The following is a 46,789-nucleotide window of genomic DNA, read 5'->3' on the forward strand; positions in this document are numbered from 1 at the left end:
TCAATCGCATCACCACGGGTAAACAATGTGGCATCGCCCTGCATGGCATCAACAAGCAGGCGCTGGTAGGCTTCCGGCAGGTTTTGCGATCCCAGGTCAGAATAATGAAAATCGAGATTGACATCCTGCACATGAAAACCGGTACCGGGTATTTTCATGCCAATTTTAAACAGGATGCCTTCGTCGGGTTGTATGCGGATGATTAGCTGATTATCCGAATTCATGCGTCCTTCATCAAAGCAGAACAACCGGTGAGGAGTTGGCCTGAAATGGACAACGATTTCTGTTACCCTTACCGGGAGGCATTTTCCTGTACGGATATAAAACGGTACTCCTCCCCAGCGCCAGTTGTCAATAAAAAGCCTCAGGGCCACATAAGTTTCTGTTCGGGAATCAGATGCCACGCCCGGTTCACTTCTGTACCCGTTGTGCTTTATACCGCGCACCATCGACTCGGTGTATTGGCCCCGGATCACGTCACTCCCTATATTTTCAATACGTCTGACGGAATGAAGCACCTTGAGGGTTTCGTTGCGGATATCGTGTGCATGAATGCGGGTGGGGGGCTCCATGGCAATAAGCGATACCAGCTGTAACAGGTGATTCTGTACCATATCGCGCAAGGCTCCTGATTTGTCATAGTAGCCTCCGCGGCCTTCCACCCCAATGCTTTCAGCGGCGGTTATCTCCACATGATGTATATAATTCCGGTTCCAGAGCGGTTCAAAAATACCGTTGGAAAACCTTGTCACCATTACGTTTTGAACGGTTTCCTTCCCCAGGTAATGATCAATGCGGTAGATCTGGTCCTCATCGAAACATTGGAGAAGATGGTTGTTTAACAATTGGGCGGATTTCAGGTTAATCCCGAAAGGTTTTTCAACTATGATCCGTTTCCAGCCGTTATCATTCGCTGTAAGGCCGTTAATACTTAGTCCCGAGGCAACGATCTCATACAGGGAGGGAGGTGTGGCCAGGTAAAAAATACAATTTCCGCCTGTACCATGGGCTTGCTGCAATTCGTCAATTTTAGTCCTGATGCTTCCGTATTCTGAAGTGTCCATTGTATTTACCGAAATGTAATGAAGCATTGAAACAAATGCTTCAATTACATTTTTACCAGGTGTTTTATCACCCGTTTTTGAGAGTTCCGTTGAGATTTTTGTCCTGAATTCTTCTGATGAAAATTCCTTCCGGCCGACACCAAGAATGGCAAAGCCATCAGGAAGCAATTGCTGTGAGAAGATTTCAAATAGTGCCGGTATTAACTTCCGGCTGGTTAAATCACCTGACGCGCCAAAGATAACAAGAAGCTGATTTTCCAATACTTTCATCCGATACTAAATAATTTCATTATAAAAATACCAAAAAAAAATGTTAATTATGCGTTTCAGATATTCACGGGATCTAAGATGAGCCGTAAATTATACATAATATTTATCCTGCTGTTCCTGTTTTCGTGGCATGCATTTGCACAGGATGAAACCGAAACCATGGTATCCGAGAGCTTCCTGATCAAATCCGCAGAGGAGGGTGATTCAGTCCAGGTAAAAACTCTTGTTCGTTCAGGGGTAAATCCCAATTGTACAACATGGGAAGGTGTCACACCTCTGATGTTTGCTTCGCAAAACGGCCATATTAACATAGTAAAGTACCTTCTGTATGCAGGAGCCAAGCCGAACTTACAGGCCGTCGATGGTAACACGGCATTGATACTGGCTATACAGACCGGGCAGATAGCCATTGCAGAAACACTGATACAAAACAAGGCCGATATTAACATGGCTAATAATGATGGTGTCACACCTCTTATGCAGGCGATCATGGTGGATAGCTTTTATATTCCCGATATGTTGATTTATTACGGGGCAAAAGCAGGCGACAAAGATAAAAAGGGTCGGACAGCCCTTATGCTGGCAGCCATGTATGGCAGCTATGATATTGCCCTGGAACTGCTTCAGGCCGGTGCAGGTGTCAATGATACTGATGAAGAAAAGAACACAGCCCTGCATTATGCCACATTGAACGGGAACAGGCAGGTGATGGATCTGCTGATCGTAAACGGCGCTGAAATTGATGCAAGAAACACATCAGGATATACTCCTTTGTCAACTGCTGTAGCGCAAAATAATTACAAGGCCGTTGTTTCATTGGTCGGCTACGGGGCCGATGTGAACAACCCGATCACCCGTTCACTGAATCCGCTCGCACTGGCACTTAACAATAGAAGTGACTCCATAGTGCAAATTCTCAGGATCAATGGTGCAGAACAAATAAAGCGTCCCGATTTCAACCAGGTATTATTCGGGTTAAACTACATTTTTAATGAAAGCGACAAACAACTTGGCTTTAGTTTGGGTATCCATGATTCACGGTTTCATTTTATGCCTTCGATCGGCTATTCATTCAGACCCCAGGCTATAAGAGTCCTTGAGAAAGGAAAGCACAATGAAATGTACCAGTACTGGGAAAGGCGGCATTACATATATGCAACACTGGATAAGGGTTTTCTTGTGCAGCAATTCAATAAGAACCTCAGCACCGGTGCCTGGGCCGGTTTGTCAGGTGTTATTACATTCGGAGGCTACAAAGGATCTTCGTTATCGCCGGATACCCGCTTTATACTGGCACCGCGCGCCGGTATGTACCTGAAATTCTCAAATGCAAGGTTACGGTTCTTCTATGAAATTATGGACCTGCATCTTACCGGATATAATTACGACTGGTTCGGAGTATCACTTGATCTCCTCTTTGATACAGGAAAAGGAAAATTGAGGTTCCCTTAAAAAGAAGTTATGAAAACAACGATAGTTCTGATTTTATTCGTCATAATGGTCAGTTCATGTAATGAAAAAATATTCACTGCTGATGTGAACTGTGATGAATGTTATATTGATAAGCCGGATAAAGCAGATTTGGCAATTTCAGTCACCATTAACTACAAATATCCCCGGGTTCCGCTTGTGATTTATAAAGGAAATATTGAGGCCAACGATATTGTTGCCATTGATACTGCCGAGTCAAGCCCGTATTATATTTATGTGCCAACTGAGCAGTATTATTCGGTTAAGGCTGAATACAGCAAGGACACAGTAACTACTTACGCAGTGGATGGAACGCACCTTAGATCGCTATCGGTTAACGATGCCTGCGATTCAAAATGTTATGTTATTACGAATGAAAAGCTGGATGTCCAACTGAAAAAGGAATTCCAGTGATTATTGCATCATCACAATGTCAACAACCGAATTTCCGGGTTTCTTGTCTTTGTACCTGATAAGAATATCATAGAAAGCAGTCTTGTTGCAAACAAAACCCACAGTCTCAAAATATTTCTCATTCAACGAATTGGTAAGTATCATCGTATCTCCGTCAAGCAGTTCCATAACGGCCTGCCCTGCGTAATTGTCGAGATGATTGGTGATTTTAAATTTATACGAAGTCCCTTTGTTCAGCTTAATTGTCATGAAATATTCGTTTTCATAATCTTTCGGACTGACCTTTTCAAGCTTAAATCCAATCTGCTTAAGAAATATTTCTTTTTGCTGGGCAAACCCATTCATTCCCAAAAGAAAGAGAACCCCCAGTATTAAAATTTTTCTCATAATCACTATTAATTTCATTACAAAAGTAAAAATAAGTTCCACTTCAGCATTCAGAGTTATGAACTATTGAACACGTTTAATGGCCAGCCAGCTGTAATCATTGTCGAGCATGATCAGCTTAGCGTTTTCCGAAACCCGGCTTGTAGTTGATTTTGCTAACCTTTCAATTGTTTTTGAAAGCCTTGCCCTGTACTCTTTCTGGTCGAGTCCTGTGCAAACTGTCTTTCCGTTTCTCATGTAGAACAGAGCTTTCACCTGGCATTTTTCATCCGTTCCGTTCAGGGCTTCTTCCAGTGCACCAAGCCTGCTCCATTTTCCTGAAGCAACTGACCACCAGTTGTGCGCTCTTTCGATGCTTAATTTTTTTATCAGGTCTCTTTTCTCTGTTTCATTCATCGTTTCCATTTGGGTCAGGTTATCACCTGTACTGAAATATTCTGTAAAAGTCTTTTTAAGGAAATCATTCAGTTCTTCCGCCGGCAAATGAAAACCTGTAAAACCGAAATTCTTAAATGTCAGTTCTTCAAGCAGCCATCCTGCACGGATACAAGCCATGTCAATATCATAATCAATAATTTGCCCATGTCCGAAAAATCGCTCGGCACCAGGATATATCAAATCCCCCGTATTTTTAAGTTTCAGGATCTGGCCATTGTTCAGGAGTTCAATCAATCCCGGGATTCCTTGTTCGCCCAGGTTTTCAATATTTTCTTTTGCAGCGATCACTGTTGGCCAGTCGTTTGATAAAAATTGCTCAAATAATTCCTTAACATTCCCGTCCCCGGCTGAAACAGGAATGAGGAAACCCAAGAAAAGCAGGTGGAAAAAGATTTTTTTCATAAAAATTGAATAATGATTTTGAAATCTTTCTTTATTACGAAAATGATTCGCAAAGAGTTGCCATGTCAAAAGCATTTTGATTGTTTGCTGGGTGTTAAAAACAAGCTATATTCGCAATGAGAATGAGGAATCATCATGGATCAGATCAATTGGGGTATAATAGGTTGCGGCAATGTTACTGAAAAGAAAAGCGGACCTGCTTTCGGTAAAGTGAAAGGTTCCAAGGTCATGGCCGTTATGCGTCGTGATGCCGTCAAAGCGGCTGATTATGCAAAAAGGCATAATATTTCACAATGGTATAGTAATGCCAACGATATCATCAACCATACTGATATTAACGCGGTGTATGTTGCCACGCCCCCTTCGAGCCACGCAGAATACGCCATAAAGGCAATGGAAAAAGGAAAGGTTGCTTACGTTGAAAAACCTATGGCAACTAATAACGACGAATGCAAAAGAATGCTGGATGCTTCAATAGCCACAGGACAGCCTTTGTTTGTAGCCTATTACAGGCGATACCTGCCTTACTTCATCAAGGTAAAGGAAATCCTTTCTTGCGGAGTGCTGGGCAACTTATTATATGCAGAAATTGATTTTCATATATCTCCCAGGCAGGAAGATTTTGACAGGGACAATTTACCCTGGCGACTTAAGCCTGAAATTGCAGGAGCCGGATATTTCTACGACCTGGCCTGTCATCAGCTTGATCTTTTCGAGATGTTTTTCGGCCAGGTAAAGGCCGTCAATAGCAAATCGTTCAATCGCCGGGGATTATACACTCCCGAAGACACTGTTTTTGCACTTTTGGAATACCAGTCGGGTTTGCCTGTAAAAGCCTCCTGGTGTTTTGCTGCCGGCAACCAGGAGCATCGCGACATTCTTAAGATTTACGGTAGCCGGGGTTCCCTTGAGTTTTCAACTTTCGATTTTACTCCTATCCGGTTGAATACAGAAGATGGCCTGCAGGAATTTCTTCCTGAAAACCCTGAGAACATCCAATACTGGTTTATCCGCAATATGGTGGAGCAGCTTCAGAACGAAGGCCCTGTGTTTGGAAACGCTGAAAGCGCAGTACGCACAAACGCCCTGATGGATAAAATACTGAATAAGAATTTATGAAAGTTGTTGCTGATGATAAAATCCCCTTTCTTAAGGGTGTTCTTGAACCTTTTGCAGACATCGTGTACGTAAACGGTTCGAAAATAAGTTCTGATCATTTGCGTGATGCCGATGCCCTTCTGATCCGCACACGTACTATTTGCAACGAGGCATTGTTAAAAGGATCGGGTGTCAAATTTATTGGAACGGCAACAATAGGCCATGATCATATTGATACCGCCTGGTGTGAATCGAATGGCATTACCTGGAAAAACGCCCCCGGATGCAATGCATGGTCGGTAAGGCAATATATAACTTCCACTCTTTTCAACCTGGCAGCCATACATCAGTTTGATCTTTCTGACAGGGTTCTTGGTGTGGTAGGGGTAGGCAACGTCGGCAGCAAAATTGTAAGAACAGCCGAACTGATGGGCATGCGGGTATACCTTTGCGATCCGCCAAAAGTGCGTGAAACAGGAGCATGCGGATTCATATCGCTGAAAGGTATTTTGCGTGAATGCGATATTCTTACATTCCATGTACCCCTGAACCGCGATGGTGAAGATAAAACATGGCATATGGTTGACGCGGGTTTGCTTTCATCGGTAAATCCCGGCACCATCATCATCAATTCATCCCGCGGAGAGGTGGCTGATGGCACGGCTCTGAAAGCGGCACTCAAATCGGGTAAAATTTCAGGTTTCGTGCTGGATGTATGGGAAAACGAACCGGATATTGACCTTGAGCTGATGGCCCTGTGCGACCAGGCAACACCTCATATTGCAGGTTATTCAGTGGATGGCAAAGCCACTGGCACAGCCATGATCATTCATGAACTGAGCCGGTATTTCAACCTGCCTCTTGAAAAATGGGAAGCAACGGGTCTTCCTGAACCGGATGAACCGGTTATACACATTGACTGCACCGGTCTTCAAACCCATGAAATCATAAGAAAGGCTGTATGGCATACTTATGATGTGAAGGCAGATGACACAAGGCTGAGGTCTGACCCTGCTTTGTTTGAAAAATTACGGGGCGATTATCCGCCAAGGCGTGAATTCGGGGCTTTTACCGTAAAGCTTTCAGGACCAGGCAGTGCAGCTGGTATGATTCTTCGGAAAATGGGTTTCATTGTAATATAATCTACTAAAATCACTCAAATGAACGAAAAAGCAGATATCGGCCTGATTGGCCTGGCAGTAATGGGCGAAAACCTTGTTCTTAATATGGAGAGTAAGGGCTTTACAGTGGCGGTCTTTAACCGCTCTGTCGAGAAAGTCGATAAATTCCTTAACGGAAGAGGAAAAGAAAAAAAATTCATAGGCGCTCACGATATTGCTGAATTTGTTCTGAGTATTAAACGGCCCCGAAAAGTAATGATGCTTGTTAAAGCCGGCCAACCGGTAGATGATTTCATTGAACTGCTGATCCCTCATCTTGAAAAGGATGATATTATTATTGACGGCGGTAATTCGCATTTCCCCGATACAATAAGGCGAACCGCTTATGTTGAAAGCAAAGGCTTACTGTACATTGGTACCGGCGTGTCAGGCGGTGAGGAAGGTGCTTTGAAAGGTCCTTCAATCATGCCGGGAGGATCTCCGGCAGCATGGGAATCGGTTAAACCTATTTTCCAGGCAGTGGCTGCCAAAGTGGAAAACGGTATTCCATGTTGCGACTGGGTAGGAGAGAACGGTGCCGGACATTTTGTAAAAATGGTGCATAATGGTATTGAGTATGGTGACATGCAACTCATTAATGAAGCGTACCATATCATGAAGGATCTTTGCGGGCTTACTTATGATGAAATGTACAGGACATTTGCAGCCTGGAACGAAGGTGAACTCGACAGCTATTTGATTGAGATCACAAGAGATATCCTTGGTTTTAAGGATGAGAATGGAGAGCCGCTTGTGGAAAAGATCCTTGACACTGCAGGCCAGAAAGGTACCGGAAAATGGACAGGTATTGAAGCCCTTAATCTTGGAGTGCCTCTTACTTTGATTGTGGAAGCTGTTTTTGCCCGGTCACTTTCATCCTTTAAAGATGAAAGGGTTAAAGCATCAAAGATCCTTACCCGTGTGAAACCCGATTATAGCGGAAATAGGAAAACACTTGTAGGTGATATAAAACATGCTCTGTATGCTGCAAAGATTGTGTCATATGCCCAGGGTTACGCCCTGATGAGGAGTGCGGCCCAGGAGTATAAATGGAACCTCAATTACGGTGGTATTGCACTGATGTGGCGGGGTGGATGTATTATCAGATCGGCTTTCCTGGGTAAAATTAAAGAAGCGTTCGACAGGAATTATAACCTCGAAAACCTGCTCCTTGATCCCTATTTCACACAAACTGTGCTCCAGGCACAGGAAGGATGGAGAAGAGTGGTTTCGGCAGCTGTTGAACAGGGAATTCCTGTTCCTGCCATGTCGTCAGCCCTTGCCTATTTTGACGGGTACCGCTGCGAGCGTTTGCCTGCCAACCTGTTACAGGCTCAGCGCGATTACTTTGGCGCACACACATATGAACGGACCGACCAGCCCCGTGGACAGTTCTTCCATACCAACTGGACGGGAAGGGGAGGGGACACTGCTTCAAGTACGTATAATGCATAAACGTCATTGCGAGGAGCTTGATATATGATTGATTATAGAAGGATTACTGTCGACGAAGCAATCTGCCAGCACAGGAAGAACTGTTCTGGCAGATTGCTTCGTCGCAATAAATATTACTATAATCAATCATTTTTAATGCTCCTCGCAATGACGAACTTTTCTTGGCCTGTTTTTTGTGTATATTTGTCATGAATTTGGTTCTTTGAATATTTGGGGCTGTTTTGGCTTTGACAGCAGATTAGCAGGTAAGTAAGCATGCCGGGCTCCGCACGGTATCCCGTTAAACTACAGTGCAAACAATTAAATGGCGAAGCAAATTACGCGCTTGCTGCCTAATCGAAGTTTAGTAGATTAAGGCTTTATTCCGGCACAAGGTGTCTGAACAAGCTGTTCCTCCGTGGCCATGCTTTACGGCGGCGGATCAAGGGGCACATAAAAGGTAAAGCTGGCCGGGTGATATCTCTTAAACCAGGCGAGAAAATAAGAGGATAAGATACGGATGGGCCGCCTGATGCCAGTCCGTGTACGAAAACCAATATCACGCTAAGCATGTAGAAACCTTATTGGCGGTTTGTTTGGACCCGGGTTCGAGTCCCGGCAGCTCCACAAGAAAAATTTGCGATTGGAAGAAATTTACGATTTACGATTGGAAGGAATACCCCTAAAATCGTAAATCGTGAATTGTCGATGACTGAAATATGTTGACCAAAAAAAGGAGGTTAACATGATGTCAAAAGTAAGTATTCTGGATCAGGAAAAAAGAGCATTATTTAGTCGTAGGTTCAGCGATGACTTTAAAAAAAAGAAAGTCAAGGAACTTGAGACAAATTTGGTATCGATTAATGAAATTTGTAAAACATACGGTGTGTCAAGGACAGCCGTATATAAATGGATTTACAAATTTTCAATTATGGCTAAAAAGAATGTAAGACAAGTGGTAGAAGCCAAGAGCGATACCCAAAAAATTAAGATGCTTGAAGAAAGGATTAAGGAGCTTGAGCGGGTCATCGGCAAAAAGCAGCTTGAGATAGAGTTTAAAGACAAGATGATCGAAATAGCAGGCATCGATAAAAAAAAACTAAGTTCGAAACTCTCATCTGGTACACCTACAACAGATCCGAACACGGGAAAAAAATGAAGGATGTACTAGAAGTTGCAGGAACAAGTAAACAAGGCTTTCATCAGATGTTAAAAAGACGCTATAACAGCCAGGAGAATCGGGAACAATTACTTCCTATTATACACAAGCTTCGAAAAGATCATCCCAGGATGTCAGCAAGAGATATGTATTTACTCTTGCGGCCACAGCACATGGGGAGGGATCAATTTGAACGGTTTTGTTTAAGCCATGGCTTTCGGGTAAAACGTCTGAAGAATTACCGTGTAACTACAAATAGTTATGGTGTTACTCGTTTTGCGAATCTGATCCGGGATAAAAAGTTGACAGGTATCAACCAGGTTTTTGTGAGCGATATAACCTATTTTGAGATTGGACCAAAATGCCATTATATCACACTGATAATGGATTTATACAATAGGGAAATAGTTGGTTGGTCTTCCAGTAATAATCTAAGAACGGAAAGCACCACCATACCGGCATTATACCAATTGTATCAAACTCGAGGTAGAGATAATGTAAAAGGGGCCATTTTCCATTCAGATGGAGGAGGACAATACTATTGCAAAGAGTTTTTAGCACTCACAAAAAATATCCTAGAGAACTCAATGACAGAAGAAGATGTATATGAGAACTCGCATGCGGAAAGGCTTAATGGCACAATAAAAAACAATTATCTTTATCCATATAATCCAAAAGATGGATCAGCTTTAATAAAGATGTTGAATAAGGCAGTATTCATGTATAATAACGGAAAGCCACACTGTGCACTCGGAAAACAAACACCAGTAAGCTATATGAGGCATACTGTTGATAACGAGAATAACTCCAAAGCGAGTTATTTCCCGTTATCAACAGTATATCATATACATACAAATAATAATTTAATTAGTAACAAAAAAGTCAACGTTATTTAGGCATTGACAAATCGTAAATCGTGAATCGTAAATCGTAAATCGTAAATTTCTTCTAGCTTTTATAATAACTTATATTCCTCACGGTAACCCTGCTGATATTACCGTCGAGTAACTGGGTTTGCTGGATCCAGTTTCCTGCCTCGTCATATTCATATTCATACACAAACCTGAATTCTTTGTTGCTCGCCGGAAGAATAATTTTGGCTTCAATCACATCATTATTATCATTTCTTTTGAAACGCCTCACTGCTTCTATATTTCCCTTACCATCCTTTTTTGTTTCCGAAATCACCTGGCCGTTTGAAATTTCATATGTTACTGAACCCACAACATCCCCATCCGCATTCAATGTTATAGTTTCAGCAAGGTCATTTCCATTGTACCTGTTTTTATAAATAGCCTGTTTTTTGCCTTTCTCATCCAGGACTTTCACCTTTGAAACTTTGTTACCGGCGAATACATACTGTTCCTTTCCGGCTTCTGTACCGCCAATGAATTTATCGATCTCCCTGCATTGCCCGTTTTGATTATAGCAATATTTTGAAACCATCGTTATATCGCCGTTTCCGTCGAACAAAGAGCTTTCAGTCACATTGCCTTGCTCATCGTATGTCATTGCTGTCTGCCTGCATTCCATTATATCGGCAAAAGGACAGCAAATGCTACCCTGGTTATTGTGGATTGTTTTTGTGAGACTCTTCACTTTCCCTTTCAGATTGGCAGCTTCAAGGTCGGTTTTGATCTGAGTGTTTTGTGTGGTGCATGAAACTGCCGGTATGGCAATAAGGCAGAGAAATAACATCTTCTTCATGGTATAGCAGGTTTTTATTTCGAATTTAAATAAACCTGTCTTATGCCTGATTAAAATGAAATTAAAAATTTGTAATCCTTATTTAAAGCTGGCTGCGACTTCCTGGCATACTGGCTTTCAATTTCTTAATTTCATTGAAATGCTCCATTGTTGTGCGCTCCTTCTCCAGCCTTGTCTTTTGCTTGTAATCTTCGAATTCTTTCAGAAGGTCAGTGAGTTCTTTCCTCGTTTTAAGGGTTGTTGTACGGTTTTGCTTAAATGTAAGATATCCTATAACAAGCATGGCTACAAGGATCCCTAAAATGGTCCACATTATTGTATTATAGGTAGCCTTATGGATTTCAATTCCAAGGATCCGGATGCTGTTTTTTGTCCTTGTCATGGATTCGAGGTTGTTATTGGTCGAAGCAAGGCTTTGATTTATCGAGTCAATTCGGTTATTAAGCCTGTTTTTCTCCGTGATCAGATTATTGATTGTCTTTTTTGAACGGGCAAGAGAGTCATTAATATTCTTAGCCAACAACTGAAAGATATCTTCACGGACTGCACGGAAATTCTCATAAACCCTTGTATGCTCCTGGGTAAAATTCAATTGTTCGGGAATACTCTGACTACGGTATTCTTCCGGAATCGGCTGACTGTTGCTTTTGAGTGAAAGGGACAAAAACGCGATAGCGATCAAACTGATTTTAAGTAACGGATATTTCATTTTAACGAAAATTTAAGCCTAATTTCCTACATAACGATTGAATGTACTGATTTAGTATAACAAAATGCAAACTCAGTTGTTCCGCGACTAACGGTTATTGAGCTTTTTTCAACGAACTGATCATCTGTAACGGATCTTCTGCTTTAAAAACGGTCGTGCCGGTAACCAGCACATTCATGCCGGCATTAAAAAGTGCACCGGCATTCGACAGGGTAATGCCGCCATCAACCTCAATCAATGCGTGCGAATTTGATTTTTCAATCAGTTTCCTCGTATTCTCAACTTTCCTTAATGATGATTGTATGAATTTCTGCCCTCCGAAACCCGGATTTACCGACATGATCAGGATAATATCTGCCATGTCGATTACTTCTTCAAGTGCGCTTACAGGAGTATGCGGATTAAGTGTCACTCCTGCTTTCATGCCCAGTTCATGGATTTTCTGGACCGTTCGGTGCAGGTGTTTGCAGGTTTCCACATGCACTGTAAGATGATCAGCCCCTGCATCCCTGAAATCTTCAATGTAGCGGTCGGGATCAACGATCATCAGATGAACATCGAGAGGCTTCCGGGCAAGATTTTTAACTGAACGAACAACCGGTATACCGAAAGATATATTGGGAACAAAAACGCCGTCCATTACGTCAATGTGAATCCAATCGGCTTCACTGTTGTTAATCATTTCAACATCACGGCCAAGATTGGCAAAATCAGCTGCAAGAATAGAAGGGGCAATATACCGGGTCATAATTATTTTTTGTCTGCGCAAAAATAAGAAAGTTTAACCGGTTTGCCCAACCTGTTTTTAAATTGACTGTCAGCCTAAATAAACCTTCAGTAATTTGCACCGGGTTGCGTTTTTCAGTCGCTTGATCGCTTTTTCCTTGATTTGACGGACTCTTTCGCGGGTGAGGTTGAACTCCTGGCCTATTTCCTCAAGTGTATACTGATATTTGGTGTCCAGTCCGAAATAAAGTCGCAGGATATTGGCTTCACGGTAAGTTAATATGGATAAGACCCTTTCTATTTCACGTCGGAGTGAATCGGTAAGAAGGCCTTTGTCCGGACTGCTTGCATCTTTGCTTAGTAGCACATCATAAAGTGTGCTTTCTTCATCGTCTTTAATTGGAGCATCCATTGAAACATGCCTGCTGGCACTTTTCATGGCATCTTTTACATCATCAGTCGCCATTTCAAGCATTTCGGCAATTTCAAGCACAGATGGCTCCCTTTCATAACGTTGTTCAAGATCAGAAAAAGCCCTGTTGATTTTGTTTATCGAACCTATTTTATTGAGTGGAAGTCTTACTATCCTTGCCTGTTCGGCAAGGGCTTGCAATATCGATTGCCTGATCCACCATACGGCGTAAGAAATGAATTTAAATCCCCGTGTTTCATCAAAACGTTGCGCGGCTTTAATAAGTCCCAGGTTGCCTTCATTAATCAGATCGGGCAGGCTTAGTCCCTGGTTCTGGTATTGTTTTGACACAGAGACAACGAACCGGAGATTCGCTTTTATAAGCTTTTCAAGAGCTTTGTGATCGCCCTTGCGAATGCGGGATGCGAGTTCAACTTCCTCTTCGGTTGTAAGCAAATCCACTTTACCTATTTCGTGGAGATACTTGTCGAGCGAAGGTGTCTCACGGTTGGTGACTTGTTTGACAATTTTTAATTGTCTCATATGAAATGGTTTAGGGTTGCTTTAGTACAGGGCTGGAATACATAGGTCTTATAAAATTAACAAATTTTATCACTCGTTATTCAATAAAAAAATATCTTTTCGGTTGTGTATTTGTTATGAAATCCGTATTATTGCATCAGAATTCCCGAGCAAATTCCATCAACATATACGTTTCTAGTCCCTATTCCTTTTGCCAAGCAAGCGAAATTGTTATTTTGATGTCGATTGAAACTCTTTAAAATAAATCAATCTTAATTTATGTATGATATTTTAGAGCTTAATAAAAAGCTTCTTCCTGAACTTAAGGATATAGCAAAGCAGTTAAATGTAAAAAAGGCAGACCTGCTGCGGAAACAGGACCTCATTTACAAAATTCTCGATCAACAGGCCATTCTGGCTACCGAAGCTAAAAAAACCGAGCCTTCAAGGCCCGAACCTGCCAATCATAATGCTGAAATGAAAAGGAGGGGTCGCAGGCCCCGCCGTCCTGAAAACGAAAAATCCGAACTTGTATCCGAAGCCAAGCCGAGTGAACCTGAATATGTAGCTCAGCCTGTTGCTGAATCTCAGGCTGCCGAAAATACGGTTGTACCTGTTGCTGCAAGTGCCCCGGTTGCAGAAAAAAGAGCTGATCAACCTGTACAGTCGAATGATAAACCCAAAGGAAATTTTTTCAGCAGGGCTTTTGATAATAAAAGATCACCGGGTGATTTCAGAAAAAGAAATGATTTCAGGCGCTTTGAAAAGAATCAGCCTAGGAATGATTCATTTGAAAAACCTGTGAATGATGAATACAGGGCTCCTAAAGGTCCAGATTTTGAAGAGCTTGTGCCACCTGAAATGGAAATCGAGGAACAAGTGATACCGGCAGAAAACGACGGCGAACAGCAACAACAACCTGCTGCTGCGATGCCTCCTGAATCCAAGCCCCGGTACGAACAGATGAAGTCGTTCGAAAGAAAAGCCCAGGATAAACCTTCAGAATTTGACGGTATAATCACCTGCCAGGGTGTTCTTGAAATAATGCCCGACGGTTATGGCTTCCTGAGATCGTCAGATTACAATTATCTTAATTCACCAGATGATATTTACGTTTCACAGTCGCAGATAAAACTTTTCGGGCTGAAAACAGGTGATACAATTACCGGTACAATCAGGCCTCCCAAAGAAGGAGAAAAATATTTCCCGCTCATCAAAGTAATCGAAATCAATGGTCGCAATCCCGAGTTTATTCGTGACCGTGTACCTTTTGATTATCTTACTCCACTTTTCCCCAACGAAAAGTTCACGCTTGTTAAACCCGGTGTAAAAACAAATCTGTCAGCCCGTGTTGTTGACATGTTTGCTCCTATCGGCAAAGGTCAGCGTGGTCTCATCGTTGCTCAGCCCAAAACGGGTAAAACTATTCTTCTCCAGGATATAGCCAATGCAATCGCTGCAAACCATCCCGAAGTCTATCTCATTATCCTCCTTATCGACGAGCGTCCTGAAGAGGTTACTGAAATGGCAAGAAATGTAAACGGCGAAGTGGTTTCTTCAACTTTCGATGAACCGGCTGAACGACATGTGAGAGTGGCTAACATGGTTATTGAAAAAGCAAAGCGCATGGTTGAATGCGGCCATGATGTGGTTATCCTTCTTGATTCAATTACCCGTCTGGCCAGAGCCTTCAACACCATTGCGCCAGCATCGGGCAAGGTACTTTCAGGAGGTGTTGATTCAAATGCACTCCAGAAACCCAAGAGATTTTTCGGGGCAGCCCGAAATATCGAAAACGGTGGTTCACTCACCATTATCGCCACCGCACTTACCGATACCGGTTCGAAAATGGACGACGTTATCTTTGAGGAATTCAAGGGTACCGGTAATATGGAGCTCCAGCTCGACCGTAAACTGTCGAACAGAAGAGTTTACCCTTCAATCGACATCACTGCTTCAAGTACACGTCGCGAAGACCTGCTGCTTGATAAGAACTTCCTGAACAAGATCTGGGTGCTCAGAAAGTACCTGACCGATATGAACTCCATCGAAGCAATGGAATTCCTGCGGGAACGACTTGCCAAGACCGACTCCAACGAGGAGTTCCTGATATCCATGAATGGCGAATAAAACAATTTTACCCCTTCTGATCAGGAAGGGGTAAAATTTACACTACACTTCTGCGTTTTGTCTGATATTTACCAAACAGGGAAACTTTAACACAGTCCTTATCGTATTCTGTTCTTTACCTACACCCTGGCAGCCAAACAGGTTCTTTATTTAAAATGAAAATGAATTAAGAACGCATTGTTAATAAAATAACAATCTATCGTATTTTATTGTATTTTTGTGGATTCTTTTAAAAAATAGTAATATAAAGTAGTAATTATAAGGGAGTTAAGATGACCACTAAGAAAAATTTTGTAACTTGTGACGGTAATTATGCTGCCTCTCATGTAGCTTACATGTTCAGTGAAGTTGCAGCTATTTACCCCATTACCCCTTCCTCGACCATGGCCGAATACGTTGACGAATGGGCAGCCAATGGCAAAAAGAATATGTTCGGTGAAGAGGTAAGGGTTCTCGAAATGCAATCCGAAGCCGGTGCTGCCGGTGCTCTGCACGGTGTGCTGCAGTCAGGATCGCTGGGTTCCACTTTTACCTGCTCACAGGGATTGTTACTGATGATTCCAAATATGTATAAAATGGCCGGTGAATTATTGCCTGCCGTTTTCCATGTTTCAGCGAGAGCCCTTGCAGCCCAGGCACTGTCAATTTTCGGTGATCATAGTGATGTGATGGCTACACGCCAAACCGGATTTGCCATGCTGGCTACAAGCAGTGTTCAGGAAGTAATGGACCTTGCAGCCGTTGCACACCTGTCAGCTATAAAATCAAGAGTTCCTTTCCTTCATTTCTTTGACGGATTCAGAACTTCCGCAGAGATTCAGAAAATTGAGGTGCTTGAAATGGAAGATCTTGCCAAACTGGTAGATCAGAAATCATTGAAAGAATTCAGGGACAGGGCCTTGAATCCCGATCATCCTGTTACCCGCGGAACAGCTCAGAATCCTGACGTTTATTTCCAGAGCAGGGAAGCATCAAACCCTTTTTATGAAGCTCTTCCCGAGATCGTTGAAGGCTATATGAAGGAAATGTCAAAACTTACAGGTCGCGACTATACTCCTTTTAAGTATTATGGTGCCCCGGATGCTGAAAATATAATCATTGCAATGGGTTCGGTTACTGAAACCACCCGCGAAGTTGTTGACTATCTTAATGCAAAGGGTGCCAAAACCGGTTTGGTTACAGTTCACCTCTACCGTCCGTTCTCTGCAAAACGTCTGCTCAGTGTAATCCCGGCATCCGTGAAACGGATTACCGTTCTTGACCGCTGCAAGGAACCCGGTGCAAACGGCGAACCCCTTTATCTTGATGTAAAAGATGTATTCTATGGAACTCCGAATCCACCGATGATCCTCGGTGGCCGTTACGGATTGAGTTCAAAGGATACCACACCGATACAGATCATCACCGTGTTTGAAAACATGGCTGAAAAACAGCCCAAAATGCACTTCACGGTGGGTATCGAGGATGATGTTACTAATCTTTCATTACCTGTTAAGCCTGAAATCAGCATTTCAGAAAAAGGCACATTCGAAGCTAAATTCTATGGTCTTGGTTCCGACGGTACTGTAGGTGCCAATAAGAATTCTATTAAGATTATCGGTGATTCAACTGATAAGTATGCTCAGGCTTATTTTGCTTACGATTCAAAGAAATCGGGCGGTATTACCACATCTCACCTGCGTTTTGGCGATAAGCCCATCCGCTCGCCTTACCTGGTAAGCACACCCGACTTTGTTGCATGCCATGTGCCTGCATATCTCGAAAAATATGATATGCTCAAGGGCATTAAGACAGGAGGCACTTTCCTTTTGAACAGCATCTGGGATGCTGAGGAAACAAAAAAGATGCTTCCGGATAATGTAAAGAAAATTCTCGCCGAAAAGAAAATAAATTTCTATATCATCAATGCCACAAGGATTGCTGAGGAAATTGGTCTGGGCAATCGCACCAACACCATCATGCAATCAGCATTCTTCAAAATTGCGAACGTTATTCCGTTTGAAGATGCCATGGGACAGATGAAAAAGGCCGTTATCAAGACCTTTGGACGTAAAGGTGAGGAAATAGTTAACATGAATATTGCTTCAATCGATCGCGGAAGCAATGTAACAAAGGTTGACGTTCCCGCTGAATGGGCTAACATAGTGGTTAAGCCGAAAGCCGACACCCGCAACATTCCTGACTTTGTTAAGAATGTAGTTGAGCCGATGAATAATATGAAGGGCGATGATCTTAAGGTCAGCGCTTTCAAAGGCCGTGAAGACGGTACATTCCCTGCAGGCACCACCGTTTATGAAAAACGCGGGATTGCTGTGAACGTTCCTGAATGGATTGATTCATCCTGTATTCAGTGTAACCAGTGTGCTTATGTTTGTCCCCACGCTGCTATCAGGCCTTTCCTTCTTGATGAAAAGGAACTTGCCGGTGCCCCTGAAGGTACAAAAACTCTGAAAACCATTGGTAAAGGTTTTGAAGGTCTTCAGTACCGCATCCAGGTGAGCACTCTCGATTGTACAGGTTGCGGCGTTTGTGCCGAGGTATGTACATCAAAAGAAAAATCACTTGTTATGAAACCGCTGGCTTCACAGACAGCCGAGATAGGCCGCTGGAACTATATGACCGAACATGTTACCTACAAGGATAACCTTGTTGAAGTGGACAAATCGGTTAAAAACAGCCAGTTTGCCGAACCGTTGTTCCAGTTCTCCGGGGCTTGCGGTGGCTGTGGTGAAACACCTTACATAAAGCTTATCACCCAGTTGTTCGGTGACCGGATGATTGTTGCCAATGCAACAGGTTGCTCATCAATCTACGGTGGTTCTGCTCCTTCCACACCTTACGCTGCCAACAAACTTGGCAAAGGTCCGGCCTGGGCAAACTCACTGTTTGAGGACAATGCCGAATACGGCCTTGGTATAGCTCTGGGAGCCGACAAGCAAATGAAGAAAATCGCCCATATTATGCAGCAGGCGATTAACAATAATCCTGGTCTGTCTGAATCAACAATAGCTGTATTTAAAGAATGGCTTGAATCAACGACAGATGCAAAATTGTCGAAGGCAGCATCACAAAAGGTTATTGAAGCCCTTTCAAAGGAGAATAACCCGATTGCCAAAACCATTCTCGAACTGAAACAGTACCTTGTTAAGAAATCGATATGGGTATTCGGCGGTGACGGTTGGGCATATGATATTGGTTACGGCGGACTTGACCACGTACTGGCATCAGGTGAAAATGTAAATGTGCTGGTTGTGGATACCGAAGTATATTCCAATACAGGAGGTCAGGCTTCCAAATCAACACCTATCGGCGCAGTGGCAAAATTTGCTGCTTCCGGTAAACGCGTGAGAAAGAAAGATCTCGGCGCTATGGCTATGACTTACGGCTACGTTTATGTGGCACAGGTTGCCATGGGTGCAAGCCAGAACCAGTATCTCAAAGCTCTTCGCGAAGCAGAAGCTTATCCCGGTCCTTCACTTATCATTGCCTATGCACCCTGTATCAATCACGGTCTGCGTTCAGGCATGGACAAATCACAGGAAGAACAGAAACGTGCGGTTGATTCCGGATACTGGCACCTCTACAGGTATAATCCGCTTCTTGAAAAAGAAGGCAGGAATCCGTTTGAACTGGATTCAAAGGAACCCGACTGGTCAAAATTCCAGGAATTCCTTAACAGCGAAGTACGTTATACTTCACTTAAGAAAGCCTTCCCCAAGGAAGCCGACGAGTTGTTCAGGGCAGCCGAAGAAAATGCCAAATGGCGTTATAACGGCTACAAACGACTTGCTTCGATGGATTTTAGTACACAGGCAAAGTAATCTGAATCATACTTCAAAAAAGGCTGTCAACAAAACAGCCTTTTTTTTTTACTTTTGCAAAAATAAAATCAGGTTGGGAAGGATCCTGGCAATCGATTACGGACAAAAAAGAACGGGACTTGCAGTGACCGACCCTTTGCAGATCATAGCCAACAGCATTGGCACCCTACCTTCTGCAGAGGTCATGTCTTTTCTTGCTAAGTATACCGTTTCGGAAAAGGTGGATGCGTTTGTTGTCGGCTATCCCCGCCAAATGAACAATACACTGTCAGAATCTGTTAAGTTCATTGATCCGTTCATAGCCTCACTGAAAAAGGCTTTCCCGGGTATTACAGTATATCTGATGGATGAACGTTTTACATCAAAAATGGCTGTTCAAACTATGATAGCGGGTGGTGTGAAAAAGAAAGACCGCCAGAATAAAAGCCTAATCGATTCAATAAGCGCCACTATCATTTTGCAGTCCTTCATGGAACAAAAAGAGAGAAGAGAGGAGAGAGGGGAGTCCCAGAAATGAACACCGAACACCGCACACTGATTTAAGATTTAAGAAGATATACGAAACATCAAACATCAAACACACAATGATCTATCCCATAGTAGTATACGGTTCTCCCATACTCAGGCAGGTTGCCCGTGATATCACTGCCGAAGAATACCCGAATCTGAAAACACTGGTTTCCGATATGTTTGATACTATGCATAAATCAGATGGAATGGGACTTGCCGCACCTCAAATCGGGAAATCGATACGGATTTTCGTGGTGGATGCCACGTCACTGGCAGATGAAGACCCTGCCCTGGCCGATTTCAAAAAAGCTTTTATTAATCCTAAGCTTGAATTACTGGGTGAAGAAACAATTATTATGAATGAGGGATGCCTTAGTATACCTAAAATCCGCGAGGATGTCGACAGGAGCAACAAGGTTAAGATAACCTATTTTGATGAGGACTGGAATCGATATGAAGAGGAGTATGAAGGACTGAAAGCACGGGTTATCCAGCATGAATATGACCATCTCGAAGGTGTGCTGTTTATCGACAAGATCAGCCCCTTACGCAGAAAACTCCTGAAAGGCAAATTGAATGATATCACCCGGCTGAAGGTGGATAATCTGCCGTATAAGATTAAAGTGATAAAGTGATTGTTTGAGTGAAGTTTGAACGCTTCGCTGTTTGAAGAAGAAGTTTGAAGGAAGTTTGAAAAAGGTTAAAAGATTTCAAACGATTTCATTCAAACTTTTCCAAACCATTTCAAACTTTCTCAAACTATATCACAGGGTATCTCTTAAAAATCTGCTCTGATTTAAGTAAAAGATCGATATACTGTGCACGTTTGTAAACAAACGGATCATTCGTTTTCTTATTCGAAAGTTTTCCTTTGAAATCCTCGATCTTACCGTATCTTTTCGACTCCATCCAGGCTTCGATATCCCTGATGATCGTTGAAATATATTCGATCTTGTTCTTATAAACGGTACTTACGATCTCAACACAATCGGCACCGGCCAGAAGCATTTTAACAGCGTCCGATCCGCTGTAAATACCTGTATTAGCACAAATAGATCCCTGGATTGTTCCGTAAACAAGTCCTGCAAACCGCAGGCTCAGTTTATGATCTTCAGGGTTGCTCAGGTTGAACGGAGAAAAATGCTCCTGTTTTTCAATATCGATGTCGGGCTGGAAAAGACGGTTGAATAAAACAAAACCGCTTACTCCGGCCTTATCCATCTTATAAATGATATTCAGAGGATTTGCGTAAAACGGACTCAACTTAACGCTCACAGGAATTTTTACTTTGGCAAGAACTTCCTTCAACACATCAAGCTGGAGATTGGTGACATCGCGTCCGTCGGTTTCTGTTTCACGCGGCACGTAAAAGAAATTCAGCTCAAGGGCATCTACACCGGTTTGCTCAAGAAGCTGGGCGTATTCACCCCATGATTCTTTATAAATAGCATTCAAACTGGCAATTACCGGAATGCCGACACTTTCTTTCACTTTGCGAACGCTTAACAAATGTTCTTCGGGGCCTGCATGCTCAATTGTCGGGAAAAGCTTGGTGCTTTCAGCATTCCGTTCGTTATATTCTTCCAGTTCATCGTTCAGCTGAGCTGATTCGAGCTGTATCTGTTCTTCAAAAAGCGATTTGTAAACGATTGCAGCTACACCTGCCTGTTCTGCACGTTTTACATTGTCAAGTTTGGTTACAAGATTACTTGCACCAAGAATTACGGGATTTTTTAGTTCAATCCCCAGGTACTTTGTTTTTAAATCAACCATGCCAAAAATCTTTAAATAAGTAAGTATTGAATGCTGTAACAAAAATAGAAATTTATATCCATTAACGGCTATTTCTGCAAAAATTACTTTACTCAAAAAATGTTAACAGGTATAAAAAATTACTATCTTTCAGTTAGTTACTGATTCAGTTACAGGCTAATGGAATTATCCCTTGTTATCAGCAGAAGGCCATTTCTGAAGCTGCTTTTCTGGTTCATGAGCGGCATTTATACATCACTTCTATTCGGATACCTGGATGCCATCTATCTTATCGTCCTGGTTTTTACCGGAATAACCCTTTTCGTCATATGTTGTGCACGGCCTGGATTCCATACACACTGGCAATCGGGACTGATAGCAGGCTTAATATTGTTCCTTGCAGGTGCCCTTTCGATGCAACTAACCAACAGGGCCCATCAAAAGATTGCTGCCGGCTGTTACAACGATCTGGCTTTAGTTGAAATCCGTGATGCCGTTAGTATTACAGATAAATCGGTTAAATCAACTGCCGTTATCCATTATCGTATTAAAAACCGGGCAATGATACGCGACGGGCAGCGCATTATTGTAGTTTTTGAGAAGGACTCTTCTTCAATTGTCCTCAAGCCGGGAACTGTATTACTTTGTAAAACAGATATCAGAAACATTTCTCCTCCTTCAAACCCTTTTGAATTTGATTACAGGAAATACATGGCTCGCAAAGGAGTGTTTAACCAGGCATATCTGAAGTCAGGAACCTGGAGGCTTTTTCAACAATACAAAACATTTTCTCCCCGCGTTGAGGCACTTAAAATTCAGCAGGAAATACTTAATCAATACAGGAAAATCGGATTGAACAACACGTACTACAGTATTCTTTCGGCTTTGACACTCGGATATAAAAATGACCTTGAAGCGTCAACAAAGCATGTGTTTTCTGAAACCGGGGTTATGCATGTAATGGCACTTTCAGGTTTCAATGTGGCTGTGCTGGTCTATGCGGCTGGATTTCTATTATTCTTTACATCCTGGATCAAAGGTGGTAAATTATTAAAAATTGCCGTCATTCTTTTTTTGATATGGCTGTTTGCCTTTGTTACCGGTTTATCACCCTCAGTGGTTAGGGCAGCTGTAATGCTGTCTTTTGTGCTTACAGGTAATGCCATTTCCAGGCGGATTAATACGGCAAATATCCTGTTTATTTCGGCTTTTGTGATGCTTGCCTTCTCCCCCTCACTGATCACCGATATCAGCTTTCAGTTGTCGTTTGCAGCTGTTCTGGGCATTATTGTATTTTATCCATTCTTTAACAGGCTGAATCCATTCAAAAACAAAATGTTTCAACGTATATGGCAAATGTTCTCGGTATCATGCGCGGCCCAATTTTCCACTCTGCCTCTGACACTATATTATTTTCACCAGTTTCCGGTATATTTCTGGATTACCAACCTGTTTGTCATACCTCTTGCTTCATGCATTATCTGCGCATCGGGGGTTTATCTCCTCGTTTCCTTTTTTAAGCCTGCCGCACTTGTGGCAGGAAAAGCCCTGACACTGCTATTGAAGGTACTCTTCGGAAGTTTATTGCTCACTGAAAAGCTGCCCTTTTCAGTTATTGAAAATATTTCGGTTGATTTCATGCAGGCATGTATAATTGCAGTGTTTCTCATCCTGCTGGCCATCCTGATGGGCCATCCTAAAAAGCATTTTTTATTTGTAACGGCAGGGTGTTTTGTTTTTTTTCTGCTGGTTACAGGAATGGCCCGTTCGGATTCATCCAGTCATGATGTCCTGCTTATCGGCAAGTTGAGGAACCACTCTGTTATCCACTTAATCACCCGGAATAAGTGTACAGTAATTTGTGATGAACCTGATAAAATCAGTGAGACGGCTATGAATTATGCCTTCACCGGTTTCCGGATTCATTACAGGGTTGCCGGCAATCTTTCGTATTTATCCGGTGAGCAACCTTTCGGATACCGGTCTTCTTTCCTGGGAAAAAACAAACTCTTTCGGGCAGGTGATAAAACCGTGCTGCTGCTTAATGACAGTTCAATATTGAAATGGCAGGCAGCAATACCCCTGGATATTGATGTTTTGATTGTAACAGGAAGTTGTGATGCATCCGATATGATTTTTACATTATTCAGGCCTGGTATAGTAATAACCGATTCATCAGTGGATTACAGGCAAAGAAGTGCCTGGGAAAAGCTGTGCGGTAAAAATGGTTTTGAATTTTATGATGTAAACCGGGATGGGGCTTACCTGCTTGAATCAATCTAAATTTCAACAATTCCGATTCCCTGGCGGGCAATGAAAGGAACAGGGCCTGTACAATCGATGACAGTTGAAGGGACATTATTACCATACCCCCCATCGATTACGGCATCTACAAGGTTTTTATAATGGTCGTAAATCATCTCCGGATCCGATGTATAATCAATTACCTGGTCCTCGTCGTGCACCGATGTGGTTAGCACCGCATTGCCCAGCTCCTTAACGATTTCGATTATTATGTTGTTATCGGGAATACGGATACCGATTGTCTTTTTACGGCTGCGAAAGATTTTCGGAACATTGCTGCTGGCTTCAAGTATAAAAGTGAATGGCCCCGGAAGGCATTGTTTCATCAGCTTAAACGTAGGATTGTTTACATGTTTGGCATAATCGGTGAGCTGGCTGAGACTATGGCAAATGAATGAGAAATTTGCTTTTTCAATATGAATTCCCTTGATCCTTGCAACCCGTTCAACAGCTTTATGACTGAAAATGTCACATCCCAGACCATATACAGTGTCTGTGGGAAACACCAGCACGCCGTTATCGCGCAGCAATTCAACGGCTTTCTGAACCTGACGCTGGCCAGGCGTTTCCGGATGGATTCTTAACAACATGGTTCATGAATAAGGGGGCAAAGATAACGTAAATCCTAATAATACTCATAGGTATAACGTGTGAGCACCCTGTATTTTGTTGCGGGGTAAAACGTATCGAGTGTAGTACAAAGCCCTTTCTCGTCGTATTGATAAGTAATGCGATTGAAATCTTCTTTAGGGTTTCTTCTCCATTTGATTTCAAGAAGGTTCCCCTTTGTATCATAGCTCATTGTTTTCTTAACAAACCGGCTGTTTCCGGGAGACTCTTCAGTTACTTCAATCAGATCACCGGATGGCCCGTAGTTATAAGTATTCCTTACGGTCATCTGGTTGAGTTTATAGCGGGCTTCTTCCTTCAGATTCTTGCGGTCGTCGTAATTGTAGGTCTTTTTTTCGACCGGATCAGGGCTTATTCCAAAAACAGATTCTTCAATAAGGTTTCCCCTGCTGTCATATATAAGCACGAGTTTCGAAGTGACTGTACCTGTCTTATTATATACAGCAACATTAGTTGTAACACCATCTTTTGTAAACACCCGTTTCTCCTGCAGTATAGTTCCTTTCAAATAGCGTATCTCTGTCATCACGCCTTTAGTGTCATAGGAATACAGGTTTTTGAAATTTTCTACACCGTCAAATCCGCTTTCCTCTGTAAGAAGATTCTTGTCGTTATAAACGTATTTCTTCTGGTATGATCCGTCACCTGAATTCCTTGTGTATTCGGTTTTATTGCCCTTTGAGTCATAACTGTATTTTTCAGTATGAAGCACGGTTCCTGCCGGGTTCAACGCGTTCACCTGAATTATGTCGCCTGTTGTGGCATAGGTTGTAACGGAAGTTTTAACACCGTTTTTATCGGGTTTTTCTCCGATATATTTATAATCCCAGCTATACTGATTCTTAACCTTGTTGCGGGCAATGTTCTGCTTGTTCTTCAAATCCTCGTTCTGACCATTGAGCTGAACAAATAAGCACAGAAACGTAAAAAATAAAAAATATCTCATGTAATAAACGCTTCGAAGTTAATGCCGTTGACCAAACTTAAGTTTTTACGGTTGACGGCCTTTAAAGTTTCGGATCATACGGAAGATTAATTGATTAATTTTGCCGTTTTGAACCTATTTAAAATGAATTTAAACAGATACCTTTCCCGCAAATATATCGGACTGGCCCTTGTAATTATTTTCATTGTTTTAAATGTTTTGTTCTTTTCATTGCGTGGCCTTGTATTGAGAAAGGCAATCGAAATCATCAATACAAAAATCAAATCGCATAATTACACGGCTTATTGGGAAGGAGCCCGTTTTCGAGGGTTGAAAACTGTTTTCATAAAGCAAATTTATATTCGTTCAGAATCCGGAAACAATGAGGCACAAATTGATTCGCTGTCTGCCGGAATCCGTGTAACCCCTCTCATATTCGGAAATATAAGATTTAAAAAAGTGCAGTGTACCTCGTTGATCTTGCGGTATCATTCCGATGATTCCATTGCAAAAGTTGAAGAGCTAAAGGAAATAAAGCCCGATTCAACAGGCGCACTTGATTTTCTGAAGGGAAAGGATTTTGCCGGAATGGCCTACAATACCATTCGTCGTTTTATCCATTATATTCCGGGAATCATGGATTTCAAACATCTTGAAGTCCGCCTTTACCAGAACGGTACCACGAGCATTGGCGTGTTGAATAATTTCAGACTGGACAGGAAACATTTGTCGGCGGATATAATCCTTTCGGATAAAACAACAAAAGTTTCAATGCCGCTCACAGGTATGTTCGACAGGCAGGCCTCTCTTGTCAGCATTGAACTCGTTCATACAGATACCGGCATGTTGCCTGTACCCCTTTTAAAGGAACGCTATGGTATTATGGCAGGATTTGATTCACTCTCTTTCAGTATGAATTTCTCTAAAAGAAACCGGCATCTGACTAATCTTACCGGACGATTTGGTTTTGCAGGACTCGTTCTTGGCGGAAAGCGACTGTCAACTGATAAGATCAGGATCAACGATTTCTATTCCTCATTTAAAATCAATTTAGGCAATGATTATATCGAAGTGGACAGTTCATCGGTCAGTGATTTGAACAGCATCCGGCTTCGGGCCTGGCTCAGGGTTGAAACCGGGGATTCGCTGCATATTCATTTTAAAATGTTGCCGCAGACATGGGATGCACAGGCCTTTTTCAGTTCGTTGCCGGAGGGGATGTTTACCAGTTTGATCGGAATGAAGGCAGAAGGAAAGCTTCACTTTTTTCTTGATTTTTCAGTGGATCCCGATAACCCGGACAGTCTGACATTCAACACCCGGTTAACAGGTGAAGATTTCAATATACAGCAATACGGAGCGGATGATTACAGGGTTCTAAACGGTAGTTTCAGGTACCAGGCATATGATAAGGGACGATTGATGGCAACATATATAGTCGGTCCCGAAAATCCGGGATTTGTGACAATCGACCAGATATCGCCGTTCTTAAAGGCCTCCGTGATGACATCGGAAGACGGCAGTTTCTACTTTCATAATGGTTTTAATGCCGATGCGTTCAGGGAATCGATTGCAACCAATATACGCGAAGGGCGCTTTGCAAGGGGAGGAAGCACTATCAGCATGCAGCTTGCCCGTAACGTTTTTCTCAACCGGAATAAAACAGTAGCCCGGAAAATTGAGGAGGCGCTGATCGTATGGCTAATTGAAAATAAGCGCCTGGTTTCAAAACAGCGGATGTACGAAGTGTACCTGAACATAATCGAATGGGGTCCCGGAATTTACGGAATCAACGATGCCAGTCATTTTTATTTCAATAAAAGGCCGGCCGACCTTAATTTGCAGGAAAGCATTTACCTGGCCAGCATAGTACCACGGCCCAAATGGTATAAATACACGTTTGAAAGCAACGGTGTGATGCGGTCATTTTACAGCAATTATTTTAACCGCATGAAACAACTGATGGTGCGGAAACAGTTTATTTCGTCACTGGATACATTTGCGGTAAAACCTGATGTTGTTCTTACAGGCAATGCATCTAAGGTATTTGCGGATACGATAAGGACGAGGGAACCCGTTGAAATGGATATGCTGCCGTCGTTGAATTATTTCGACAGGAAATTACAAATTCAAAATTGAAATTATTTTTGCACTAAATACATCTGACCATGACATTCGATATAGAGCTGATCAGGAGCATTTATGAGAAGTTGCCTGAGCAAATTGAAACTGCACGCCGGTTGCTGAAACGGCCTTTGACATTAACCGAGAAGATATTATACGCACATCTTGAAACTCCTGCAGGCACACCGTTCGAACGGGGAAAGGATTATGTGAGTTTTATGCCCGACAGGGTTGCCATGCAGGACGCTACTGCCCAGATGGCTCTTCTGCAGTTTATGCAGGCCGGACGTAAAAAGGTGTCCGTACCATCAACAGTTCATTGTGATCACCTGGTGCTTGCAAAAGACGGGGCAGATAAGGATCTTACCACGGCTCAGTCAGTAAACCGTGAGGTATTTGATTTTCTGTCATCCGTGGCAAATAAGTACGGCATTGGTTTCTGGAAACCGGGGGCGGGAATTATTCACCAGGTTTTGCTTGAGAATTATGCCTTTCCGGGCGGAATGATGATTGGCACTGATTCACACACTGTAAATGCCGGGGGACTGGGAATGGTTGCCATTGGTGTCGGAGGTGCGGATGCATGCGATGTTATGGCCGGATTGTCGTGGGAGTTGAGATTCCCGAAACTAATTGGCGTAAAGCTTACAGGCAAAATGAATGGCTGGACTTCAGCCAAGGACGTGATACTGAAATTAGCAGGACTGCTCTCGGTTAAAGGCGGTACCGGATACATTGTGGAATATTTCGGTGAAGGTGCCGGCACCATTTCCTGCACGGGTAAGGGCACCATTTGTAATATGGGTGCTGAAATCGGCGCTACTACATCGGTATTCGGCTATGATGCCAAAATGGAAGCATACCTCAGAGGCACAGGTCGTGCTGACGTAGCTGACATGGCAAATGCCATAAGCGGGCATCTGAAAGCGGATAAGGAAGTAGAATCAGAACCTGCTGCTTATTACGACCAGGTGATTGAAATCAATCTTTCAGAACTGGAACCTTATATAAACGGGCCGTTCACTCCTGATCTGGCAACTCCCATATCTGAATTCACAAAGACTGTAATTGAAAAGGGCTGGCCGGAAAAGCTGGAGGCAGGATTGATTGGTTCATGCACGAATTCATCCTATGAAGATCTTACCCGATCGGCCTCTGTTGCCAAACAGGCAATCGATAAAAAGCTGAAGGCAAAATCGGAGTTTATAATAACGCCGGGTTCTGAGCAGGTAAGATACACCGCCGAACGGGACGGAATCCTGGATGTGTTCAGTACATTGGGCGGAACAGTGCTTGCCAACGCCTGCGGGCCATGCATTGGACAATGGGCAAGGCATGGCGCTGAAAAACAGGAGCGGAATTCGATAATGACATCATTTAACCGGAATTTTGCCAAGCGAAATGACGGCAATCCGAATACTCACGGGTTTGTTGCTTCGCCTGAAATAGTGACTGCTTTTTCGATTGCAGGAACACTTACTTTTAACCCGGTGACCGATTCCTTATTAAATGAAGCGGGACAGCAGGTTAAGCTTGATGCACCGGTTGGTCTTGAAATGCCCCCCAGAGGCTTTTCGGTAAAAGATAACGGTTACCAGGCTCCGGCTGTGGATGGAAGCAGGATCCAGGTCAAGGTTGATCCATCAAGTGACCGGCTTCAATTGCTCGAACCTTTTGAATCATGGGATGGGAAAGATTATTCAGGGTTGCAGTTACTGATCAGGGTAAAAGGCAAATGTACAACCGATCATATCTCGATGGCGGGATCATGGCTTAAATACAGGGGGCACCTGGATAACATTTCAAATAATATGCTAATTGGTGCCGTAAATTCTTTTAATAGCAGCACAAACCTTGTAAGAAACCAGTTAACGGGTGAATACGGTGAAGTGCCGGCTACAGCAAGAGCATACAAAGCAGCTAACCTTGGAAGTATAATTGTGGGAGATGAGAATTATGGTGAAGGCTCATCCCGTGAACATGCTGCCATGGAGCCACGTCACCTGGGTGTGAAAGCAGTGCTTGTACGGTCGTTTGCCCGCATACATGAAGCTAACCTGAAAAAACAGGGGATGCTTGCACTAACATTCTCAGATAAGGCGGATTATGAAAAGATTCGTGAAAATGACCGGATCGATATTACGGGTCTTGACAGTTTCACACCGGGCAAACCGCTTGTCGTTACATTGAAGCATGATGACGGCACATCGGAAACCATCCTGGCCGCTCATACTTACAATGAAAATCAAATTGAATGGTTTAAAGCGGGTTCAGCCCTAAACCTGATCCGACAAAACCAGTAGGATTAAGTATTGGTGTATCACTATTTTTGTATATTAGTGTTTCTTTTACCTCCAATACCGTAAATCTTGAGAAAAAATATTTCTGAACTGCGTCCCATTGCAAAAGGGGATAAAAAAACTATCCGCGGATGGGTGATGTATGACTGGGCCAATTCGGTGTACCAGCTGACGATCGGGTCCACTATTTTTCCGATATATTATAACGCTGTAACAAAGCATGGTAACGATTTTACAGTTGATTTCTTCGGATTAAAAGCTCCGAATACGGTTCTTTATGCCTGGTCAATTGCCCTTTCCTATTTTGTAATTGCCGTTTTCTCGCCTTTCTTTTCATCTATTGCCGATTTTACCGGCAGGCGGAAGAGTTTTATGAAAGTATTTACATGGATAGGCGCCCTGTCGTGCGGGATGCTTTTCTTTTTCAATGGCAACCGGGTTGAATTGGGACTTATTGCCTTCACCCTGGCCACACTGGGATATGGAGGCAGTCTCGTTTTTTATAATTCATTTCTTCCGGTTATTGCTGTGCCTGAAGAACAGGATCGGATAAGTGCCCGGGGATATTCTATGGGCTACCTGGGAGGTGTGATATTGCTTCTTATAAACCTCGTATTCGTTTTGTTTCCTAAGGTGTTTGGAATAACGGATGATACGTTTGCTCCCAGGCTTGCATTCCTCACCGTGTTTATTTGGTGGATCGGTTTTTCGCAAATGACCTTTTTGAGGTTGCCGAAATACACATTCGGCAAAAGGGTGAAAGGGCAGGATCCTTTATTTTACGGATATATTGAACTGCGCAATGTTTTCAACCAGGTTCGGAAGATGAGAAAGCTGAAGATTTACCTGGTCGGATTCTTTTTCATGACTATGGGTGTACTTACTGTGATGTCAATGGCCGCTACCTATGGTACAAAGCAGCTTCATCTTAAGGATGATATTCTTATTGCCACCATCCTTCTAATTCAGCTCATCGGTATGTTCGGTGCCTGGTCTTTTGCGCGTATATCTGAAAAGATTGGCAATTTCAAGGCCCTGATCTTATCCATTTTCATCTGGATACTGGTTATTCTTGCTGTTTATTTCGTAACCGATGCAGCGGGTTTTATCATTGTGGCATGCGTGGTAGGAGTGGTTATGGGAGGTACGCAATCGCTGGCCCGCTCCACGTATTCAAAGATGCTTCCTGAAACCCGGAATCACACATCCTTTTTTAGTTTCTATGATGTAATGGAAAAGCTTGCCATGGTTGGAGGCACTTTCAGTTTTGGCATTATTGAAGCCATTACGGGTTCCATGCGGTATTCGGTACTAGCCATTACAACCTTCTTCATTATCGGATTGTTTTTCCTTCTGTTACTGTTAAAGGATCAACAAACTGTCGAAAGCCCTGCTTAATTTTGCAGGGTCAAATTAAATGAAATCATCCCGATTAATTGTAATAGCCGGGCCTACTGCAGTGGGTAAAACTGCCGTTGCCGTTCACCTGGCCAGGGATCTGCAAACCGACATTGTTAATGCAGATTCTCGCCAGGTTTTTCGAGAAATGAGCATTGGCACCGCTGCCCCGACAGATAACGAAAAATCACTTGCAACGCATCACTTTGCAGGTCACCGGTCTATCCACGAGCCCTATAATGCCAGCATGTTTGAGCAGGAAGTGATCGGTTTCCTGGATGAGTGGTTTAAAGATCATGATACGATAATTGTAACCGGCGGGAGTGGTTTATATATAAATGCAGTTTTATATGGAATTGATGATTTGCCGAATATAAGTCACGAAATAAGAAATACAGTTCATTCCGATTTCAGGAAATATGGCTTACAGGGCATACAGGCTATGCTTAAAGAAACTGATCCTGAATATTATGAACGGGTTGATCTGAACAATCCCCAGCGGATCATGAAAGCTCTTGAAGTTTATTTAATGACAGGCAGAACCTATTCTTCTTTTCTTACAGGTGCAGCAAGGAAAAGGAATTTTCAGGTTACAGGTATCGCACTGGATTTGCCTCGCGGCGAGTTGCATGAAAAGATCAATTCACGTGTTGATGCGATGATTGAAAACGGACTTTTAGATGAAGCCCGTTCACTTTATCCGTTCCGTGATTTGAATGCTTTAAATACCGTGGGTTACAAAGAGCTTTTCGCTCATTTGGATGGTCATATGAGCCTTTCTGACGCCGTCACCAAGATCAAAGATCACACCCGCCAGTATGCCCGCCGCCAGCTCACCTGGTTCCGCCGCGATCCCGTTTACAAATGGTTCCATCCGGGGGATTATAAGGGAATAATCGAATTGTTGAAACGATAGCCACCATAAGCCACGGAGTGGCGACATCTTTGTAGTAATCGCATATGTGTATGAAAACAGAGCCGCGTTAGTGGCGAAATCTTAATCAAGTTCGAATGATTCTATGAATATTGCTAATATAAAGATGTCGCCACTCTGTAGCTCCAACTTTCCATTGTTACAGATTACTACAAAGATGTCGCCACTCCGTGGCTTTTGCTAAGCCGAAGCTGGCTTTTACTACAAAGATATGCCACTCCGTGGCTTTTACTAAGCCGAAGCTGGCTTTTACTACAAAGATGGCGCCACTCCCTGGCTGTTGGAACATATTGGCTTATAAATCAATTCATATAATCCAAAACACAAGTAAAATTTTTAAATTTGATTCAATAAACGTTAACCTAAATAATCTCATTATGGCAAATACTTACACCCAACTCTACGTGCAACTTATCTTCGCTGTACAAGGCAGATTAAATCTTATTCATGAAAATATCCGCGACGAATTGGAAAAATACATGTGTGGAATTGTAAAAAATAATAAATCCAAGGCTCTCGCTTTATTTTGTAACCCGGATCACGTTCATTTCCTTATCGGATTACATCCGACAATGTCTGTATCCGACATGGTAAGAGAAATCAAATCCAACTCTACATCTTTTATAAATGATAAAAAATGGATTATGGGAAAATTTTGCTGGCAGGATGGCTTCAGTGCCTTTACATATTCCAAATCGCAAATAGATGCAGTATCAAAATATATTCTCGATCAGCCTCAACATCATAAGAAAAAAACATTCAGAGAAGAATATCTTGATTTATTAAAAAAATGGGAAATGCAATACGATGATCGATATGTTTTTGATTTCTATGATTAATTGAATGACTCCTCAACCTAACCATTTTGTAATCCGCGTGTACGGGTTGGTGCTAAACAAAACGGCACAAATTTTGTTAAGTGATGAATATTTGTTTAACCAACGAATGACAAAATTTCCCGGGGGAGGGTTGGAATTCGGAGAAGGACCTGAAGATTGCATCCGTCGGGAAGCTATAGAAGAATTCGGACAGGAAATAGAAATCATTCAGCATTTTTATACAACAGGCTTTTATCAGCCTGCATTGTTCTTTGAAAATCACCAGTTGCTCAGCATCTATTATATCATTAAATTCAGGGAAAAACCTTTGTTCCGAATCTCTGAAAAACATTTCGATTTCAATGAAATAAACGGTAGTCAGTCTTTCCGCTGGGCATCACTGGACGAATTAACTGAAGAGGATCTTACATTCCCCGTCGATCGTTATGTGCTTAACTTACTGAAAGAAAATCATAGGGAAAACATAAGTCGTTGGGGTCATATTTAAGAATCTTTAAAATTTCACTTTTGCGTTTTCAAACAATATTTATTTATATTTACGAAAAGTCAGGATCCAATTTTACATTAACCTTTAAATTGAAACTAATGAGCTTAGCTTATAAAAAATTCGCAGCATTGTTCGTTCTGGTAGCAGGCCTGTGTATGGGCACTTTTGCACAGGATAAAACGGAGGCAATAAACTTATTTAACCAGGGCGTTGAGCAAATGAAAGCCAATGATCCCAATGCAGTGAACACATTCGAAAAAGTGGTCGCTATATGTGATCAGATTGGTGATTCGGCACAGGATGTAAAATCCAAAGCTATTACCGTTATCCCTGACCTCTATTATAAAAAGGCTTATAACCTTCTGATGACGGACAAAAAAGTGAATGAATCGCTTCAAGCTTCCAAAACCACTCTTGCAATGGCCGATAAATACCAGGATCCGAATGTAAAGGAAAGCACTCAGAAGCTGATGATACAGGCTTATACTTCAATGGCCGCCAATTACGGTCAAACTAAGGAATATGATAAGGCAGTTCTGGCATGCGACAGTATCCTGGCTATCAATCCTGATCACACCCCGACACTTTATAACAAGGCATTAATGCTCAGAGGCCTTGATAAAGGACCTGAATTTGAGCAGACAATCGACCTGTATCTTTCCAAAATTCAGGGTGATGCTGCAAAGACTGAACAGGCTAACAAAGTGGCCCGTGATTATTTCAGGGTTGCCGGTGGAAAAGCCAATAAGGACAATAAGCTGAATGACGCTGTTACTCTTTTGACCAAAGCATCCAAATACGGTGAAGACAATAATCTCTATTACCAGTTTGCCAGCGTTTATAATAAACAGAAAAAGTTTGAACTCGCTGCAACCAACGCACAGAAAGGTCTTGATATGGATGCCGCTGCCACCCCAGAGAATAAGGCAAAATACTATTATGAGCTCGGTACTGCCCAGGCCGGATTAGGCAAAACAAGCGATGCATGCCAGTCGCTTACCAATGCCATGTATGGTCCGTTCCTTAACGCTGCCAAAGGCCAGAAAACGAATCTGAAATGCCCGCAGTAATCATCAATTGATATTTACATGCGAAAGCGTGAAGGTCTCCTTCACGCTTTCGTTTTTTATTTATTTTTGCGTACCTAATAAAACATGGAAATCATCGGACTAATACCGGCAGGAGGACTCGCGAAGAGAATGGGCAGAATCCCCTGCAGCAAGGAGATCTTTCCGTTTGTCAGTTCGAACGGAGAGGTCACTGTGGCTTCCTTGAATCTGATCCGTTATTTTAAAAATGCAGGAATAACTTCATTATATTATATCCTTGGAAAAGGCAAATGGGACATACCTGAATATTTCGGGTCGGGTTCAACCGATGGTGTTGACCTGGGTTATCTTATTGCATCTCTGCCCTTCGGAACCCCCTTTACACTTGACCAGGCTTATCCATTTGTAAAAAACTCTGCTGTTGCACTGGGTTTCCCCGATATTCTTATTGAGCCGGAAGATGCCTTCAGCGTGATGAAAAATCGCTTCTCTGCTGAAGAAACAGATATCCTGCTTGGCGTCGTCCCTTCAGCGGAATACCTCAAATCGGACATGCTTGAATTTGATGAGAATAATAAGATAAAAGCTCTTATAATCAAACAAAAAAGGCCTGATCTCAAATTCAGCTGGTTCGGCGCTATCTGGAGCCCCATTTTCACAGAGTTTCTTCATCAATTTCTTGCCGGTTTTCTTAAAAGGAATCCTTCCGGGAAATTTGATCCGGGAGCCGGTACGGAGAGAGAATTATTCATCGGCGATGTAATACAGGCTGCCATCGATAACCACCTCAGGATTGATTATCATATGTTCGGTGACGGAAGATACACTGACATCGGAACTCCTGAAGCAATACGCGACTATATCCTATGAAAGCAGTGATTCTTGCGGGTGGTAAAGGAACCAGGTTGGGTGAGTTCACCCGTGAAATTCCAAAGCCTATGATACCCATAGGTAATAAACCGCTTCTTCATCACCAGGTTGATTTGCTTGTTCAGAATGGCATTACCGATATTATCATTCTTGTCAATTACCTTAAAGACCCCATCATGAGCTATTTCAGCGATGGTTCTTCTTTCGGCGCCCGGATTACTTATTACGAAGAAAAGGAACCTCTTGGAACTACAGGAGGCATCAGGGAAATAGAGCACTTATTGACAGAAGACTACCTTGTCCTCTACGGAGATGTGATGGTGAACATGGACATCACAAGGTTGATAAACTTTCATAGTCAGCGCAAAAGTGAATGCACGCTGGTTCTTCATCCAAATGATCACCCGTTCGACAGCGACCTTGTCGAGACGGATCCAACTGACCGGGTAATCGCCTTTCATCCTAAACCCCATAATAAGGGTGAATGGTATCATAATCTTGTAAATGCAGGTGTTTATGTATTTTCACCTGCTATCCATTCTTATATCGAAAAGGGAAAGAAAGCTGATTTCGGGAAAGATATTTTTCCTTCGGCCTTTGGCAATTTAGCCATGTTCGGTTACCACACAACCGAATACCTTAAGGATATGGGCACCCCGGACCGACTTCAGAAGGTAAACAAAGACCTTGAATCGGGGAAAATTGAGAGAAGCAGCTACAGGCATTTGCAGCCTGCTGTCTTTCTCGACAGGGACGGTGTTATCAATACCGAGCGAAGTTATATTAGCAAGCCTGAAGAGCTTGAAATATATGATTTCACTGCACCGGCGATCCGCAAGATAAACCAGGCAGGATATGTTTCTGTTGTGGTTACCAACCAAAGCGCTATCGCCCGTAACCTCTGCACCGAAGAGGATGTGCATACCATTCACAAAAAACTTGAGACCGTTCTTGGCGATCAGGGTGCCTGGCTTGATGCGATTTATTATTGCCCGCACCATCCCGATAAGGGATTCCCGGAGGAAAACCCGGTTTACAAAATCGAATGCGATTGCCGGAAACCTGCTACCGGCATGTTTAAGAAAGCCATTGAGAAATTTAGTATTGATCCCACGATTTCTTATATGATAGGTGATTCGGAACGGGATATCCAGGCCGGATTTAATGCAGGTTGTATTACAATTGGCGTCAGAACGGGGTATGGCATTCGCAAAACAAAGCTGATTCCCGATTACATGTTCAATGATCTTAAGGAAGCGGCTGATTTTATCACCGATGATCCTTTGGATCAGACCGCTGTAGAAATTCTTCAAAAGCTTGTACCCGTTAAAAAGCAGAGAAAATTAATTCTTGTGGGCGGAAACACTAGAAGTGGCAAAAGCACGCTGGCTTCCTATCTTCGGTTGCTTTTTAAAAGGAAAGGATATAAATCACTGCAGGTTTCACTCGATAACTGGTTGCTTGCCGAAGAGAACAGGACTCCCGGAATGAATGTGTATGACCGGTTTCAGCTTAAAAAGATTGAAAGTGACATCCGGAACCTTCTGTCAGGAAATTCAGTATTACTTTCAACATACACAAACCATGTGGAAAGGAAGCATCTTGAAGTTATATATAACGCTTCAGACAGCGATTTTATAATCATTGAAGGTGTTGTAGCGCTTAGTTCTTCAGTGCTACGTGATGCAGCCGACCTTAAAATATTCATCAATATCCCTACGGATTTGTTCCTTAAAAGAATGGAACACTATTATTCCTGGCGCGGATTATCCGGCCAGGAGACCACAGCGCTCATCAAAAAAAGAGAAGTGGATGAATATCAATTAATAGAAAAAGAAAGTAAATTAGCTGATCTGATCATTAATTCACCCGGTACATGATAATTACCCGCACTCCATTTCGTGTAAGCTTTGTCGGCGGAGGATCCGACATGGAAGCATTTTATACACGCTGCCCGGGTGCCGTGCTGAGCACAAGCATCAATAAATACATGTATATTTCATCTCACCGGTTCTTTTTTCCCGGTCAGCTAAGGGTGAAATATTCTGAAACAGAAACAGTAAACACAATTGACGAGCTTAAACACCCGCTTTTGAAAGAGGCTATGCGTAAAGCAGGCGTTAAAAGCGGCATTGAAATAAGCTCTATTGCTGATATTCCGTCAGGAACGGGTATGGGTTCTTCCTCATCATTCACTGTGGGATTACTGCATTGCCTTTATGCAGTGAAACGGCAATATGTCACTCATGAACAGCTTGCCCGCGAAGCCTGCCAGATTGAAATTGAAATCCTGGGTGAGCCCATCGGAAAACAGGACCAGTATGCCGCTGCATTTGGAGGACTCAACATTATCCATTTTAATTCAGACGGGAATGTGGTTGTGGAGCCCCTCTATATTAAAAATGAAGTATACCGGAACCTGCAGCAGAACCTTGTCATGTTTTATGTAGGTAATCAGCGTAAGGCATCCGATATACTGTCGGAACAAAAGAAGAACGTTTCACAGGAGGATAAATTCAATATACTTAAATCGATGGTCGGTCTTGTGGGCGATCTGAGAAACAGTCTTTATTCCGGTGAACTGGAGAGTTTCGGAGAAATTCTTCATGAAAACTGGATTCTGAAACAGAAACTGGCTTCGCAAATCAGCAACAGCCAGATTGATGAAATTTATAAAGCCGGATTAAATGCCGGGGCAACGGGAGGAAAACTGCTCGGCGCCGGTGGCGGAGGTTTCATGCTATTCTATTGCGATGAAAGCAAACAACAAAAGCTTCTGGATGACTTGAAACCACTTGAAAAGTTCGATTTTGCATTTGATCGTGAAGGTTCTAAAGTAATTTATTTTGCGGATGAAGAATTCTGAATTTAATACCTATTTCGATAAGGTTTCAGATACGCTGGCCCGGATTGACACGGATTCCTTAATGAAACTGGTCGGTCTGCTGCTGAAATCAAGAGAAGAAGGCAGCCATGTCTATATTTTCGGAAATGGTGGAAGCGGGGCTACGGCATCCCATGTGACCGGCGACTTTCTGAAAGGAATTTCATACGGCCTTGACAAGCGATTCAAAGTACAATGCCTTAACGACAATATTTCAGGAATGATGGCTATTTCAAATGACCTCAGTTATGAGGAAATTTTTATTGAACAGCTCAGGGCATTTCTGAAAAAGGATGATGTTGTCATCGGTATTTCAGGCAGCGGAAATTCAGCCAATGTGGTTAAGGCCATGGAGTATGCCCGTTCACAGGGAGCAGTTACAGTGGCATTCTGCGGATACAAAGGCGGAAAGATAAAAGACATTGCCGATATTGTAATTCATGCACCTGTACAAGACATGGAAGTCACCGAGGATGTTCATATCATTATCTTTCATGCCATCAAACAGGTAATGATGAAAGAACTGAAAGGCGACAATTTTTCGATGGGAAGCACCTATGACGCCAGAGTTCAGTAGGCTGGATGCCGGATGCTGGATACTGGAAACTGGATGCCTGCGGTCCCATCCGTCTCATAGGTCTCATAGGTCCCATAAATGAACACTGAACATCGAACACCGATTTAAGATTTTAGAAGATTAACAAAAACATCGAACAAGGAACACCGTTTTAAGATTTAAGAAGTTCTTACTAACAGACTAACACACTAACAGACTATAAAATGTTCTTTTCAGTTGTTGTCCCTACGTATTGCAGGCCTGATGAAGTCACTGAACTTTTAGCAAGCCTTGAAAAGCAGGAACTGAAAGATTTTGAGATTATCCTTGCCGATGGCAGTCCCGACAATTCTGTCGCCCTTGTGTCAGAACCCTTTAAAAACAGGGTGTCATTAAAGCATCTTCATAAACCGAAGCTTGGCATCAGCGAATCACGGAACTGGGGTGTAGAAAACGCATCCGGTGAAATGATCGTATTTTTCGATTCGGATTGCGTAATTCCTCCGCAGTATTTCGGTACGGTAAAGCAATATCTTTCGGCCGATCCCCTTGATGCCTACGGTGGTCCCGACAGGGCCGACGAGTCATTCAGCAGTCAGCAAAAGGCGATTAGCTATGCCATGACTTCCTTTTTTACAACAGGTGGAATCAGGGGAAGAAAAAGGCATGCCGGCCATTATCAGCCCAGGAGCTTCAATATGGGCATCCGCAGGTCGGTTTTTAATGCACTTGGCGGTTTCAGCGGGTTAAAAGTTTCGGAAGATATTGACCTGAGTATGCGTCTGAAGAAAGGCGGTTACAGGTCGGGCCTGATAGAAGACGCCTATGTGTATCATAAAAGACGTTCCACTTTCTACAAATTCTTCAGGCAGGTCATGTCATTCGGAAGTGGCCGCATTGACCTTCAGCTCAGGCATGGTGATGCACTGAAACCTGTTCATACCCTTCCTGCTTTGTTTGTTATTTATGTTGTGGCAGGATTGCTTGCCGGGCTTATATTTAAGCCGCTTCTTGTTCTTTGGGCTTCATCACTGCTGGTTTATATACTGGCTGTGTTTATGGATTCAACCATTCAGAACAGGAGTATTAAAATCGGGTTCCTCAGTATATATGCCACCTTTGTGATGCTTTTCGGATATGGTTTTGGAATGATCAGGGCTGCATTTGCCCGTTTTATCCTGGGGAGTAAAATAGAAAGCGAAAAGCCGGAGATTACGAAGGAAGCGTAGAACAGCGTCCGTCATCGGGTGTAGGAACACCTTATTAAGGATCACCCAATGATATGACAACCATGGGCTTTCACGAATAGCTACGAAGTAGCGAGATCTGAATAACCGCGGGTGAAACCCGTGGATTATGATGCCAGCAGACAAGAACCCTGAAAGGGTTCAATTTCAATTATGCATTATTCAACTCTTTCAGAGTTGTGTTCGTGATCGTAGCACCGGACCACGGGTTTCACCCGCGGTTATTCAAATTGAACCCTTTCAGGGTTATTCATTAGCATACAACGAATTACGAAAAGTCGTCATTAGTAGGAGCCGGTGAGATCCATGATTATAGTAATTAACTGATGCGACGAAGCAATCTTCCCGAACAGGAAGGGCGCTGCAAAGTGATAAATCAGTTTCAGACTCTCTTGGCCAGGGTCCGCCTGTGCCAGCAGATTGCTTCGTCGCAATTACATTTCTGTTATAATCATTGATAATCTGGCTCCTCGCAATGACGGGGCTTTGTCAGATCTCCTTCTCAATATAATACTCATTCCTGCTTGAAGAGGAGCGGGAAACAAGTTCGCCAAGGAATCCTGCCGTGAACAGCTGCATTCCGATGATCATTGAAGTGAGGGCTATATAAAAATAGGGACTTTGGGTAACCAGTTTTGCCCTGATGTGATGGGCAACGGATAGGAGCTTTTCAATACCCAGGTAGCTGGCCATCACGAGACCGATAAAAAACATGAGAGAGCCCAGGAGACCGAAAAAATGCATGGGCCTGCGGCCAAACCTTGATATAAAGCTTATTGAAAGTAGATCGAGGTAGCCGTTGATGAACCGCTCCAGTCCGAACTTGGTCTTACCAAACTGCCTTTTCCGGTGTTGCACGACTTTTTCACCGATCTTCTTAAATCCGGCCTTTTTGGCGATGATGGGAATATACCGGTGCATCTCGCCGTAAACCTCAATAGCTTTCACCACTTCATTCCGGTATGCCTTTAACCCGCAGTTGAAATCATGCAGCTTAATGCCGCTGAAAACCCGTGCTGACCAGTTATAGAGTTTACTCGGAATATTTTTCGTGAATGTATTGTCGTATCTTTTTTTCTTCCAGCCAGACACCAGGTCAAACCGGTCGTTCATAATCATGGAATAGAGGCCGGGAATTTCATCCGGACTATCCTGGAGGTCAGCATCCATTGTAATAACCACATGTCCTGCCGCAACGCGGAAAGCACAATGCAGCGCAGCCGATTTCCCGTAATTTCTGCGAAATTTAATGCCCCTTATGGTTTTATATTCGCTTGCCAGTTTTTCAATGATATTCCATGAACCATCGTCGCTGCCGTCATCCACCATAATTACCTCGTATGAATAGTTGTTGTCAACCATTACGCGGTTAATCCATTCCACAAGTATAGGCAGCGATTCGGCTTCATTATACAATGGAACAACTACTGAAATGTCAGGATTCATGGGCATAATTTTAAATTATCTGGAGACGGGATTCTGATTTTTCTTTGTGAATGAGGCAACAATAAGCGAAAGTATGGTTCCGAAGATGAATGTTGAATAAATGTTGCTGAAAAAATTAGGTAACGGACTAGAATTTGACTGGGATTTTTCAATCATATCCATCAATTCATCAATATTTTTCTGGGGAGTACCAGCCAGGTTCATCCAGGTAAAAAACGAGCTTTTGAACGCCTCAACCATTTTATTTGCATAACCCGGATCAATATATAAATTAAAAACCAGATCATAAAAACCGGATAAAACGGTTTCAAAAATAAGTATAAGAAGTCCGACATATAAAGCCTGGAAGAAAGTGATGGAACCGCCAAGGATTTTATCCCGGTAATTTTTCATTCCGGTTGAAACAAAAACAATAACAACTGCAAATTTAAGAAGCGCCAGCAATACCATCCTTGAAACTGAGGCCGTAGGCATATAGCCAAACAGATACATGAGCAGGGATGAAACAATGGAAAGACCTCCGAGGATCGCACCATAGGTCATTGTAAACTGCAGCATCGAAGGTTTTTTATCCATGTAATTACGCTTGTATTTTAAAGGCCCGACAAAAATAGAAATTTTAAACGTATGCTCAGGCTTTGTAAATTTATAAAAAGTTCATAGTTTTGCACCCGCCGGGTAAGTCTCATACGGCCAGCTCCTGCTGAACTCCCCCAGGTTCGGAAGGAAGCAAGGGTAGGCGGTTGTAGCGGCGCGATATGATAAGCTTACCCGGTTTTTGTTTTTAGTCTGCTTGACTGTTAGTCTTTTAGTCTGTTAGGCAAAAGACCAACCACAGAACTTTTTTCCGAGACTAACAGACTAACAGACTACAGACTAACAGACTACTTCAAAGCCTTAATCACCTCATCCGGAGCCTGCACCAGCTCAACCAAAACACCTTCGCTGCATAACGGGAATTGCTCGTTGCCCTTGGGATGGATAAAGCAAACATCATATCCGGCCGCGCCTTTGCGAATTCCACCTGGAGTGAAACGTACACCCTGAGCCGTAAGCCATTCCACAGCTTTTGCCAGGTCATCAATCCACAATCCTATATGATTTAATTTGGGTTCATGAACCTTAGGTGATTTTTCAGGATCAATAGGTTGCATTATATCAACCTCCACTGCAAATGGTCCTTTTCCTATTCTGAGTATATCCTCGTCAACGTTTTCGCGCTCACTTTTAAAGGTGTTGACTTTTTCAAGTCCCATAATATTCACCCAAAAATTTTCGAGTCTTGTTTTCGACTCATTTCCAATGGCAATCTGTTGAATTCCTAATACTTTAAAAGGTCTCATAGTGTGTAAGTTTTTTAAGAGCACGAAAATAAGTAATAAATGAGTTAATTTTCCGCATTATTTTCCTGAAAATACATGAAGAAACTTATTACCTTCCTTTTAAGACGTATTCCGCGTCCGTGGCTCATCCGGTTCAGTCTTGTATTTATGCGGTTTGCCGCAGTTTTCTACCGTGGGAACAAAGTGGAATGCCCCGTTTGCGAAGGTCGTTTCAGTAAGTTCCTGCCTTATGGCTATGTTAAAGCCAGGGAAAATGTATTGTGCCCGCAGTGCCTGTCGCTCGAAAGGCACCGGTTATTGTGGCTATACCTTAAAAACAGGACCCGTTTTTTTTCAGATCCGCTGAGTGTACTGCATGTAGCGCCGGAGCAATGCTTTTACAAGCGTTTCAGGAAACTAAAAAATCTCAACTATATTACAGCTGACCTGGAATCACCCATTGCCAATGTGAAAATGGATATCCAACAGATCCCTTTTCCTGATGATCAATTTGATGTGGTCATCTGTAATCATGTGCTGGAGCATGTTCCTGACGACACCAAAGCGATTGGTGAAATATTCAGGGTTCTGAAACGGGGAGGATTCGCCATTATGCAGGTTCCCACTGCCTATGATATGGAGAAGACGATTGAAGATCCGTCAATCACCGATCCGGCTGAACGCCAGCGTTTGTTTCATCAGCATGATCATTTCAGGCTGTATGGAAAAGATTACCTGCAACGTGTGATGGCAGCGGGTTTTGTTACCGGTGAACAAAACTACCTGCTTACCATTCCTGAGGAACAACGGCAGAAATTCAGGTTGCCTGAAATGGAATATATGTATGGATATTATAAACCATAAAATTTAACGATTTATAAAACAAATAGTTGACATAAAATTGAATGAAAAAATTTGAATTTTTGTAGTTTTTTTTCGCATAATGCAGAATTGAAATAATTATTTATTTATATTTGCCCAGTAATTAAAAACATGAGAAATATCATTATTATCGTGAACGTCCTTATCCTCGTGGTCCTTCAGAAACCGAGGTGAGAATGGTTTACGATAATCTGAGATAAAACAGAGCCATTCTTACCGGAAAGAATGGCTTTTTTAATTTAAAAAAAGTATTAAATAAAAGATATTCAACGATATGAAGATCCCACTGAGAAGTTCAGCCACAACTGAAGGCCGCAGAATGGCCGGTGCCAGAAGCTTATGGCGCGCTACCGGAATGAGAGAAGACCAAATGGGAAAGCCCATTATTGCTGTGGTAAATTCGTTTACTCAATTTGTGCCGGGACATACCCATCTTCACCAGATAGGCCAGGAAGTAAAAGCCTGGATCGAAAAGGAAGGATGTTATGCTGCTGAATTCAATACAATTGCCATTGACGACGGGATTGCCATGGGCCACGACGGTATGCTGTATTCACTGCCTTCGCGCGACCTGATTGCCGACAGCGTTGAATACATGTGCAATGCCCATAAGGTTGACGGTATGATTTGTATCAGCAACTGTGACAAGATCACCCCGGGTATGCTTATGGCGGCCATGCGACTGAATATCCCCGCTGTTTTTGTTTCGGGTGGACCCATGGAAGCCGGAGTCGTCGGGAAAAAGAAGATGGACCTCATTGATGCCATGGTTATGGCAGCCGATGATAATGTATCGGAGGAAGAACTTTCCGTTGTTGAGCGTGAGGCCTGTCCCACCTGCGGTTCCTGTTCAGGAATGTTTACCGCCAATTCAATGAACTGCCTTAATGAGGCCATTGGCCTGGCCCTGGCTGGTAACGGCACTATAGTGGCGACCCATAAAAACAGGCTGGCCCTGTTTGAAAGAGCGGCCAAACAAATTGCCCTTATCACCAAAAAATATTACGGTGAAGGTGATGCCTCGGTATTGCCGAGGTCCGTTGGCACCCGTGCCGCTTTCATGAATGCCATGGCACTTGACATTGCCATGGGCGGATCGACAAACACCGTTCTTCACCTGCTGGCCATCGCCCGCGAAGCTGAGGTCGATTTCACCATGAAAGATATTGATGAACTCTCCCGCAAAATACCCGTTCTCTGCAAAGTTGCACCCAGTTCGCATTATCATGTTGAAGATGTAAACCGGGCAGGTGGTATTCTCGGTATTATGGGTGAACTTGACAGGGCCGGTCTTGTAGACACTTCAGTTAAAAGAGTGGATCTCCTTACTCTTAAGGAAGCCATAACGACCTTTGATATAACATTACCCACTGCAACAGCCGAGGCAAAAGAAATTTATGCCAGCGCACCTGCAGGCATCAAAAACCTTAAAATGGGCAGCCAGGGCGTTATGTACAAGCAACCTGACCTTGACAGGCAGAACGGATGTATACGTGATCTTGAACACTGTTATTTCAGAGATGGAGGACTTGCTGTACTTTATGGAAATATTGCGCGCGATGGCTGTGTGGTTAAAACCGCCGGGGTGGATGAATCCATCTTTAACTTCAGAGGTACCGCGAAAGTTTTTGAATCACAGGATGAAGCCTGTGACGGAATCCTCGATGGAAGGGTTAATGCCGGTGATGTGGTTGTTATCCGGTATGAAGGACCCAAAGGCGGACCCGGCATGCAGGAAATGCTCTATCCTACATCATACATCAAATCAAAAGGCCTTGGTAAAAGCTGTGCATTGCTTACCGACGGTAGGTTTTCCGGCGGTACATCAGGACTTTCAATAGGCCATGTTTCTCCTGAAGCTGCCTCAGGCGGTGAGATCGGGCTGTTACAGGACAATGATATAATTGAAATCAATATTCCGGGTAGGGCCGTTAATGTGGTGCTCCCGCAGGGGGAGCTTGAACGTCGCAAACAAAAAGAGGAAAGCAGGGGTAATAAGGCTTTTACTCCCGCTGACCGCAACAGAACCATTTCCAAAGCTCTACAGGCATATGCCAGTATGGTTATGTCGGCTGATAAAGGAGCAGTGAGGGAAATTAAAGGCTGTTGATCCCTTATATATTAAGTTAATTTATTTCAAAAATATCCGTCATGAAAGCAACGAAAGAAATAGAAACTCCTATAGATATTCCCAAAAAAGTAAGGGTTACTGGTGCCGAAGCCATTATGATGAGCCTTATCCATGAAGGCGTTGACACCATATTCGGTTACCCGGGCGGGGCTATTATGCCTGTTTACGATGCACTTATGAACTATACAGAACAGTTGCGTCATATTCTTACCCGCCACGAACAGGGTGCCATTCACGCCGCCCAGGGTTACGCAAGGGTTACCGGTAAAGTGGGCGTTTGCATGGCCACTTCGGGACCCGGTGCTACAAACCTTATCACAGGAATCGCTGACGCGCAGATTGATTCCACACCACTTGTGTGCATAACCGGCCAGGTTTCCGCAGGACTCCTCGGAACCGATGCTTTCCAGGAAACGGACGTTATCGGCATTTCAATGCCCGTCACTAAATGGAACTACCTCATTACAAAACCTGAAGAAATACCGTCAATCCTTGCACAGGCTTTTTATATTGCGAAAACAGGCCGTCCCGGACCCGTTTTGGTTGATATAGCCAAGAATGCCCAGTTCGGGATGCTCGACTTTGAGTACCACAAATGTATAAAAATGAGGAGTTATGCTCCGGAGCCAAGGATAAGCCTTGACAATCTCAAGACTGCCACCGCCCTGATTAACAGCGCAAAAAAACCTTATATTCTTGCAGGACAGGGAATTATACTTGGAAATGCCGAAGAAGAATTCAGGGCTTTCGTTGAAAAATCGGGAATACCGGTTGCCTGGACAATCCTTGGGTCTTGCGCCCTTCCGAAGGAACACCGGCTGAATGTAGGCATGCTTGGTATGCACGGAAATTATGCAACCAACCTGCTTACAAATG

40 protein-coding genes and 2 other RNA genes (1 of these 42 running past the window's edge) are annotated in these 46,789 nt (G+C 43.0%); 29 read left to right on the forward strand and 13 right to left on the reverse strand.

Translation table 11 applies throughout. The features are described from left to right. On the reverse strand, nt 1-1,334 hold the 5' portion of the coding sequence (gene zwf / locus VK179_02130) for a glucose-6-phosphate dehydrogenase (protein ID HLO57513.1). 184 nt of this gene lie to the left of the window's left edge; only the first 1,334 of its 1,518 coding nucleotides appear in the window; the start codon lies at nt 1,332-1,334; its stop codon lies off the left edge, out of view. A gap of 78 nt (nt 1,335-1,412) precedes the next feature. Between zwf and VK179_02135 the strand changes: the two genes are divergently transcribed. Next, nucleotides 1,413-2,786: an ankyrin repeat domain-containing protein gene (locus tag VK179_02135; protein ID HLO57514.1), complete on the forward strand. Its 1,374-nt coding sequence runs from the start codon at nt 1,413-1,415 to the stop codon at nt 2,784-2,786. Nucleotides 2,787-2,795: 9 nt separating this feature from the next. After that, on the forward strand, nt 2,796-3,218 hold the full coding sequence (locus VK179_02140) for a hypothetical protein (protein ID HLO57515.1): 423 nt from the start codon (nt 2,796-2,798) through the stop codon (nt 3,216-3,218). Here VK179_02140 and VK179_02145 read toward each other — a convergent pair whose 3' ends face one another. Together VK179_02145 and VK179_02150 are read right to left on the reverse strand one after the other, a co-directional pair. Then, the gene (locus VK179_02145; protein ID HLO57516.1) at nt 3,219-3,605 is read right to left on the reverse strand and encodes a hypothetical protein; all 387 of its coding nucleotides are present in this window, start codon (nt 3,603-3,605) and stop codon (nt 3,219-3,221) included. A 63-nt stretch (nt 3,606-3,668) separates the two neighbouring features. Next, nucleotides 3,669-4,445: a hypothetical protein gene (locus tag VK179_02150; GenBank protein ID HLO57517.1), complete on the reverse strand. Its 777-nt coding sequence runs from the start codon at nt 4,443-4,445 to the stop codon at nt 3,669-3,671. Between the two features lie 135 nt (nt 4,446-4,580). On the opposite strand from VK179_02150, the gene VK179_02155 reads away from it, so the two are divergent. The 6 genes from VK179_02155 to VK179_02180 all read left to right on the forward strand — a co-directional run bounded on the left by VK179_02155 (nt 4,581) and on the right by VK179_02180 (nt 10,192). Further along, the gene (locus VK179_02155; GenBank protein HLO57518.1) at nt 4,581-5,564 is read left to right on the forward strand and encodes a Gfo/Idh/MocA family oxidoreductase; all 984 of its coding nucleotides are present in this window, start codon (nt 4,581-4,583) and stop codon (nt 5,562-5,564) included. Then, a complete protein-coding gene (gene pdxB / locus VK179_02160) occupies nt 5,561-6,685 on the forward strand; it encodes a 4-phosphoerythronate dehydrogenase PdxB (GenBank protein HLO57519.1) in 1,125 nt (374 codons plus the stop codon). Before VK179_02155 ends, pdxB begins: the two co-directional genes overlap by 4 nt. Before the next feature lie 18 nt (nt 6,686-6,703). After that, nucleotides 6,704-8,158 carry a decarboxylating NADP(+)-dependent phosphogluconate dehydrogenase gene (gene gnd / locus VK179_02165; protein HLO57520.1) on the forward strand — a complete coding sequence of 485 codons (1,455 nt, stop codon included), beginning with the start codon at nt 6,704-6,706 and terminating at the stop codon, nt 8,156-8,158. Between the two features lie 212 nt (nt 8,159-8,370). Continuing rightward, nucleotides 8,371-8,767: a transfer-messenger RNA gene (gene ssrA, locus VK179_02170) on the forward strand. A 115-nt stretch (nt 8,768-8,882) separates the two neighbouring features. After that, nucleotides 8,883-9,296, forward strand: a complete 414-nt coding sequence (locus tag VK179_02175; protein HLO57521.1) for a transposase — start codon at nt 8,883-8,885, stop codon at nt 9,294-9,296. Further along, nucleotides 9,293-10,192, forward strand: a complete 900-nt coding sequence (locus VK179_02180; protein ID HLO57522.1) for an IS3 family transposase — start codon at nt 9,293-9,295, stop codon at nt 10,190-10,192. The genes VK179_02175 and VK179_02180 overlap by 4 nt, the downstream gene beginning before the upstream one ends. A 52-nt stretch (nt 10,193-10,244) precedes the next feature. Here VK179_02180 and VK179_02185 read toward each other — a convergent pair whose 3' ends face one another. The 4 genes from VK179_02185 to VK179_02200 form a co-directional block, all read right to left on the reverse strand. After that, complete coding sequence (locus VK179_02185) at nt 10,245-11,003, reverse strand: hypothetical protein (GenBank protein HLO57523.1); 759 nt, start codon at nt 11,001-11,003, stop codon at nt 10,245-10,247. 82 nt (nt 11,004-11,085) lie between these two features. Beyond that, on the reverse strand, nt 11,086-11,712 hold the full coding sequence (locus VK179_02190) for a hypothetical protein (GenBank protein ID HLO57524.1): 627 nt from the start codon (nt 11,710-11,712) through the stop codon (nt 11,086-11,088). Between the two features lie 94 nt (nt 11,713-11,806). Next, the gene (gene rpe / locus VK179_02195) at nt 11,807-12,460 is read right to left on the reverse strand and encodes a ribulose-phosphate 3-epimerase (GenBank protein ID HLO57525.1); all 654 of its coding nucleotides are present in this window, start codon (nt 12,458-12,460) and stop codon (nt 11,807-11,809) included. A 69-nt stretch (nt 12,461-12,529) separates the two neighbouring features. Beyond that, the gene (locus VK179_02200) at nt 12,530-13,393 is read right to left on the reverse strand and encodes a sigma-70 family RNA polymerase sigma factor (protein HLO57526.1); all 864 of its coding nucleotides are present in this window, start codon (nt 13,391-13,393) and stop codon (nt 12,530-12,532) included. Nucleotides 13,394-13,651: 258 nt separating this feature from the next. On the opposite strand from VK179_02200, the gene rho reads away from it, so the two are divergent. The 4 genes from rho (at nt 13,652) to def (ending at nt 20,468) form a co-directional block, all read left to right on the forward strand. Then, nucleotides 13,652-15,502 carry a transcription termination factor Rho gene (gene rho, locus VK179_02205; GenBank protein ID HLO57527.1) on the forward strand — a complete coding sequence of 617 codons (1,851 nt, stop codon included), beginning with the start codon at nt 13,652-13,654 and terminating at the stop codon, nt 15,500-15,502. Between the two features lie 272 nt (nt 15,503-15,774). Then, the gene (gene nifJ / locus VK179_02210) at nt 15,775-19,323 is read left to right on the forward strand and encodes a pyruvate:ferredoxin (flavodoxin) oxidoreductase (GenBank protein ID HLO57528.1); all 3,549 of its coding nucleotides are present in this window, start codon (nt 15,775-15,777) and stop codon (nt 19,321-19,323) included. 73 nt (nt 19,324-19,396) lie between these two features. Beyond that, a complete protein-coding gene (gene ruvX, locus VK179_02215; protein ID HLO57529.1) occupies nt 19,397-19,840 on the forward strand; it encodes a Holliday junction resolvase RuvX in 444 nt (147 codons plus the stop codon). A 67-nt stretch (nt 19,841-19,907) separates the two neighbouring features. Beyond that, the gene (gene def / locus VK179_02220; GenBank protein ID HLO57530.1) at nt 19,908-20,468 is read left to right on the forward strand and encodes a peptide deformylase; all 561 of its coding nucleotides are present in this window, start codon (nt 19,908-19,910) and stop codon (nt 20,466-20,468) included. Nucleotides 20,469-20,592: 124 nt separating this feature from the next. On the opposite strand, the gene VK179_02225 is transcribed toward def, so the two are convergent. Then, a complete protein-coding gene (locus VK179_02225; GenBank protein HLO57531.1) occupies nt 20,593-21,606 on the reverse strand; it encodes a dihydroorotate dehydrogenase-like protein in 1,014 nt (337 codons plus the stop codon). 159 nt (nt 21,607-21,765) lie between these two features. Here VK179_02225 and VK179_02230 point away from each other — a divergent pair, with 159 nt between their 5' ends. Further along, the gene (locus VK179_02230) at nt 21,766-23,868 is read left to right on the forward strand and encodes a ComEC/Rec2 family competence protein (protein HLO57532.1); all 2,103 of its coding nucleotides are present in this window, start codon (nt 21,766-21,768) and stop codon (nt 23,866-23,868) included. Here the strand turns inward: VK179_02230 and VK179_02235 are convergent. Together VK179_02235 and VK179_02240 are read right to left on the reverse strand one after the other, a co-directional pair. Beyond that, complete coding sequence (locus VK179_02235) at nt 23,865-24,479, reverse strand: L-threonylcarbamoyladenylate synthase (GenBank protein ID HLO57533.1); 615 nt, start codon at nt 24,477-24,479, stop codon at nt 23,865-23,867. The two genes, VK179_02230 and VK179_02235, sit on opposite strands and share 4 nt — an antisense overlap. A 35-nt stretch (nt 24,480-24,514) precedes the next feature. Next, nucleotides 24,515-25,465: a hypothetical protein gene (locus VK179_02240; protein HLO57534.1), complete on the reverse strand. Its 951-nt coding sequence runs from the start codon at nt 25,463-25,465 to the stop codon at nt 24,515-24,517. 123 nt (nt 25,466-25,588) lie between these two features. Between VK179_02240 and VK179_02245 the strand changes: the two genes are divergently transcribed. The 12 genes from VK179_02245 to VK179_02300 all read left to right on the forward strand — a co-directional run bounded on the left by VK179_02245 (nt 25,589) and on the right by VK179_02300 (nt 40,114). Then, nucleotides 25,589-27,583, forward strand: coding sequence for a biosynthetic peptidoglycan transglycosylase (locus tag VK179_02245; protein ID HLO57535.1), 1,995 nt, complete (start codon nt 25,589-25,591; stop codon nt 27,581-27,583). A gap of 29 nt (nt 27,584-27,612) precedes the next feature. After that, complete coding sequence (locus tag VK179_02250; protein ID HLO57536.1) at nt 27,613-29,871, forward strand: aconitate hydratase; 2,259 nt, start codon at nt 27,613-27,615, stop codon at nt 29,869-29,871. Nucleotides 29,872-29,937: 66 nt separating this feature from the next. Continuing rightward, a complete protein-coding gene (locus VK179_02255) occupies nt 29,938-31,266 on the forward strand; it encodes an MFS transporter (GenBank protein ID HLO57537.1) in 1,329 nt (442 codons plus the stop codon). Between the two features lie 19 nt (nt 31,267-31,285). Further along, the gene (gene miaA / locus VK179_02260) at nt 31,286-32,182 is read left to right on the forward strand and encodes a tRNA (adenosine(37)-N6)-dimethylallyltransferase MiaA (protein HLO57538.1); all 897 of its coding nucleotides are present in this window, start codon (nt 31,286-31,288) and stop codon (nt 32,180-32,182) included. 395 nt (nt 32,183-32,577) lie between these two features. Then, on the forward strand, nt 32,578-33,039 hold the full coding sequence (gene tnpA / locus VK179_02265) for an IS200/IS605 family transposase (GenBank protein HLO57539.1): 462 nt from the start codon (nt 32,578-32,580) through the stop codon (nt 33,037-33,039). A 4-nt stretch (nt 33,040-33,043) separates the two neighbouring features. Continuing rightward, nucleotides 33,044-33,526: an NUDIX domain-containing protein gene (locus VK179_02270; GenBank protein HLO57540.1), complete on the forward strand. Its 483-nt coding sequence runs from the start codon at nt 33,044-33,046 to the stop codon at nt 33,524-33,526. Nucleotides 33,527-33,624: 98 nt separating this feature from the next. Then, nucleotides 33,625-34,596, forward strand: coding sequence for a hypothetical protein (locus VK179_02275; protein HLO57541.1), 972 nt, complete (start codon nt 33,625-33,627; stop codon nt 34,594-34,596). Between the two features lie 84 nt (nt 34,597-34,680). Beyond that, nucleotides 34,681-35,445 carry a hypothetical protein gene (locus tag VK179_02280; GenBank protein HLO57542.1) on the forward strand — a complete coding sequence of 255 codons (765 nt, stop codon included), beginning with the start codon at nt 34,681-34,683 and terminating at the stop codon, nt 35,443-35,445. Next, nucleotides 35,442-37,325, forward strand: a complete 1,884-nt coding sequence (locus tag VK179_02285; GenBank protein HLO57543.1) for an HAD-IIIA family hydrolase — start codon at nt 35,442-35,444, stop codon at nt 37,323-37,325. Before VK179_02280 ends, VK179_02285 begins: the two co-directional genes overlap by 4 nt. After that, nucleotides 37,322-38,311: a hypothetical protein gene (locus tag VK179_02290; GenBank protein HLO57544.1), complete on the forward strand. Its 990-nt coding sequence runs from the start codon at nt 37,322-37,324 to the stop codon at nt 38,309-38,311. Before VK179_02285 ends, VK179_02290 begins: the two co-directional genes overlap by 4 nt. Then, nucleotides 38,298-38,906, forward strand: coding sequence for an SIS domain-containing protein (locus tag VK179_02295; protein ID HLO57545.1), 609 nt, complete (start codon nt 38,298-38,300; stop codon nt 38,904-38,906). The genes VK179_02290 and VK179_02295 overlap by 14 nt, the downstream gene beginning before the upstream one ends. Nucleotides 38,907-39,109: 203 nt before the next feature. Further along, entirely contained in the window at nt 39,110-40,114 is a 1,005-nt protein-coding gene (locus VK179_02300; GenBank protein ID HLO57546.1) for a glycosyltransferase, read from the forward strand. A 507-nt stretch (nt 40,115-40,621) separates the two neighbouring features. Here the strand turns inward: VK179_02300 and VK179_02305 are convergent. Continuing rightward, nucleotides 40,622-41,578, reverse strand: a complete 957-nt coding sequence (locus VK179_02305; GenBank protein HLO57547.1) for a glycosyltransferase family 2 protein — start codon at nt 41,576-41,578, stop codon at nt 40,622-40,624. Between the two features lie 15 nt (nt 41,579-41,593). Then, nucleotides 41,594-42,154: a DUF4199 domain-containing protein gene (locus VK179_02310; protein ID HLO57548.1), complete on the reverse strand. Its 561-nt coding sequence runs from the start codon at nt 42,152-42,154 to the stop codon at nt 41,594-41,596. A 100-nt stretch (nt 42,155-42,254) separates the two neighbouring features. On the opposite strand from VK179_02310, the gene ffs reads away from it, so the two are divergent. Beyond that, an RNA gene (ffs, locus tag VK179_02315) (signal recognition particle sRNA small type) lies at nt 42,255-42,354 on the forward strand. A gap of 108 nt (nt 42,355-42,462) precedes the next feature. On the opposite strand, the gene VK179_02320 is transcribed toward ffs, so the two are convergent. Further along, on the reverse strand, nt 42,463-42,921 hold the full coding sequence (locus VK179_02320; GenBank protein ID HLO57549.1) for a VOC family protein: 459 nt from the start codon (nt 42,919-42,921) through the stop codon (nt 42,463-42,465). 75 nt (nt 42,922-42,996) lie between these two features. On the opposite strand from VK179_02320, the gene VK179_02325 reads away from it, so the two are divergent. From VK179_02325 to VK179_02335, 3 genes are all read left to right on the forward strand, one after another. After that, nucleotides 42,997-43,764 (forward strand): methyltransferase domain-containing protein, encoded by a 768-nt coding sequence (locus VK179_02325; protein ID HLO57550.1) that lies wholly within the window; start codon nt 42,997-42,999, stop codon nt 43,762-43,764. A gap of 292 nt (nt 43,765-44,056) precedes the next feature. Next, complete coding sequence (ilvD, locus tag VK179_02330; GenBank protein HLO57551.1) at nt 44,057-45,892, forward strand: dihydroxy-acid dehydratase; 1,836 nt, start codon at nt 44,057-44,059, stop codon at nt 45,890-45,892. A gap of 41 nt (nt 45,893-45,933) precedes the next feature. Beyond that, a partial coding sequence (locus VK179_02335; GenBank protein ID HLO57552.1) for a thiamine pyrophosphate-binding protein occupies nt 45,934-46,789 on the forward strand: 856 nt, incomplete at its 3' end.

This window comes from Bacteroidales bacterium (genome assembly GCA_035299085.1).
Classification (GTDB): domain Bacteria; phylum Bacteroidota; class Bacteroidia; order Bacteroidales; family UBA10428; genus UBA5072.

Coding starts and splice junctions, on each gene's coding strand:
- VK179_02285 (HLO57543.1), top strand. CDS start 35,442: ATGAAAGCAGTGATTCTTGCGGGTGGTAAAGGAACCAGGTTGGGTGAG.
- VK179_02145 (HLO57516.1), bottom strand. CDS start 3,605: ATGAGAAAAATTTTAATACTGGGGGTTCTCTTTCTTTTGGGAATGAAT.
- VK179_02305 (HLO57547.1), bottom strand. CDS start 41,578: ATGAATCCTGACATTTCAGTAGTTGTTCCATTGTATAATGAAGCCGAA.
- VK179_02245 (HLO57535.1), top strand. CDS start 25,589: ATGAATTTAAACAGATACCTTTCCCGCAAATATATCGGACTGGCCCTT.
- VK179_02135 (HLO57514.1), top strand. CDS start 1,413: ATGAGCCGTAAATTATACATAATATTTATCCTGCTGTTCCTGTTTTCG.
- VK179_02180 (HLO57522.1), top strand. CDS start 9,293: ATGAAGGATGTACTAGAAGTTGCAGGAACAAGTAAACAAGGCTTTCAT.
- VK179_02320 (HLO57549.1), bottom strand. CDS start 42,921: ATGAGACCTTTTAAAGTATTAGGAATTCAACAGATTGCCATTGGAAAT.
- VK179_02300 (HLO57546.1), top strand. CDS start 39,110: ATGTTCTTTTCAGTTGTTGTCCCTACGTATTGCAGGCCTGATGAAGTC.
- VK179_02310 (HLO57548.1), bottom strand. CDS start 42,154: ATGGATAAAAAACCTTCGATGCTGCAGTTTACAATGACCTATGGTGCG.
- def (HLO57530.1), top strand. CDS start 19,908: ATGATCTATCCCATAGTAGTATACGGTTCTCCCATACTCAGGCAGGTT.
- nifJ (HLO57528.1), top strand. CDS start 15,775: ATGACCACTAAGAAAAATTTTGTAACTTGTGACGGTAATTATGCTGCC.
- VK179_02230 (HLO57532.1), top strand. CDS start 21,766: ATGGAATTATCCCTTGTTATCAGCAGAAGGCCATTTCTGAAGCTGCTT.
- VK179_02140 (HLO57515.1), top strand. CDS start 2,796: ATGAAAACAACGATAGTTCTGATTTTATTCGTCATAATGGTCAGTTCA.
- VK179_02150 (HLO57517.1), bottom strand. CDS start 4,445: ATGAAAAAAATCTTTTTCCACCTGCTTTTCTTGGGTTTCCTCATTCCT.
- rpe (HLO57525.1), bottom strand. CDS start 12,460: ATGACCCGGTATATTGCCCCTTCTATTCTTGCAGCTGATTTTGCCAAT.
- tnpA (HLO57539.1), top strand. CDS start 32,578: ATGGCAAATACTTACACCCAACTCTACGTGCAACTTATCTTCGCTGTA.
- VK179_02270 (HLO57540.1), top strand. CDS start 33,044: ATGACTCCTCAACCTAACCATTTTGTAATCCGCGTGTACGGGTTGGTG.
- pdxB (HLO57519.1), top strand. CDS start 5,561: ATGAAAGTTGTTGCTGATGATAAAATCCCCTTTCTTAAGGGTGTTCTT.
- gnd (HLO57520.1), top strand. CDS start 6,704: ATGAACGAAAAAGCAGATATCGGCCTGATTGGCCTGGCAGTAATGGGC.
- VK179_02200 (HLO57526.1), bottom strand. CDS start 13,393: ATGAGACAATTAAAAATTGTCAAACAAGTCACCAACCGTGAGACACCT.
- VK179_02275 (HLO57541.1), top strand. CDS start 33,625: ATGAGCTTAGCTTATAAAAAATTCGCAGCATTGTTCGTTCTGGTAGCA.
- miaA (HLO57538.1), top strand. CDS start 31,286: ATGAAATCATCCCGATTAATTGTAATAGCCGGGCCTACTGCAGTGGGT.
- VK179_02280 (HLO57542.1), top strand. CDS start 34,681: ATGGAAATCATCGGACTAATACCGGCAGGAGGACTCGCGAAGAGAATG.
- VK179_02225 (HLO57531.1), bottom strand. CDS start 21,606: ATGGTTGATTTAAAAACAAAGTACCTGGGGATTGAACTAAAAAATCCC.
- rho (HLO57527.1), top strand. CDS start 13,652: ATGTATGATATTTTAGAGCTTAATAAAAAGCTTCTTCCTGAACTTAAG.
- VK179_02190 (HLO57524.1), bottom strand. CDS start 11,712: ATGAAATATCCGTTACTTAAAATCAGTTTGATCGCTATCGCGTTTTTG.
- VK179_02240 (HLO57534.1), bottom strand. CDS start 25,465: ATGAGATATTTTTTATTTTTTACGTTTCTGTGCTTATTTGTTCAGCTC.
- VK179_02235 (HLO57533.1), bottom strand. CDS start 24,479: ATGTTGTTAAGAATCCATCCGGAAACGCCTGGCCAGCGTCAGGTTCAG.
- VK179_02175 (HLO57521.1), top strand. CDS start 8,883: ATGATGTCAAAAGTAAGTATTCTGGATCAGGAAAAAAGAGCATTATTT.
- VK179_02325 (HLO57550.1), top strand. CDS start 42,997: ATGAAGAAACTTATTACCTTCCTTTTAAGACGTATTCCGCGTCCGTGG.
- VK179_02250 (HLO57536.1), top strand. CDS start 27,613: ATGACATTCGATATAGAGCTGATCAGGAGCATTTATGAGAAGTTGCCT.
- VK179_02155 (HLO57518.1), top strand. CDS start 4,581: ATGGATCAGATCAATTGGGGTATAATAGGTTGCGGCAATGTTACTGAA.
- VK179_02295 (HLO57545.1), top strand. CDS start 38,298: ATGAAGAATTCTGAATTTAATACCTATTTCGATAAGGTTTCAGATACG.
- ilvD (HLO57551.1), top strand. CDS start 44,057: ATGAAGATCCCACTGAGAAGTTCAGCCACAACTGAAGGCCGCAGAATG.
- VK179_02185 (HLO57523.1), bottom strand. CDS start 11,003: ATGAAGAAGATGTTATTTCTCTGCCTTATTGCCATACCGGCAGTTTCA.
- VK179_02290 (HLO57544.1), top strand. CDS start 37,322: ATGATAATTACCCGCACTCCATTTCGTGTAAGCTTTGTCGGCGGAGGA.